Genomic DNA, 55409 nt, shown 5'->3' with positions numbered 1-55409 from the left:
TGCCGGGCGCCGCGACCACATGGCCCCGGCGCACCGCGTCGCGTGGCAGGCCGCGCAGCAACAGCGCCACGTTGTCGCCCGCCTGCGCCTCCGTCATGGGCTTGCCGAAGGTCTCCAGGCCGGTGACCACCGTCTCCGTGTCCGCGCCGAGGACCTCCACGCGGTCACCGAGACGGACGGTGCCGCGCTCGACGGCGCCGGTGACGACGGTGCCGCGCCCGGTGATGGTGAGCACGTTCTCGACGGGCAGCAGGAACGGCGCGTCGAGATAGCGCTCGGGCATCGGCACGTACGTGTCCACGGCGTCCAGCAGCGCCTCGACCGCGGCGGTCCACCGCGGGTCGCCCTCCAGCGCCCTGAGTCCGGACACCCGTACGACGGGCACGGAGTCGCCTCCGTATCCGTGCGCGGAGAGCAGGTCGCGGACCTCCAGCTCGACGAGGTCGGTGAGCTCCTCGTCACCCGCGTCCGCCTTGTTGAGGGCGACGACGATGTGGTCGACACCGACCTGGCGGGCGAGCAGCACGTGCTCGGCGGTCTGCGGCATGACCCCGTCGAGCGCCGAGACGACGAGGATCGCCCCGTCGAGCTGGGCGGCGCCGGTGACCATGTTCTTGACGTAGTCGGCGTGGCCCGGCATGTCCACGTGCGCGTAGTGCCGGGTGTCCGTCTCGTACTCGACGTGCGCGATGTTGATGGTGATGCCGCGCTGCGCCTCCTCCGGCGCCCGGTCGATGCGGTCGAACGGCACGAACGTGCCGGTGCCGCGCTCGCTGAGGACCTTGGTGATGGCGGCGGTCAGGGTCGTCTTGCCGTGGTCGACGTGGCCCATGGTGCCGATGTTCAGGTGCGGTTTCGTGCGGACGTAAGCCGTCTTGGGCATGGTGGTTCCTTCTCCGGAACTCGAAGCTGCTGCCCCTGACCGGCGGTGTGCGCGCGGTCGGGACGGGGACCCCGGGGGCCGAACCGACCCTCCCCTTGCGGGGTCCGCCGGAGTCTCCGGGGAGGGTCAGCTTCGGGCGCCGTCAAAGGCGTCGGATGCGAGGACGGCAGCCTTCGCAGCGCCCGCGACTGCGGGCGTGGCTGCGAGGAAGGCGTACCGGAACATGGGTCTGATCCTCACCGAAGGGGACGCCCACGTCGAATGATTTTCAGTGCGCTCGGAGGTTCTTCAGCGCTTCGCGCACCGACAGCGGCGCGAGCCGGTCCCGCTCGCGTCCGACGAAGGCGCGTACCGCCTCCGGGTCGGTCTTGGCGTACTCGCGAAGGCACCAGCCGATCGCCTTGCGGACGAAGAAGTCGGGGTGCCCGGACTGTCGTACGCAGTAGGCGAAGAGGCGCTCGGCGTCCGTCGCCGACTTGAAGCGCAGCTGGTGCAGGAGGGCCGTGCGGGCCACCCACAGGTTCTCGTCCTCGATCCACTCGTCCATGACGGTGCGCAGGCGTGGGTCGGCGGCGACCAGGCCGCCGACGACGTGCGCGGCGAGCAGGTCGACGGTGTCCCACCAAGGACGCGCCGTCACGAGGTGGCGTGCGACCGGCAGGAAGCCGGACGAGCAGCGCTGCACGTGGCGGCGCAGGTAGTCCACGGCGAAGTAGGCGTACTCGCGCTCGGGCAGCTCCCAGCAGCGCAGCGCGACCGCCGCGCAGTCCGCCTCGTCCGGGCGCGGCGTCCCTGCGACGACGGCGCGGGACAGCTCGCGGCGCACCGGAGAGGTCAGTCCGAGGAAGGGGGCGATGTCCTTCATGTACGCGCGCGTCTGAGCGGCGCGCCGCGGGTCTGCCGCCGCCGAGTAGCTCGGGACGAGCCGGGCGAGCACGGTGTCCGCCAGGTCACTTCTCGGGACTGTGACGCTCATGAGACGCACCATACGGCGATCAGACACATCAGCCGGTTAGTCTTCCCGGATGTTCGAGACCGCAACCGCCCGACCCCGGCCCCAGGGCTTCGCCGTGCGCTGCACCAGGGCGCTGCTCTCGCCGTGGTCGCGGCTGTCGCTGCTCGTGGCCCTGCTCGCCGCCGCGGGCACGTGCGTGCTGCTGTTCGAGCCGCAGCGGCTCCTCTCGGACGGGTGGCCCGCGCAGTTGGGCGGCGCCACGGCGGTGGCCCTGTTCGCGGTGGCGTACGGGGTCTGCACCGCCGCGTTCGTGCCGCGGCCGCTGCTCAATCTGGCGGCGGGCGCGCTCTTCGGCTCGCAGGCGGGTCTCGTCGGGGCGATCGCCGGCACGGTGTTCGGCGCCGGGATCGCGTTCGGGCTCGGCCGGATGCTGGGCCAGGACGCGCTGCGGCCGCTGCTGCGGGGCCGCTGGCTGAAGGCCGCGGACGGCCAGCTCAGCCGGCACGGCTTCCGGTCGATGCTGGCCGTGCGGCTCTTCCCCGGTGTGCCGTTCGCCGCGGCCAACTACTGCGCGGCGGTCTCCCGCATGGGCTGGCTGCCGTTCCTGCTCGCCACGGGCCTCGGGTCGATCCCGAACACGGCGGCGTACGTCGTCGCGGGCGCCCGCGCCTCGACGCCGACGTCGCCCGCCTTCCTGATCGCGATGGGCTTCATCGCGGTGACGGGTCTGGCCGGGGCGGCGGTCGCCTGGTTCAAGCGCCATCACTTCCGCGGCCGCTGAGCGCTGAGCCGCCGGGCTTCCCGCCCTCTCAGAGCGCTTCGAGGATCGTCGCGTTGGCGAGTCCGCCCGCCTCGCACATCGTCTGCAGGGCGTACCGGGCGCCGCGGGCGCGCATCGCGTGGACGAGCGTGGTCATCAGGCGGGTGCCGCTGGCGCCGAGCGGGTGTCCGAGCGCGATGGCGCCGCCGTGCACGTTGACCTTCTCGTGGTCGGCGCCGGTCTCCTGAAGCCAGGCCAGGACGACGCCGGCGAAAGCCTCGTTGACCTCGAACAGGTCGATGTCGTCGAGCGTCAGCGACGCCTTGCGCAGCACCTTCTCGGTGGCGGGCAGGACGCCGGTGAGCATGAGGAGCGGGTCGGAGCCGGTGACGGCGAAGCTGTGCAGCCGGGCGAGCGGGCGCAGACCGAGCCGGGCGGCGTGCTCGCTGGTGGTGATGAGGACGGCGGACGCGCCGTCGTTGATGGGGCTGGAGTTGCCCGCCGTCACGGACCAGTCGATCTGCGGGAAGCGCTCACCGAAGCCCGGGTCGTAGTAGGCGGGCTTGAGACCCGCGAGGACCTCGGGCGTGGTGGCGGGGCGCACCGACTCGTCGCGCGTCAGGCCCGCGATCGGCGCGGTCTCGGCGTCGAAGAGGCCCGCGTCCCAGGCGCGCGCGGCCCGCTGGTGCGAGGTCGTGGCGAAGGTGTCCATGCGCTCGCGCCCGATGGACCACTTGGCGGCGATCAGCTCGGCGCTGATGCCCTGCGGGACCAGGCCCTCCGGGTAGCGCTCGGCGATGCCGGGCCCGAACGGGTCGGCCCCGGCGGGCACGTTCGACCACATCGGTACGCGGCTCATCGACTCCACGCCGCAGGCCACGACCATGTCGTACGCCCCGGACATGACGCCCTGCGCCGCGAAGTGCACGGCCTGCTGGGAGGAGCCGCACTGCCGGTCGACGGTGGTCGCGGGCACGGACTCGGGGAAGCCCGCGGACAGGACGGCGTAGCGGGTGGTGTTCATGGCCTGCTCGGCGACCTGGTCGACGGTGCCGCCGATCACGTCGTCGACCGTGGCGGGGTCGATTCCGCTGCGCTCGACGAGGGTGCGCAGGGTGTGGGCGAGGAGTTCGACGGGGTGGACGCCGGCGAGGGCGCCGTTGGGCTTGCCCTTGCCGACGGGGGTGCGTACGGCTTCGACGATGACGGCGTCACGCATGGTGCGGGCCTCTTTCGGCTACCGATGGAGCTACCAGTGAGTAGGAAATCTGGACTCACCATAACTCCGTGAGTTGGAAAATCAAACCCTCTCCTCGCCGCCCCCTAGACTGCCCCCCATGAAGGATTCGCGCCCCTGCTCCATCGCCGACGCCCTCGCCCTTGTCGGCGAGAAGTACTCCCTGCTCGTGCTGCGCGAGGTGTGCCTCGGCAACGAGCGCTTCGACCAGCTCGTACGCAACATCGGGGCACCCCGCGACATCCTCGCGACGCGCCTTCGCCGACTTGTGGAGGCGGGCATCCTGGAGAAGGTCGCCTACAGCGAGCGCCCGCAGCGCTTCCGGTACCGGCCCACGCAGGCGGGCCTGGAACTGGAGCCGGTCCTGATGACCCTGATGGCGTGGGGCGACCGCCACCTGCGCGGCGAAGACGGCCGCCCGATGGTCCTGGAGCACTCCTGCGGCCACGAACTGGTCCCTGTCGTGACGTGTTCCGCCTGCGGCGACGCCGTCCGCCACGAAGACCTGACCGCGCACCCGCAGACGCCGGGGTGGTCGACGGCGGGGCCGACGGCGGCCTGAACGACGCGCGGTCGCGGGCGGCGCGGGGAGATGTCAGGCAGCCCTCAGGGGCCCGCGCGGCGGACCCCGAGCAGCCCCAGGCGGACCCCGAGCAAGCCCCCAGGCGGGCCCCAAGCCCGCCCTCAGGCGGACCCCGAGCAGCCCTCAGGCGGGGACCCCGAGCAGCTGCCCCCAAGCGGCTCCCAAGCGGCCCTCAGGGCGGTCCGTTCACCCAATGCGGTTACGCTGCCCCCGACGAGGGGCGTGATCACCCCTCGCGCCCCGGCGTACCGCCGCAGCCCCGCCTCTCGTTGACCGCTATCACCGCACCCACACCCACCCGCGGCCTGATGATCAGTACTTGGACGGCGCAGTTTTCATGTCTTGGCTTGAATCCTTCATCCTCGGGCTCGTCCAGGGACTGACCGAGTTCCTCCCGATCTCCTCCAGCGCGCATCTGCGGCTGACGGCGGCGTTCGCGGGCTGGCACGATCCCGGCGCCGCGTTCACGGCGATCACACAGATCGGCACCGAGGCCGCCGTGCTGATCTACTTCCGCAAGGACATCGCGCGGATCCTGTCGGCGTGGTTCGGCTCGCTCTTCGGGAAGGTGCCGCGGTCGGACCACGACGCTCAGATGGGCTGGCTGGTCATCGTCGGCTCCATACCGATCGGCGTCCTCGGGGTCACCTTCAAGGACCAGATCGAGGGCCCCTTCCGCGACCTGCGCCTGATCGCCACCACGCTGATCGTCATGGGCATCGTCCTCGGCATCGCCGACCGCCTCGCGGCCCGCGACGAGACGGGCGGCAAGCACCGCGCCGTACGCCACCGCAAGGGCCTCAAGGAACTCGGCGTCAAGGACGGCCTGATCTTCGGCATCTGCCAGGCGATGGCCCTGATCCCGGGCGTCTCCCGCTCCGGCGCCACGATCAGCGGCGGCCTCCTCATGGGCTACACCCGCGAGGCCGCGGCCCGCTACTCCTTCCTTCTGGCCATCCCCGCCGTCCTCGCCTCCGGCGTCTTCGAACTGAAGGACGCGGGCGAGGGCGGCCATGTCTCCTGGGGCCCCACGATCTTCGCGACGATCGTCGCGTTCGTGGTCGGGTATGCGGTCATCGCGTGGTTCATGCGGTTCATCACGACCAAGAGCTTCATGCCGTTCGTCTACTACCGGGTCCTGCTCGGACTGGTGTTGATTGTGCTGGTGAGCATGGGCGTACTGAGTCCGCATGCGGGGGAATCGGCGGGTTAGACACTCACGGGAGGGGCCGGGCCGGTCACGCGGTTGGTCAGCAGGACTCGTCGAACTTCACCGCGGAGAACGTCACCGGCTGCCCGTCGAGCTTCGCGCCCGCAGCAGGCTCCTGCGAGCACACCTGCCAGTTCGATTCCATGAGGATGAAGCGGTCCTGCCCGGAGGCGTCGTTGACGGTAATGCCCGCCCCGGTGTCGAGCGCGCCACGCGCAACCTTGACGGCCTTGCCCTTGAAGTCCGGCATCTTCGCCCCCGCGGCCTCCGGCTCGTCGCCGCCGGCACCCTGGGCCGGGCAGGCCTCCTCGAGCTTGACCGTGGCGAAGTCGACCTTCGTGCCGGTCGGGTGTTCGCCGGCCTTCGGGGTCTGCGAGCAGACTTTCCAGTTCCGGTCGAAGGCCTGCGTCCGGTCGCGGCCGAGCGCGTCGTGTGAGCTGAGGCCGTAGAAGCCCGCTTCCTGCGCCTGGTCCTGTGCGGACTGGAGGCCCTTGCCGGTCATGTCGGGAAGTGCGGCCGTCTCGGCCTTACCGGCGGCGTCCTGAGCGGCGGCGGGCTTGCCCTTGGCGGCGCCGCCGCTCGTGTCGCTGTCGGGGCCGCAGCTGGTGAGCGCGAGAAGGCCCGCACTGGTGATGAGTGCGGCGATGGCAGTGCCTGTGTGCATGATCCCCCTTGGGATGCGCATGTGCTGAGACAAATCACTCTCGCGGCATCCATGCATCCATGCATCACGACTGGCTGAGCGGGTCTCCTGTGGTGGCGCGGGCGTCGGCCCCAATCTGATCAGGACTGAGGGCGTCGGCCGTGGTTGGCCGCGTGATTGCGGCGGGCCTTCTTCTTGCGGCGTCGCTTCGAGGACATGCCGCCACCTTTCATCGGTCATCGGTAGGAACTCCCGGCACGTGATGCCGAGTCGCTTTCTACCGTTCCATACCGGTATGAGGGCGGCGACCTGAGGGGAGACGGCGAGGATCGATCACCCCACGGAGGTGTGTGGTAGCTGACAGTTCCGATTGTCGTGGCCATCCCCTAGGCTTGACGTCATGCCCTTAACCCCACCACCCCATGGTTCCGTGCGGTCTTCCGTCGAACTGAACGAGCGGATCCGCGGCCTGTGGCTGCGCACGGGCGGCCGCCTCACCGCCGAACAGCGCAGAGAGTACGAGCAACTGGTGACGGAGTGGGCGGCCGCGGTCCGCGCAGAGATCGTGAGGGCCGCCTGAGGTGCCGTCGTACGGCGTCGGCCCGGACGTGCACGTGCACGTGCCCGTCCCCCCGGCCGACGAGACCTGGACCGTCGGCGCCGTCGTCCTCAATGGTCACCCGCGTTCTTGACGCGGCCGCGCCCTCCCCCGCGCAGACTTCATCGCTGCACGCCCCTTGGCTCGGCCCCCGTCGTACCCAACACTGAGCCGATGACGCAGCGCGTGGAACTGGCCGCCGTGATCGACCGGCTGGCCATCGATGCCCTCATCACCGAGTACGCGGTCACCGTCGACGACGGTGACTGGGACGCCTACCAGCAGCTGTTCGCCCCAGAAGGGCGCGCCGACTACCGCTCGGCGGGCGGCATCGAGGGAGGGTTCGCCGAGGTGGCCGCGTGGCTGGCCGAGACGATGCGGATGTTCCCGATGCGCCAGCATCTGATCGTCAACCGCAGGCTGGAGTTCGGCACGCTGGACCAGGACATCGGAGACACCGCGCGCGTACGGGCCGACTACGTGAACCCCATGCGGTTCGCGGACCCCGTCGGCGGCGCCGCGACCTCCACGGCGCCCGACTTCGTCTGCGGCGGGCGCTACGCCTTCGCGCTGCTGCGTACGCACGGCGGCTGGCGGTTGCGCGAGGTGACCGTGCGGGAGAAGTGGCGCCGCGTCAGCGAGCAGCCGCGCGCCATGCCTGCCGGCGGCTGACGCCACCAAGGCCCCGCCCCATGAGTCCTTGCCGCTTCCTGCCGCTCCACTGCCGCTTCCTGCCGCTTCCTGTCGTTCCTTGTCCCTCGCCGTCGCTCGGCTCAGCCGGTCCGACCCGAACAAACGCCCACTGTTCTAGATCGTCGGGGGCGCGCACACTGGGTACACGATCGGGCGTCGGGGACCGAGGGAGGCGCTGCATGGATCTGTTCGGCGACGGCCGGTGGGGGCGGCTCGGGCCGCGCGCCGAGCGGCTGCTCACCTCACGCCGGTGGCGAGGCGCCCTCGCCGTCCTGGCCGGAGCGCTGCCCGCCCTCGCGTTCCCCGCGCCGTCGCTGTGGTGGTTCGCGTACGTCGCACTGGTGCCGTGGATACTTCTGGCCCGTACGGCCCCGACCGGGCGGCGGGCCATGGCCGACGGCTGGCTCGGCGGCCTCGGCTTCATGGTCGCCGTACATCACTGGCTGCTGCCCAGCCTGCACGTCTTCACCGTCGTCATCGCCGCGCTGCTCGGCCTGTTGTGGGCACCGTGGGGCTGGCTTGTGCGGCGGCTCCTCGGCGGCGTGCCGGCACTCGGGCGCGCCGCGGCCGCGCTGCTGGTCCTGCCCTCGGGCTGGCTGATGGTCGAACTGGTCAGGTCGTGGGAGGGCTTGGGCGGCCCATGGGGCCTGCTCGGCTCCAGCCAATGGCAACTGCCCCCGGCCCTGCGGCTCGCCTCGGTGGGCGGGGTATGGCTGGTCAGCGCGCTGCTGGTGACCGTCAACACGGGTCTCGCCCTGCTCGTCGTGGCGTGGACCCAGGGCCGGGCGCCCGCCACATGGACGATGCGCAGGGCGAGGGCGGGCCTTGCCTCCCGGAGCGGCGAGGCGTTCGGGTCCGACAGGGGCTGGGAGGCATCTGGGCCGGAAAGGCGGGAGGCGCCCGGCGCTACCGGGGCGGCGCCGCTCAAGGCCGCGCGGCCCGGGGCGGCGCCGCTCAAAGCCGCACGGCCCGGGGCGGCAGCACCAAATCCCGCAGAACCCAACGCGACACCGCCCAACCCCACCACCCCCCGCGGCCCCGCCGCCCTGACCGGCCTCCTCGCTCTCGCAGTCGTCGCCATCGTCGCCGTCGTCGCTGTCGCAGCGTGGGTCTGGGCACCCCGGCCCGACGCCGCCGGGCGAGTCCGCGTGGCCGTCGTGCAGCCAGGAGTCATCAACGGCATCGCGGGACCCGAGAAGCGGTTCGCCCGCGAGGAGGAGCTGACCCGCTCACTCGCGGGGCGGGAGCCGGACCTGGACCTGGTCGTGTGGGGTGAGAGCAGCGTCGGCTTCGACCTGGCCGACCGGCCCGACATGGCCCGCCGCGTCGCCGCGCTCTCCCGCGAGGTCGGCGCGGACATCCTGGTGAACGTGGACGCGCGCCGCTCCGACCGGCCCGGCATCTTCAAGAGTTCCGTACTCGTGGGCCCGGACGGGCCGACCGGCGACCGCTACGACAAGATGCGGCTCGTGCCCTTCGGGGAGTACATACCGGCGCGTTCCCTGCTCGGCTGGGCCACCTCCGTCGGCAAGGCCGCCGGCGAGGACCGCAGGCGCGGCGACCGCCAAGTGGTGATGGACGCCGGGCACGGCCTGCGGGTCGGGCCCCTGGTCTGCTTCGAGTCGGCGTTCCCCGACATGAGCCGTCAACTCACCCGGGACGGAGCCGAGTTGCTGATCGCCCAGTCCGCCACGTCGTCGTTCCAGGCCAGCTGGGCCCCCGAGCAGCACGCCTCGCTCGCGGCGGTGCGCGCCGCGGAGACGGGCCGCCCGATGGTGCACGCCACCCTCACCGGCGTCTCCGCGGTCTACGCCCCGGACGGCTCACGCGTCGGCACCCCGCTCGGCACCTCGGCGAGCGCCGCCGCGGTGTACGACGTTCCGCTGGGGGAGGGAGTGACGGCGTACGTCAGGTGGGGTGACTGGCCCGTGCACGGCGCGCTCGTGGTGCTCGCGGCACTCTGCGCGGCCGAGGGCGCGCGGACCACCAAGCGCCTCAGGCACCGCAGGGGCCTCGGACACCGCAGGCACCCCGGACAACACCGCACGCACCTTGGGCACCTGAGGCACCTGGCACCGCAGGCACCGTGGGCACCCCGGACGCCGCAGGCACCTCGGCCGCCGCAGGCACCTCAGGCACCTCGGCCGCCGCAGGCACCTCAGGCACCTCAGGCACCTCAGGCACCTCGGCCGCCGCAGGCACCTCAGGCACCTCCGACGCCTCGGAGGCCTCAGGCGCCCCGTCCCTGAGCCGCGAGCACCACGCGCTCGCACAGCTCATGGGTCGCCAGCGCATCCCGGGCGCTGAGCACCTTGCCCGCGCGCACGGCGTCGAGGAAGGCGACGACGACCTGTTCGATGCCGCGCTGCCGGGCCACCGACACCCAGTCGCCGCGCCGCCGCACACTCGGCTGGCCCTTGTGGTCGATGACGTCGGCGAGGTTGAGCACCTGCCGCTTGGTGTCCTGCCCGGAGACTTCAAGGATCTCCTCGGTGGACCCGCTCAGCCGGTTCATGACGCCGAGCGCGGTGAAGCCGTCACCGGCCAGCTGCAGCACGACATGCTCCATGAGTCCGTCGACGACCCGCGCGCGTACGCCGACGTGGTCGATCGGCCCCGGCGCCAGGAAACGCAACGTGTCCACGACATGGATGAAGTCGTCCAGCACGAGCGTGCGCGGGTCCTCGGGCAGCCCGACGCGGTTCTTCTGCATCAGGATCAGCTCGCGCGGGTGTTCGACGCACTGGGCGTAACCAGGCGCGTAGCGGCGGTTGAAGCCGACGGCGAGACTGACGCCGCGCTCCTCGGCGAGGTCCACCAGGCGCTCCGAGTCGGCGAGTTCGTACGCGATCGGCTTGTCGACGTACGTCGGCACGCCCGCCTCGACGAGCCGGGTGACGATCTCCGGGTGCACGGCGGTCGGCGCGTGCACGAAGGCCGCGTCGAGGCCCTGGGCGAGCAGCGCGTCCAGGTCGGTGTGGCAGTGGGCGTCCGGGATGTGGTGGACGCCCGCGACCCGGGCGAGCGTCGCGGGCGTGCGCGTCTGCAGATGCAGTTCGACGCCGGGCTGGGTGGTGAGGACAGGCAGATACGCCTTCTGTGCGATGTCACCGAGTCCGATGCAGCCGACCTTCACCACTGTCTCCCTAGTACCGCTACCGTTTACTGCTACCGCTACTGCTACCGCCGTGCTGGCTCGCGCCTCGGCGCCCGTGCGGTGCGCGCGGACGCTTCGGTCGCCGTTCCCGCAGCATACGGGGCCTGCGGCGGTCGCCAGTCGGCGATGGAGGCGAAGTTGCGCAGGATGAGGTTCGGGCCGAGCCGCGACGCCGTGGAGATCAGGGCGTCGCGTACGGCGACGAGCGGGGCGCTGGTCAGGTGCGTGACGCGGGAGGCACGCGCGGCCCGCCGGACGATCTCCGTGGTACGGGGGACCCGCGCCGCGCTGTAGGCGGCGAGGCCCGCCCCGAGGTCGCCGCCGGGCGCCGCGTGGTGGGCCAGCACGACGCCGTCCTCGATGGCCTGGTTGCCGCCCTGTCCGAGGCTCGGCGTCATGGCGTGCGCGGCGTCCCCGACGAGGGCGACGCGGCCCCGGTGGAAGGCGGCGAGCGGTGCCGGAAGGTAGCGGACGTCGTTGCGCAGGATGTCCTCGTTCCTGACGGCGTCGATCAACTCGGGGATCGGGTCGTGCCAGTCGGCGAAACGCCGCCGCAGCTCCGCCTTCTCGCCGTCGGGTGCCTTGCCGCCTTCGGGCAGCCGGGCCGTGCCGTACGCGTACACCCGGCCGTCCTTGAGCGGCTGCGTGCCCCATACGCCGCCGCGGCCCCACGTCTCGTGCGGCGCGAAGGGCGTCTCAGGTGCGGGGATGACGAACCGCCATGCGGTGAAACCGGCGTACACGGGTCCGGGGTGGGCCGGGAAGAGGGCCGCCCGCACGGCGGAGTTGATGCCGTCGGCGCCGACGACGAGGTCCGCCTCGATGTCCCCGTCGTCGGTGGCGACGACAGCCCGGCGGTCGACGGCGCCGGGGTCGGAGAGGCGGGCGCGCACACCGGTGCGCAGGGCGTCGTCGGGCAGCGCGGAGACCAGCAGGTCGACGAGGGTCGCGCGGTGCAGCATCACGAGCGTTCCGCCGTACGTCCTGTCGGCCTCGGCCGCGCTCGTACGCACCAGCCAGCGGCCGTTCCGGGCCCGCATGCCGATCTGGCCCTGCCAGGAGGACAGGGCTCGGACGCGGTCGCCGAGGCCGAGGACGTCCAGGGCGCGCTGGGAGTTGGGGGCGAGCCCGATGCCGGAGCCGACGGGCTCAAGCGAGGCGGCGCGCTCCAGGACGGTGACGCTCCAGCCGGACTCGTGCAGGCCGATGGCCGCGGTGAGCCCGCCGATGCCACCGCCGATGACCACTGCCTGGGGCTGCTGCTTCATGGCTCCTCCTCTGCTCTACCGCACACGGCGGCTGCTGTACCGCACATGGCGGCCGCGTACGTGTCGCCCTCCCGTCACTACAGCTGTAGTGACGCGGTGAGTAGACCGTACTACAGCCGTAGTGCGGCCGGGTAAGGTTTCCGTCATGTCCGTACGCAGCACGGGGTCGCCCCGCACCGAACTGATCGCCGACACCGCCCTGGCCCTGCTCGCCGAACGCGGCATGCGCGGCCTCACCCACCGGGCCGTCGACGAGGCGGCGGGACTGCCGCAGGGCTCGACGTCCAACCACGCGCGCACGCGCCTCGCCCTCTTGGAGGCAGCGGTGCGACGACAGGCGGAGCGGGAGGCGGAGGTGCTCGACCCCGCCGAACTGCCGGACCCGGCGGCCGGCCGCGACCACCTCGCCGCCGGGCTCGCCCTGGCCCTGCACCGCTACCTGACCGGTGATCACCGTCAACTCCTCGTCTCACGCTACGAGTTGGCTCTCGAAGCCACGCGCCGACCGGAACTGCGCGCCTACTACGACGCGGCCGGCGCCCAGTTCAGGGAGCCTCTTGAGGCCCTGCTGAGGTCAGCGGGCTCCGCCACCCCGGCACGCCACACGCTCTCCCTGGTGGCCTGGTGCGACGGCATGATGTTCTCCTGCGTGGCGGGCTCCTACCACGCCACAGCACCGTCGGAGGAAGCCCTCCGGGCAAGCGCGAGGGAGCTGCTGCGCGGAATGCTTCCCGAGTGACGACGTCATGACGCCATGCGGCTATGAGGCCATGCGGCCATGCGGCCATGCGGCCATGCGGCCATGACGCCATGGGGTCACCTGAGCGTCTGCCGCGCCCACCCCTCCCGTCGCCCCACCCCCTCCCCGTCACCCGTGCGGGGCAATCTCTCCCGCATCTCAGCCCCAAAAGCCGCCGGGCCCTGGAGGGTTGGCGGGATGCATCGACCGCCCGCCACCGCCGCCACCACTGCCGCCACCGCGCTCCTCGCCTCCCTCACCATCACGGCCGCCACCTCCGGCTGCGTGAGCGTCGAGCGGTCGGCCAGGCCCGCCGCCCCCGCCTCGGCCACCGCGTCGCCGACCGCGCCCCGCACCGAGGGGAGAAGCCGGCCGCGGGTCGAGCAGCCCTCCGGGCGGGAGGCGCTGCAGCGCATGGACCCGCCCCGTCACCCCGCGCCGCGGAGCCCTGCCGCCGACGCCCGCCCCGCCGTCCCTCCACCCCGCTCCGAGCCGCCGAAGCCGCCGCCGGTGCGCAGACCCGCCGCGGCCCGGCCCGACGCGGGGGCCACCCGCCCCGCCCCGCCGTCGCAGCTCCCCACCGTCGACGTGTGCGCGCTCGGCGAGGCGTATGGAGGCTGGGAGCCGGGAAGCCCTCAGTCGACCATCTGCCGGGAGACGTACGGCCGTTGAAAGACCCCCGCCCCGTCCGCCCCGTCATCACTCCCCCTCACCCCCCCCTCACCCCTCCTCACTCCTCCTCGCTCCCCTCCCCCACCTCCCGCTCCAGCCTCGCGATGGCCTCCTTGATGCCGTTGCCGTATCCGTCGTCCTCCAGGGCGTCCACCGCGCCGCGGGCCCGGCGCAGATGGCTGCGGGCCGCTTCGGGGCGGTCCAGCTTCACGTAGTCCGCGGCGAGGTTCAGATGCAGGGAGGGGTAGAAGCCGCGCACCGCGAGCGACTGGTGGTGCGCGTTCAGCCGCTCGTCCGTGAGCTCGTCCGCCGCCGACAACGCCCGCAGGTCCCACGCCAGTTCGGCCGAGGGGTCCTCCTGCGTGTCCGCCATGTAGTGCGCGAGCGTGCACCGGTGCAGGGCGTCGCCGTCCTCGCCGATCTCCCCCCACAGGCCGAGGAAGCGGTCCTGCGCCTCCTCGCGGTCTCCGCCGTGATGGAGCATGACCGCCTGCCCGATCCGCGTCATCATCGCGTCCTCCGCCGTCTGCTCCTGCTGCTCCGTCACCGAGTCCTCCATGGTCGTACGGCCATCGCCCCCATCCCTCACGACGCTAGCCGCCACCACTGACAATCGCGGTCAGGCACGTTCGCAGGCGGCGGCGCTCACGCGTACCGCTGGGCCAGCCCGGTGACGCTCCTGGCCACCGCGGCGCGCAGCTCGGACGGCCCGAGCACCTCCGCCTCCAGGCCGAGCCGGAGAATGTCGCCCACGGCCACCGGCAGCGCCTCCACTTCGAGGTCGACCTCGGCCCAGCCGTCCGCGTCGGCCGCGCCCGCCCCCTCCACCGCCCGCGCCCCCGCCGCCCCGAACATGGCGGGCAGCAGCCGCAGCCCCACCTGGGAGACCCTCAGCCGCGCGGTGCTGTGCAGGACCCGAGCCTCAAGGCCGCGCGACGCCTCATCCCAGTACGCCACCAGATCGAAGTCCGCGGGGCGCGTGAAGGTCTCCTCCGCCATCGTCACCGTCAGGAACCGCGACACCCGATACGTACGTACGTCACCGTCGACGGCCGCCGCCAGGTACCAGTTGCCCGCCTTGAGGACCAGCCCCAAGGGGTGCAGCTCCCGCTGGACCTCGCCGCCCCAGCGCCGGTAGCCCGCCCGCAGCACCCGCTGCCGCCACACGGCTTCGGCGACCGCGGCGAGCCGTGGCGCCGGGTCGGCCGTGCGGAACCACGCGGCGGCGTCGAGGTGGAAGCGCTCCTGGACGCGCCGAGACCGCTCCCCGAGGCCCGTGGGCAGCGCGGCGGTCAGTTTCAGCTGGGCGGTGGCCAGTTCCGCGCCGAGGCCGAGGTCGGCAGCGGCCCCGGGCATCCCGGCGAGGGCGAGGGAGTCCGCCTCGTCGTCGGTGAGGCCGGTCAGCCGGGTGCGGTAGCCGTCGAGGAGCCGGAAGCCGCCCGCCGGGCCCCGCTCCGCGTAGACGGGCACCCCGGAGGCGGCGAGCGCCTCGGCGTCCCGGTAGACGGTCCTGACCGAGACCTCCAGCTCCCCGGCGAGTTCGGGCGCGGTCATGCGCCCGCGGTTCTGGAGCAGCAGAAGGAGGGCGAGGAGCCGGTCGGCGCGCATGGGGCCCAAGTGTGCCGTGCCGGAGGTACCTGACAGAAGATGTCAGGTACCTCCGGCAGAGTCCTCCTCGCAAGCGGAAACGAACCAGCGACGCAACGCTCCCAGGAGGACCCCCATGACCGCGACCACCGCCGGCACCTTCACCTTCGCCGCCTGGGACGAGCAGCCCGTCGCGGGCGCGGACGGCGGCGGCCGCATCACCCACGCCGCCGTCACCAACGACTACACCGGTGCCATCGAGGCGGCGGGCACCTCGTGCGAGTACACCATCGCGTATACGAGCGGGACGACGGACGGCTATGTCGGCTACGAGTTCATCGAGGGCACGCTCGACGGCCACAAGGGTTCGTTCATCATCGAGCAGCGCGGTTCGTTCGTCGACGACGGCATCGAGTGCGCCTTCACCGTGCTGTCCGGCTCGGGCACCGGTGAGCTGGCCGGGCTCACCGGTACCGGCACGTTCACCGCGCGGCACGGGGACAAGTCCACTCCGTACACCTTCGACTACACGATCCCGGTCGGCGGCTGAGCGGTCTCAGCCGAGGTCGGGAATCCGCCAGTCGATCGGCTCGTGCCCCTGCGCCGCCACCGCTTCGTTGATCTGCGTGAAGGGGCGTGAGCCGAAGAACCGCTTCGCGGACAGCGGCGAGGGGTGCGCGCCCTTCACGACGATGTGCCGCTCCTCGTCGATGAGCGGGAGCTTCTTCTGGGCGTAGTTCCCCCACAGCACGAAGACGGCGGGGTCGGGGCGGTCGGCCACGGCGCGGATCACCGCGTCCGTGAACTTCTCCCAGCCCTTGCCCTTGTGGGAGTTGGCCTCGCCGGCGCGGACCGTGAGCACCGCGTTAAGAAGCAGGACGCCCTGCTGGGCCCACGGCATCAGATAGCCGTTGTCCGGCACGGAGTGGCCCAGCTCCTCCTTCATCTCCTTGTAGATGTTCCGCAGCGAGGGCGGGGTCTTCACGCCGGGGCGCACGGAGAAGCACAGCCCGTGGCCCTGGCCCTCGCCGTGGTAGGGGTCCTGGCCGAGGACCAGGACCTTCACCCGCTCGTACGGCGTCGCGTCGAGGGCTGCGAAGACCTCCTCGCGCGGAGGGTAGACAGGACCCGTCGCGCGCTCGCGCTCGACGAACTCGGTGAGCTCCTTGAAGTAGGGCTTCTGCAGCTCCTCGCCGAGGACTCCGCGCCAGGACGCGGGCAGCATGGCGATGTCGGTCACGTGAACAACCTCCGATGTGCGGTCACTTCTCATGAAGAACCTACCGGCGGCCACTGACAATCGACCCGGCCCCCCGCTCCGCCCGGCGCGATCGACGCCCGCTACCAGCTCGTCTTGCGCTGCAGCTCCCACATCATCATGATCGCCGAGGGGTCGAGCGCGCGTTCGCCACCCGCGATCTCCTCACTGGCCATGATGTACTGCTTGCCCTGCCAGAGAGGCAGCAGCCTGACGTCGTCGACGAGGATGTCCTGGGCCCGCTCGAAATCGTCGACCACCGCGTTCCGGTCGGTCTCCCTGCGCTGGCGCGGCAGCACCTGGTCGGTGATCTCCTTGGACACGTAGGGCGTGTTGAGCACGTTCTTCGGGCCGACGAACGGCGCGATGAAGTTGTCGGCGTCCGGGAAGTCGGGGAACCAGCCGCGTCCGAAGACCGGGTACTCGCCGTTGCTGTAGCCCTCCTGGAACTGGGTCCACGGGCGGCTCTTGAGCGTGATCTCGAAGAGGCCCGAGCCCTCCAGCTGCCGCTTGAGCTCGGCGAACTCCAGCTCGGTGGCCGAGCCGTAACGGTCGGTGGTGTACCAGAGCGTGAGCGGCACGGGCGCGCTGACGCCGGCGTCGGTGAGGATCTTCCTGGCCTTGGCCGTGCTGGGGTCTCCGTAGTCGTCGAAGAACCCGGTGGCGTGCCCGGTGAGCCCTCTCGGCACCATCGAGTAGAGCGGTTCGACGGTGTCCTTGTAGATCTTGTGCGCGATGGCGGCGCGGTCGACGATCTGCGCGAAGGCCCGCCGGACCGGCAGCTTCCGTGCCCAGGGGTCCTTGGTGTTGAACACCAGGTAGCGGATCTCGGTGCCCGCGCCCTCGACGAGTTCGATGTCTTGCTCGCGCCGGCCCTTGCCCTGCATGGCGACGATGTCCTCGGAGGCGAGACCTCGGAAGGTCACGTCGATCTGCTTCTCCTTGAGGGCGTCGACCATCGCCGACGACTTCTTGAAGTAGCGGATGGTGACGGCGTCGTTCTTGACGTCGGCCGCGCCCTTGTAGTGACTGTTCTTGACCAGTTCGGCCTTCTGGCCGGGTGTGTACGCCTCCAGGGCGTACGGCCCGGAGCCGGTGATCTCGTTGCCCTCGCGCAGCTTGTCCGCCGGGTAGTCGCCGGGGTCGACGATCGACATGGCGGGCGTCGACAGCACGAACGGGAACGTCGCGTCCGCCTTCTTGAGCCGGAAGACGACAGTCCGCTCCCCCTTGGCCTCGACTTCCCTGAGCGAGCCGAGCAGCCCCATGGGGCCGCCCTTGACCACGCCCTTCGCCTCGATCGTGCGCATGCGGTCGAAGGAGTACTTGACGGCCGCCGCGTCCAGTTCGTCGCCGTCGGAGAACTTCAGCCCTTCGCGCAGCTCACAGGCGAAGACCGTGCTGGAGGCGTCCGTGAACTCACAGGACTCCGCGGCGTCCGGTTCCGGCTCGGTGGCTCCCGAAGGGAAGCTGAGCAGCGTCTGGAAGACGTTCCGGTACAGCTCCCAGGAGCTGTCCCAGGCCTTGGCCGGGTCCAGGGTGGTGGGCGCGCTCATGGTGCCTACGGTGATCCGCTGTTCCTCGTCCGGCCCCTCGGAGGACAGCACTCCGCAACCCGCGAGCAGTGACATGGACGCGAGCGCCGCCACCTGCCGCAGACCCCTCACACGCATCGCAAGGGCAACTTCACTGAACACGCGCACGCTCCTCGATCGGCCATGCCATGGGGTCGGCAGACAATATCGCAGTGCCCCGCCGGGCCAACTGCTGGCGCCGACAGGGCACTTGATGCGCGTGTACGTCACTTTTCACGGCGTACCCGAGGTTTGTGAGGCTTTCGTCAGCCGACGCCCGCATTGAGGAAGATGCCGCCATCGACCACGAGTGTCTGGCCCGTGATCCAGTCGGACTGGGCGGAGGTGAGGAACGCGGCCGCGCCGCCGATGTCCTCGGGCACGCCGAGCCTGCCGAGCGGGTAGGAGGCGGCGGCCTCCGCCTCGCGGCCCTCGTAGAGCGCCTGGGCGAACTTGGTCTTGACGACCGCGGGCGCGATGGAGTTCACGCGCACCTTCGGCGCGAACTCGTGCGCCAGCTGCAGGCTGAGGTTGACCATGGCGGCCTTGCTCATCCCGTACGCGCCGATGAAGGGCGAGGCGGAGACTCCCGCGACGGAGGCGATGTTCACGATCGCGCCGCCGTTCTCGCTCTGCCAGGCCTTCCAGGTCCGCTGGGCGAAGCCGAGCGCGGAGATGACGTTGGTCTCGTAGACCTTGCGGGCCACGTTGAGGTCGAGTTCGGCGATCGGCCCGAAGACCGGGTTCGTACCGGCGTTGTTGATCAGGAAGTCGACCCGGCCGAACGCCTCCATCATGCGCTCGACGGCGACGGCCTGGTGGGCCTCGTCGTGGGCCTTGCCCGCGACGCCGATGACCCGGTCGGAGCCGAGCTTCTCGACGGCCTCCTTGAGGGCGTCCTCGTTGCGTCCGGTGATGCAGACGCGGTCGCCCCGGGCGACCAGGGCCTCGGCGATGCCGTAGCCGATGCCGCGGCTCGCGCCCGTGATGAGCGCGGCCTTCCCACTGTCCTGCACAGCCATGATCTCGCCTTCCGGATCAGTTGAGCGGGCCGCCGGCCACGTACATGACCTGCCCGGAGACAAAGCCCGCGGCATCACCCGTGAAGAAGGCGATGGCGTTGGCGATGTCCTCGGGGCGGCCGACGCGCTGCACCGGGATCTGGGTGGCGGCCGCGGTCTGGAACTCCTCGAAGTCCATGCCCACGCGGTCGGCGGTGGCCTTGGTCATCTCCGTGACGATGAAGCCGGGGGCGACGGAGTTGGCGGTCACGCCGAACTTGCCGAGCTCCTTGGCGAGGGTCTTGGTGAAACCCTGCAGTCCGGCCTTGGCGGCGGCGTAGTTGACCTGGCCGCGGTTGCCGAGCGCGGAGGACGAGGAGAGGTTGACGATGCGGCCGAAGCCCGCGTCGACCATGTGCTTCTGGACGGCGCGGGACATCAGGAAGGCGCCGCGCAGGTGCACGTTCATGACCGTGTCCCAGTCGCCCGCGCTCATCTTGAAGAGGAGGTTGTCGCGGAGCACACCGGCGTTGTTGACGAGGATCGTCGGCGCGCCGAGCTCCTCGGCGATGCGGGCGACGGCGGCCTCGACCTGGGCCTCGTCGGACACGTCGCAGCCGACCGCGAGCGCCTTGCCGCCGGCCGCGGTGATCTGCGCGACGGTGTCCTTGCAGGCGGCCTCGTCGAGGTCGATGACGGCTACGGCACGGCCCTCGGCCGCGAGCCGTACGGCGGTCGCCGCACCGATGCCTCGCGCTCCTCCGGTCACGACCGCGACGCGCTGCTCAGTGGTGGACATGCTGGTTCTCCTCGCCCTTGGGATGCGGCTCCACGGTACGCCACGATGGTGAGCGACCGCTTAGTACCTTCAGCTGGACGAGACGCTAGAAGCCCTGGCACCGGGTGTCAACGGCACACAGGCGAGCTGTGACGTGTTACCTCACCAAGAGGCCCAGGAGACGGTCCACCTCGGCCCCGGGGTCCGCCGTCAGACCGGTGTGCACGGGCCCCGGCTGGACCACCGTGGAGCGCGGCGCGATCAGCCAGCGAAAGCGCCGCCCCGCGTCGTCGCGCTCGGCCTGGCCCGCGGCCTCGCCGCCCTCACAGATCCGCTCGACGGCGCCGAGCGCGGCCTTGACGCCGACGACGTCGGCCGCCGGGTCGAGCGCGAGCAGCTTGCTCTCGTCGAGGTGCGTGCGGGCGGCCACGAAGGACTTGGCGCGGCAGTAGACCACGACACCCGCGTTGAACCGCTCGCCGCGCTCCACGCGCGGCACCACGCGCACCAGCGCGTACTCGAAGACGTCCCGCTCCGTCACTTGGTGGCCCCCTTCGGCCGCGGCGCGCCGAGCGCGATCCGTTCGTGGATGGTCTTGGCGCGCGGCAGCAGCGCCGCCGCGTAGGCGCGGCGCACGTCGTCCGGGCCCTCGAAGCCGGGCTCGTCGACCAGCCAGGCGTCGGGCACCTCGGCGGTGACCTCGGCGAGCAGTTCCTCGGTGACGAGGGGGGCCAGCTCGGCCGCGGCCGCCGCCACGTCGGGCCCGTAGGGGGCGAGGACGTGGTCCGAGGCGTCGTACGGCTTGGCGGCCGCGGTCTCGGCGGTGCGCCAGTTGTGGTGCCAGATCATGCTCGCGCCGTGGTCGATCAGCCACAGGTCGCCATGCCACAGGAGCAGGTTCGGGTTGCGCCAGGACCGGTCCACGTTGTTGATGAGGGCGTCGAACCAGACGACGCGTCCCGCCTCGGCCGGGTCCACGTCGTACGCGAGAGGGTCGAAGCCGAGCGCGCCCGACAGGAAGTCCATGCCGAGGTTGAGGCCGCCGCTCGACTTCAGGAGTCCCTGCACCTCCTGGTCGGGCTCCCCGAGGCCGATCACCGGGTCGAGGAGGATCTGCACGAGCCGCGGCATCCGCAGCCCCAGGCGGCGCGCCAGCTCCCCGCAGACCACCTCGGCGACGAGCGTCTTGCGGCCCTGTCCGGCGCCGGTGAACTTCATGACGTACGTCGCGTACGCGCCCTGGGCGTCGGCGGCCTCTACGACGCCGGGCAGCGATCCGCCCTCCCGCAGGGGCGTGACATAGCGGACCGCGGTGACTTCGGTGAGCATGGCCCCCAGATTACTTCCGGGCCGGAGCTGTCCGATCACTCGCCCCGCTGCCCACAGTGCCCGGCAGGGACTCAGCGTCAAGTCGTTGAGCGTTAAGAACCCCTGAGCCTTGAGAAGTCCCCGCGCGTTTGAACGCGGCGGTCGGCGCGGCCGTACCACCGGGCATGACGACTTCCGAAGAAACCGTCTCCGGGCCCAGCCGCCGCACCGTCGTGGCCACGGTCGGCGCCGCGGGGCTCGCCGCCGCTCTCACCGCGTGCGGCAGTGACGACAAGGACTCCTCCGCACCGGCGGGCGCGCAGTCCCAGGCGGACGGCGGCGCCGCCGGGACCGTGCTCGCCAAGACGGCGGACATCCCTGTGGGCGGCGGCAAGATCTTCAAGGACGAGGGGGTGGTGGTCACCCAGCCGGCCAAGGGCGAGTTCAAGGCCTTCTCGAACCTCTGCACCCACAAGAAGTGCCCGGTGACGAGCGTCGAGGGCGGCACCATCAACTGCCCCTGCCACGGCAGCAAGTTCGACATCGCCGACGGCAGCGTCAGACAGAATCCGGCGCCCAGTCCGCTGCCCGCGGCCGAGATCTCCGTGGACGGCGACTCGATCAAGCTCGCCTAGGCGCGGCGCGGCCCCTTCCAGGCGCCGAGGACGTCCTCCGTGCTGGTGATCGTGGCGACCAGCGCGAGGGTGTTGCGGACCATCGCGGGCGTGTATTCGGAAGGGATCCCCGCGATGGCGTCGGCGGGCACGACGGCGGTGTAGCCGAGGTTCACGGCGTCGAACACGGCGTTGGGTATCGCGACGTTGGCCGACACCCCGGTGACCAGGAGGGTACGGCAGCCGATGTTGCGCAGCAGCGCGTCGACGTCGGTTCCCGCGAGGGGCGAGAGGCCGTGCAGGCGGCGTACGACGAGGTCCTCGTCGGCCACGTCGATCGGCGGCGCGACCCGCACGGCCGTCGTACCCGAGAGCTGCCGCACGGGCAGCCGTTCGGCGGCGCGGAAGAGCCGGGCGTTGTGGCTGGCCCCGCGCCCGTCGGGCCGCCGCTCGGCGACCGCGTGCAGGACCTGGACGCCGCTGTGGTGGGCCGCTGACACCAGCCTCGCGACATTGGCGAGGGCGCCGGACGACCGCGCCTCCTCGGCGAGTTCGGGCAGCGCGCTCTCGGTGCCCACGACGCCCTGCTGGCACTCGACGGTCAGCAGGGCCGTGGTGGCGGGGTCGAGGATCTCCCTGAGCTGTTCGTACGACGGCATGGCTCCCCCTGTCGAGGACGTCCGGGACATCCGGCCGCCGACGGGCAGTCGGGGCGCCCGGAATCCGCGCGAGGCTAACGGCCATTGCGTCACGAAGGAAGAGCCTCCATCCTTTCTTGACCGCCCTACTGACGCTCAGTCAGGTGAGGAGCGAGTCAGGTGCGGTTTGCGGGTACGCGGAACACCACTCAGGAGGACACATGACCGTCACACAGCGCCGGGGCCGCAGGATCATGATGTCGCCGGACGAGCTGGACGCGTTCCTCGCCACGGAGCGCACCTGCCGGGTGGCGACGGTCTCCGCCGACGGCGCGCCGCACATCAGCACGCTCTGGTTCGCCTGGGACGGCACGTCGCTGTGGCTGTACTCGATCACCCGCAGCAAGCGCTGGGCCGACCTGCGCCGGGATCAGCGGATCGCCGTCGTGGTCGACACGGGCGAGGAGTACGGCGAGCTGCGCGGCGTCGAGCTGTCGGGCGCCGTGGAATTCGTCGGGGAGTCCCCGCGTACGGGTGAACCGTGCCCGGAACTCGACGGTCCCGAGCGGCTGTTCGCCCGCAAGCTGTTCGGCCTGGACGAGATGCCGCACGACGGCCGCCATGCGTGGATCCGGCTCACGCCGGACGCGATCGCGTCGTGGGACTTCCGTAAGCTGGCGGGGCTGTAAGAAGCTCGTGGGACTTCCCGCAAGCTGACGGGCCTGTAGGGCCTGTAGGGCCTGTAGGGCCTGTAGGGCTGTAGGGCCTGTAGGGCCTGTAGCAGGCTCGCGGGGCTGTAACCAGTTCTCGGGGCTACAGCAAGCCGAGCTCCGCCCCGGCGCCCGGTCTACGGGAGCCCCGCCCCGGCCGCCCGCAGCGCCTCCACCACCGCTCTGATCGACGGACGCCGGTCCGCGTCCGCCCGCCACACCACGTACACATGGCGCCGCACCCGGTGCCGCACGGGGACCATGCGCACCCCGGCCGGCATCGGGTCCCGCCCCAGCCGCGGGGCCACGCAGACGCCGAGGCCCGCAGCGACCAGCGCCAGCTGGGTGTGGTGCTCCTCAGCTCGGTGCGCGATGCGCGGCTCGATGCCCTTGCCGCGCAGCGTGAACATCAGCCACTCATGGCAGAACTCACCCTCCCCCCAGGTGATCCACTCGTCGTCCGCGAACTCCTCCAGATCCACTTCGGAGCGGTCCGCGAGCGGATGCGCGGCGGGCATCGCGACATCGGCGGGGTCGTCGAGGAGGGGCGCCTTGACCAGGCCGTCCGGGATCGGCAGCGGCTTGTTGTACCAGTCGAGGACGACCGCCATGTCGATGTCGCCACGCACCACGGCCGACACCGCCGGCGTCGGCTCCAACTCGTGGCAGCCGACCCGCAGCCCCGGGTGGTCGGCGCGGAGCGCGGAGAGCGTGGCGGGCAGCAGGCCGCGCATGGCCGTGGGGAACGCGGAGATCCGCAGCTCGCCGACCGCCTTGCCGCGCTGCTCCTCCAGGTCGGCCTGGGCGAGCTCGACCTGCGAGAGGATCCGCGCGGCGTGCTCGGCGAGCAGCCGCCCCGCGTCGGTCAGGCGCACGCCCCGGCCGTTCTTGGCCAGGAGCTGCTGACCCACCTCCCGCTCCAGCTTCGTCATCTGCTGGGAGACCGCGGACGTCGTGACGTGCAGGCCCGCGGCGGCGCCGCTCACCGAGCCGTGCCGGGCGAGGGCGTCGAGCGTACGGAGGCGCTCCAGGTTCAACATGTAAGCAATGCTACGCGATACAGCACATCAAAACTCGCTTGTGCTACGAGATCATCGGGACGCATCGTGGAACGCATGAGCACCCCGTCCTCACCCACCGCCCCGGCCCCATCAGTCACGTCCGCCGCAACCGCGCCCGCCACACCCTCCTCGAAGGCAACCGGCCGCCCCGCCCTCGACTGGCGCGTCCGCTTCGGCGTCCTCTCGCTCATCTGGGGCTTCAGCTTCCTGCTGATCAAGGTGGGCACGGAGGCGTACGCACCCTTCCAGGTCACCCTGGGGCGGCTCGTGTTCGGCACAGCCGTGGTCGCCGCCGTGCTCGTGGTGAAGCGGGAGCGGCTGCCGCGCGGGGCGCGGACCTGGCTGCACCTCGCGGTGGCGGCGTTGCTGCTCAACGCCCTGCCGTTCTCGCTGTTCGCGTACGCGGAGCTGACGATCCCCTCCACGCTCGCCGGGATCTGCAACGCGACGTCGCCGCTGTGGGGCATGGCCCTCTCGCTCGTCGCGCTCTCCGAGGACCGCCCGACCAGGCGCCGCGTCGCCGGCCTCGGCGTCGGCTTCCTCGGGGTCCTCACCGTGCTGGGCGCCTGGCAGGGCTTCAGCGGCCTCGACTTCGCGGGCACGGCGATGGCGCTGCTGGCCTCGCTCAGCTATCCGATCGGCTGGATCTACGTCCGCCGCACCCTGGCCGGTTCGGGCCACTCGACCCTCTCCCTGACCGGAGCCCAACTGCTGCTCGCGACCGTCGAACTGGCAGTGGTGACTCCGCTGTTCACCTCGTTCCCGACCAGCTTCCCCGTGGTGCCGCTGCTGGCGATCGTGGCGCTCGGCGCCCTCGGCACGGGGCTCGCCTTCCTGTTGCAGTACGCGCTGGTCGACGAGGTCGGCCCGACCACCGCCCAGATGGTCACGTACTTCGTCCCGGTCATCGCGACCGCCGCGGGCGTCGCCGTGCTCGGCGAGTCCCTGAGCTGGTCGACGCCGATCGGCGCGGCGATCGTCCTCGCGGACGCGGCCCTGACCCAGTCCCGACCGCGCACGACAACACCCATACGCGGCGCGGCACCCCACCGCTGACCACCGCTCGCCACCCGGCCGATAGCCACCGGCCGCCAACCTCACCGAGCCGTGCCACCCGCCGCCCCGTCACTCACCCCTCACTCATACCGCCGCGCCGGAGCAGGCCCGACCGCCGACGCCACCGCTTCCGCCACCGGCACGATCTCCTCGTCGGCGAGGCCCGCGACAGTGATCCGTACCCCGGGGCTCGCGCCGAGCCGGAATCGGGCGCCCGGGGCGACGGCCCAGCCGGCGTGCAGCAGACGGGCCACGGCTCCCGTCTCGTCCGGGACCGGCACCCATACGTTCATGCCGCTGCGCCCGTGCGCCGGTACGCCCCGTTCGGCGAGCGCCGCGATCAGCGCGTCCCGTCGGCGCCCGTACGACGCCGCCACCACGCCGGGGTCGACCGCGCCGTCGGCCCAGAGCCGCACCACGGCTCGCTGGAGCAGCCGGCTCACCCAGCCGGGGCCGAGCCGCTGGCGGCCCTGGACCCGGTCGACGGTGACGGGGTCGCCGGTGAGTACGGCGAGCCGCAGGTCGGGCCCGTACGCCTTGGCGGTCGAGCGCACCAGCGCCCAGCTGTGGGTCACCCCGGCGAGCGGGTGCAGCGGCAGGTCGACGATGCCGTGGCCGTGGTCGTCCTCGATGAGCAGCACCTCCTTGTGCGCGGCGAGCACCTTCCGCAGGGCACGCGCGCGTGGAGCGCTGACCGCGGCGCCCGTGGGGTTCTGCGCACGGTCCGTCACGATGACCGCGCGGGCGCCTGCGGCCAAGGCCCGCTCCACATGGGCGGGCAGCGGCCCCTCGTCGTCCACGGCCACCGGGACCGTCCGCAGCCCGAGCGCCGAGACCAGATCGAGCAGGCTCCCCCAGCCCGGGTCCTCGACGGCCACCGCGTCGCCCGGCTTGAGGTGGGCGGCGAGCAGCCTCTCGATGGCGTCGAGCGACCCGGAGGTCACGGCGACGGGCCCGGCGGGGACGCCGTCGATGTCGAAGGCCACGCGCGCGTGCCGTTCGAGCTCCGGATCCACGGCTCCCTCTCCGTAGAGGACCGGTTCCTCGTCGCCCTGCGCCGCGGCCGCCGCGAACGCCCCGGCGAGCGGGGGCAGCAGCCGCCGGTCGGGGTTGCCCTTGGAGACGTTCCGCACCCCGGGCGGCGCGTCCACCCGGATCAGCTCACGCGCGGTCGTGGCGGGCTTCGGCCGTACGCGACTTCCGCGCCGCCCCGCCGTCTCGATGACCCCACGCTCACGCAGGGTGCGATAAGCGGCCGCCACGGTATTGGGATTCACCCCGAGACGCGAGGCCAACTCCCGCATGGACGGCAGCAGTTGACCCGGCTCCAGGCCGCCGTCACCCACGGCCCGCTCCACGCTGGCCGCGATATCCGCTGCGCGCCGACCTTCGATCGGATACTCTCCTAGCACAAAATAGAGTATGCACTAGTGCAATACGAACAGCAACATGCCGCACCGGATGCGGAGCAGCGCACGCGTGCGCACACGCGTGCGCACACGCGTAAGCCCACGCATATGCGCACACGCAGCACACGGATCAGTAGACGGATCAGCACAGGGGAGAGCCATGCAGACGACGCCGACCACCACCGCCACCGCTTCGCCGGACAGCGCCGCCTACACACCGACCGACCGCACCGTCCCCACCCGCTCACGGGAGCGCGCTTCGTACGACCGCGAGTCGGTGCACGCGATACTCGACGAGGCCTACGTCTGCCACCTCGGCTTCGTACGTGACGGCTCCCCCGTCGTGCTGCCGACGCTTTACGGACGCGTCGGCGAACGCCTGTACGTGCACGGCTCGACCGGCTCCCGGCCCCTGCGCATGGCGGGCACCACCCGGGAGGGACAGGAGGGGCAGGAGGGGCAGGAGGGACAAGAAGGGCAGGGGGACTCGGGCCTTCAGGTGTGCCTGACCGTCACCCACGTCGACGGCCTCGTCCTGGCCCGCTCAGCCTTCCACCACTCGATCAACTACCGCTCCGTGGTGATCCACGGCACCGCCCACCAGGTCACGGACCCCGAGGAGAAGCGGACCGCTCTGGAGGCGCTCGTCGACCACGTCGTGCCGGGCCGCTCCGCCGACTCGCGCCCCGCCAACGCCAAGGAGCTCGCGGCGACCGCCGTACTCCGCCTCGACCTCGACGAAGTGTCGGCCAAGGCCCGCACCGGCGGCCCGAACGACGAGCCGGAGGACATGGACCTCCCCCACTGGTCGGGCGTGGTCCCGCTGCTCAAGAGCCACGGCGCCCTGATCCCCTCCGCCGACCTCGCGCCCGGCATCGACGTCCCCGACTACCTCGTCGAGCTGTGATGCTGATCCACCCCTGGGACGCCGCCCGCACCGACACCGAGTGGCAGGAGTGGCTCACCGCCCACGACTTCGGTCAGCTCGCCGTGAACGGCCTGCCGGGCGAGCCGCCGCACGTCCAGCCACTGCACTTCGCGTACGAAGCCGACCACGGCACGAAAGGTGCGAACAGTGCGAACAGCACACAGGGTGCGAACGGCACGCGCGGCAGGGTGCTGACCCACCTGGCCCGCCCGAATCCGCTGTGGCCCGCCTTGGAGGCCGACCCCGAGGTGCTCCTGAGCGTGGTCGACGACTACGTGTTCGTGCCGGGCCCCTGGCAGGCCGCGCCCGACATCCCGGCCGAGCACGGCGTGCCCACGAGTTTCTACGCCGCCGTCCAGCTCCACTGCACCGCCCGCGTGGTCGACGACCCCGAAGAGAAGGCCGACATCCTGAACCGCCAGGTCGGGCACTTCCAGCCGGACGGCGGCTCCGCGCGGGCGGCAGTCGGCGAGGCCCCGTACGGCCGCATGCTCTCCGGTATCCGCGCGCTGTGTCTCGAAGTGACCGACGTACGGGCCAAGTTCAAGTACGCGATCCACAAGCCGGAGGAGGTGCGGCACCGCATCGCCGCGGGCCTCGCCGAGCGGAACGGCCCGCGTGAAGCGGCCGCCCTCGCGCACCACCTGCGTCGCCGCGAGGACTGAGCAGGGCGGGCGGGACGGCACGGGACGGGACGGGACGGAGCGGGTGCGCCATGACGCGCACCCGCCCCCCGCAACTCCCGTACGAGTACGGAAACCGGTACCAGTCCAATACCAGTACCAGTACCGCTACACCGCCACCGCCTCCCTACGCGCCGCCACCACCCCCCGCGCCTCCGCGACCGCGAGTCCCGTCACCGCGGCCATCATCAGCACCGTGCCCGCGACCGTCGCCACGGTCAGCGCCTCGCCGAGCAGCGCGACCGCGATGACGGCGGCGCTGACCGGCTCCAGAAGGGTGATCACGGAGACGGTCGCGGACCGCACGACGGCCGCCCCGGCGAAGTACAGCGTGTACGCGACCGCTGTCGGCACGGCGGCGATGTACAGCAGATAGACGCCCACGCGCGCGGGTTCGGCGGTGTGCGGCACCAGGCCCTCGGCCCCGGCGAGCGGCAGCAGGCAGAGCGCGACGACGGCGAACGACCAGACCGTGGTGTCGGACGAGTCGGCACCGCCGTCCCGGCCCCACCACCGGGTGACCAGGGTCATCGCGGCGTACGCGGCCGCTGAGACGAGTCCCCAGACCACACCGACCGGGCGGACGGTCGCTCCACCGCCACCCAGGACGAGCACCACAAGCCCGGCCAGAGCGCCCACGACGGCGACGACCCCGCCGCGCCCGAGCCGCTCCCCCATCGTGATCCTGGCGCCGAGCGCGATGAGGACGGGCCCAGAACCCATGGTGACGACGGTGCCGACCGCCAGGCCGGTCGTCTCGACGGCCGCGAAGTAGGCGGTCTGGAACACCGTGAGGGCCACACCCGTCACGACGATCCGGCGGATCCTGCGGCTGCGCGGCGCGGGGGCCGACTCGTACGACTTCGCCCGGCGCGGCCGCACCAGACGCGCGGCGAGCAGCAGGACGAACCCGCCCGCGCACCGCCAGAAGGAGAGACTGACCGGCCCCATGTCGCTGTCCTGGAAGACCAGCGCGGCGGCGGCACCGGCGGTGCCCCAGGCGGTTCCGGCGACGATCAGATAGAAGAGGCCTCGCCCGACAGGCAGACCGAGGACGGCATTCGACACAGTGGGCACGCTTGACGTGCTCGACGTGCTCGACATGTTCGACACGTGATTCTCCGCAGCAGAGAGGGATGAATGGCTCCGTCTGCGGGCAGCACCGTTCCGCCCGGCCACCGGCCTGGGCGTGATCCGTGAGCACCCCGCGCTAAGCGGCGGGGGGCGGAAGAACGAGCGCTCGTGAATGCATGATCATCACATTAGGTCGCACTGCCGCTGCGCGACAACTCCGTACCGGGATCCGGGACGGTCCCCTTCACGGTGGGCTCGGCGGGTGCCGATGACTGGGCGATGAACGCGCCCGCGAGGACGACGGCACCCCCGATGATCTGCGGCGCGGAGAGGCGCTCGCCGAGGACCACCCAGGCCAGGGCGGTCGCGATGACGGCTTCGAGGCAGGCCACGACGCCGGCCACCTGCGGCGAGAGCCTGCGCACGGACAGCACCCCGGTGACGTACGCGACGACGGTCGCGATCAGCACGATCCAGCCGAGCAGGACCCATGCGGGAACGGTCGAGCCGTCCAGGTCGGCGCCGCCCGCGAGCACCGACCAGTCCATGCCCCAGGGGCGCGCGACGACGGTCAGTATGGCGGTGCCGACGAGCAGGCCGTACGCGATGACGCCGAGGGGATCGGGAGCGTCGGCGCCCGCGTCGCTGCCCTGGTCGGACAGGATGAAGTAGCCGACCTGGCAGCAGGCCGCGCCGAGGGCGAGCAGCAGCCCGATGGCGTCGAAGCCGAGGCCCGACCACACCTCGACGACGCACGCGAGACCGCCGACCGCGAGTACGACACCGAGCGCGGCGGCGCGCGTCACCGGCCGCCGCTGCACGAAGCGCACCCAGCCGAGGACCAGCGCGGGGGCGAGGTACTCGATCAGGAGCGCGACGCCGACGGGGATGCGGGAGAGCGCGGCGAAGTAGCAGGCCTGGACGCCCGCCACGGCGAGCAGACCGAATCCGGCGAGCAGCGCGGGCCTGGCCCGCGGCAGTCCGCGGTGCCGCCAGGCCACGGGCAGCATCACCAGGGCGGCGCCCGCCACCCTCAGCCACACCACGTGCAGAGGGTCCAGGCCCGCTTCGATCAGCGGTTTCGCCGCGACACCGGAGCCGCCGAACGCGACCGCCGACACGAGCGCGAGCCCCAACCCGAGGCCCCGGCCCCGGTGGCCTCCCTGACTCCCGCGACTCCCTTTACTCCCGCGACTCCCCTGGCTCTCCTGAATCCCCTGAGACGCTTGCACCGGCACATCATGGCAGGCGGTGTCATGAGCGTCACCCGTCATGACGCCTGTCTCAATCGGCGGACATCCGCCCTTGCCGTGAGCGCGTCGCGAGGCGGAAGCGGTCAGCGCCCCGAGCCGTGGCCGCCCGAGAACCCGTGGCCTCCGGACGCGTACTGCCGGCAGCCGGCCTCGACGCGGCGCAACAGGACCTCGACGTCGACACCGGCCCGCCCCAGGACCTCGACCGCCCGGCACTCCGGGTCGGCGGTGAGTCCGGCGAGCAGGTCCATGCCGAGGGCCCGCGGGTCTTCGCGTACCTCGGCGCGGTCCAGCGCCAGGTCCATCGCGGAGACGGCGGCGGGCGACCAGCCCGTCTCCTTCGCGGACGCCACCACCGGGACGGCCCCGGAGTCCTCGACGGTGCCCTGCCACTGGAGGCCGTAGCCGATGCTGCGCTGCACGAGGTAGCCGAGGAGGCGCACCACCTGCGCGCCGTTCTCGAAGACGGCCCGCACCTCGGGGTCGGTCTCCAGAAGGGAGTGCAGCAGGTGGGCGGTGTCGATCTGCCGGTCCCCGTCACGCACCGCGCGGCGGCGCGCGCCGGCCACCACCGAGGCCAGCTCCGCGCTGAGTCTGGAGTCGAGTTCTGCTCGGGTGGGGCCGGGTTCGGCATCCGGCGGGGTACGGCTTTGCACATCTCCCACCACATCAACCCCCAGCGGCATATGCATCGGCGGCGGGAAGCATCTTCGCGTCCGACACAGGGTGGGCACGCCCGCGTTGGTTGTCCTCCTTACGGATGAGATCCGACTGATCGGCTCCCCCATGGGCGCGCGCCGCCTTGCCTCGCGTACGCAGGACAACCAAGGGGCGGCGTCACACGTCTCACTTGCATGGAGAGCACGTGCGTTGAGACCAGGTGCGTGGAGAGCAGGTGCTGGATGGTCGCCCTGCCCGCGGTCGACGGCAGGCAGTACGTGTATCGGGTGTACGCACCCGACGACGCGCTGCCCGCCGATCTGTTCTGGGACGCCTGGCACTGTCACGACGAGAGCCCGTTCCCGAGGGCGTCGGACCTCTTCGACGCGGCGGTCATACGACGCGTCGGCTGACCTGCGCCGCCCGGCAGGCGCTCTGCCTCACGCGCCCCACGTCACTCGTCCTCGCGCCTTCCCCGTCCACGACCTCCCCGCCAGGCCCTTCCCGTCAGCGCCCTCCTTGCCTGCGCCCTCCCCGCCCAAGACCTCCCCGCCCGCGCCCTCCCCACCCAAGACCTCCCCGTTCAAGACCTCCACGGACGCGTGCCGATGACGACCGTGGCGTACAGCTCCTCGTCCTCGACGACCCGCGCCGCCATACCGGCCCGCTCGACGGCGTCGACGGCGGCGGGCACCTGTCCTTCACTCGTCTCGAACAGCAGATGACCGCCGGGCGCCAGCCACCCCGGCGCGCCCGCGGTCACGCGGCGCAGCACGTCGAGCCCGTCGCTGCCGCCGTCGAGCGCCACCCGCGCCTCGTGGACGCGGGCTTCGGCGGGCAGCAGGCCGACTTCATCGGTGGGGACGTAGGGGACGTTGGCGAGCAGGACGCCGACGCGGCCGCGGAGGAGGCCGGGCAGGGGGTCGTAGAGGTCGCCCTCGTACACCTCACCACCGGCGGCGGCGACATTGCGGCGGGCGCAGCGGACGGCCGCCGGGTCGATGTCGGCGGCGTGCAGCTCGACCCGGTCGAGCCCCGCGGCGAGCGCGGCGCCGAGGGCGCCCGATCCGCAGCACAGGTCGACGACGACGGCTTCGCGTCCCGCGAGCGCGGCGGCCTGGGCGACGAGGAATTCGGTGCGGCGGCGCGGCACGAAGACCCCCGGGTCGACGGCTATCCGCAGACCGCGGAACTCGGCCCAGCCGACGACGTGTTCGAGCGGCAGCCCGCCCGCCCGGCGCTCCACCATGGCTGCGACTTCGGCGGGGGTGCGCGCGGTGGAGAGGATCAACTCCGCCTCGTCCTCGGCGAAGACGCAGCCCGCGGCGCGCAACGCCGTGACCACGGAGGAGCGATGCGAGGAGGGGTAGCACTCTGAGGCGGAGGACACCCCAGAGGTGGAGGACGACTCAGAGGTGGAGAAAGACGAAACCGACATGTGAAGAAAACCTTCCGGGATCCCGATGGGGTCCCTCGGATCACCTATGCCGGGTGAACCGCGCGGTCGCGAAGAGGGAGCACCCGACCTGCTACTGCGGTAATGGGTCTCACCTCCAAGGCGCGTCGCCTGCGTCCGTCACAGAGCAGGGGGAACACTACCCCACTTCCCTGACGAACAACGGGGTCAGACGGCTCGGACCGCGACCTGACGGCCCATCAGCCTTGTATGTTCCCGGCTCTGCGGCTACGTTCCGCGACACCGTAGCTGCGGCTGTCGCAGCGCCCGACGGAAGGGTGGCTCGCATGGCCGAAGTCAGCGCGGAAGCACGGATGGAGGCGCCCGCCGAGAAGGTCTGGGCCCAGCTCACCGACTTCTCCTCGTACGGCGAGTGGAACGCCACCCACACCAGCTTCCCCAAGGGCGGCCCGGCCTCACTGGAGGTGGGCGGCACTTTCATGGAGAACATGAAACTGATGGGCTTCCCCGCCGAGGTCGACTGGACCATCGAAGAGCTGGTCACCGCCCGCACGCTGGCCATCGCCGGCAAAGGCCCGATGGGCGTCAACGTCCGCACCCGCTACACCCTCACCCCCGACAGCGGCGGGACGCTGGTCCGCATCGACGGGGAGTTCACCGGCGCCGCCGTCTCCCTGATGGCGGGCAAACTGAAGGACTCGGCGACGGCCGCGCTGAACGAGTCGCTGCGCAAGCTGGCCGCCCTGGTGTCCTGAGGCGCGAGCCCGAGAACCCACAACACCACAACACCCCCCACCCCCTCCACAGACGAACGAGGCGCCCCGCACGCGTAGGTGGGGGGCGCCTCATTCATGATGGGGGCCGTCACCGACCTCCACCACCTCAGTCCTCTCCGTCCTGTCAGTCCTGTCAGTCCTCATCGGCGAGAATCAGATACAACTTCTTGCGGGCGTCGTTGATGACGGAGACCGCCTTCTCGCGCTGCTCCTTGCTGCCGGTCTTCCAGACCTGGCCGAACGCCTCCATCAGGCCGAAACCGGCCTGCCGGATCTCGTTCACCGTGTCCCAGTCGACGCCGCGCCCGGCCTCTTCCCAAGGGGCGTCGGGCCCTTCGTCGGCCGCCTCACGGCCGGCGTCGGTGAGCGAGAAGAGCTTCTTGCCGCCTTCGCTCGCACTGCTGATCAGGCCCTCGTCCTCCAGGAGCTGGAGGGTCGGGTAGACCGAACCGGGGCTGGGCTTCCACGCCCCGCCGCTGCGCTCGGCGATCTCCTGGATCATCTCGTAGCCGTGCATGGGCCGGTCCTGAAGGAGGGCCAGGATCGACGCGCGCACATCGCCGCGCCGCGCCCTGCCCCGCGGGCCACCCCGTCCGCCGCGGCCACCCCAGGGACCTCCGGGGCCACCGGGCCCACCGAAGCCAGGGCCGAACGGGCCGAACGCACCGCGACGGCCGCCTCCGTGCTCGTGTTGAAAACCATGGGAACGCATGACGATCACTCCTTCTTTCTATCCGATCGTCGATCAATCGCGTCTCTATCGCGATGCTTCAACGATATATCGGAAGACATCGCATGGCAACACCTTTCGCAAGGCCGGGCGCCCTTGTCCCAGCAAGGCACAATCTCCGCAGCCCATCACCCCGCGCGCCACCACCCCGCAGGCCACCCCCCAGTCCACTCACTCGCAATTGGCCTTACCGCGACCGCTCCGCGGCCCTCTACCGTCAGCCCTATGCCGACTTCCCACCGCATCCGCATCGTCGACGCCTTCACCGACCGCCCCTTCGCCGGCAATCCGGCCGGGGTCCTGCTCCTCGACGCCTTCCCCGACGACACCTGGCTGCAGCACGTGGCCAGGGAGGTCAACCACGCCGAGACCGCGTTCGCCCACCGTCTCCCCGAGGGCGGCGAGGCGGACTGGGCCCTGCGCTGGTTCACACCGGCCACCGAGGTGGACCTGTGCGGCCACGCCACTTTGGCCGCCGCTCACGTCCTGCACACCACCGGCGCCGCCACCGGCCCGGTAAGCTTCGCCACACGCGGCGGCATCCTCACGGCGACCGCTCACGAGGACGGCACCCTCACCCTCGACTTCCCGACCGCCCCGCTCACCGCGGCCGACGTGCCCGACGGCGTCGGCGAAGCCCTCGGCGCCGAGCCGCTCGCGGCGTACGACACGGGCCGGCACATCGGTGACCTGCTGGTCGAGCTGGCCGACGAGAAGACGGTGCGGGCGCTCACCCCGGACCACAAGGGCCTCGTACGCCACTCCAAGCGCGGCATCATCGCCACGGCCCGAGCCGAAGACCCCTCCGGCGGCTACGACTTCGTCTCGCGCTGCTTCTTCCCCCGCGTCGGCATCGACGAGGACCCCGTGACGGGCAGCGCCCACACGGCCCTCGCCCCCTTCTGGGCCGAGCGCCTCGGCCGCGCGGAGGTGACAGGACTTCAGGCCTCGCCCCGCACCGGCCTGGTCCGCACGGAGCTGCGCGGCGAGCGCACCCTCCTGACGGGCAGCGCGGTCACGGTCATCGAGGGCGAGCTCTTCGCCTGACGGCGGCCCCGTCCGCGTACAGCACTGTGGGGACGTACGAGAAATCCGTACGTCCCCACAGCCACGCCCCGAGTCGCCCCACGCCACCTCACGCAGGCGTAGGCAGCCACCCCACCTTCCCCGCGAGCAGCGCGTATCCGACGAACGCCCCGACATCCAGCAGCGAATGGGCCACGACCAGCGGCCCGACCCGCCCCCACCTGCGGTAGAGCAGCGCGAAGACCACACCCATGGCCAGGTTCCCGACGAACCCGCCGATGCCCTGATACAGGTGGTACGAGCCGCGCAGCACCGAACTGCCCACCAGCGCGGCCATCGGCGTCCACCCCAACTGCCCGAGCCTGCGCAGCAGAAAGCCGACGACGATCACTTCCTCCAGGACCGCGTTCTGCACCGCGGACAGCACGAGGACCGGGTACTTCCACCACACGTCCGGCAGCGCCTCCGGCACCACCGTCAGGTTGAAGCCGAGACCTCGGGCCGCGAGGTAGAAGGCGATCCCGGTACCGCCGATCACCGCGGCGACAACCGTGCCGCGCCCCAGGTCCGGCCATGGCCGCGCCCGGTCGAACCCGATCGTCCGGAAGCCCGCCCCCTCCCTCAGCAGAAGGTGCGCGACGAGCGCGACCGGCACCAACGCGCTGGTGATCCCGAACAATTGCCACGCGAGATCAAGCCATGGCCGCCCCGGCGCCGCCGACGCGTTCATCGTGGCCGCCTGGTCCTTCAGACCGCCCGGTCTGGTGACCGACCCGACAAAGCTGATCAGCGCGGACACGCCGCTCGCCCCCAGCGAGAGGGCAAGGACGAGCAGCGTCTCGTCCCGCAGCGTTCGCCGCGACAGCTTGTCCGTGGGGAAAGAACCGGCCATCGGCCCCGGCTCCGCTTGCACTGACGCCTCCAGTTGAGTAATCCCGCCTCATCCCCATCCTCGTCCCGCTAGGGTCTCGAAAGAAGTTACGAAAATCGTGTGCGACAGGCCGAGGGGGAAGGCCGCCGGTTCCGGGCGTACCGCCCCCTCTTTCCTTGCTTCATCACTCAAGGAGGGGCACCACCGCCATGGGACGTCACAGCTTGCCCGATGAGCACGGGACGGGCGCGCCCGACCCCCGGCCGCGCGCCCGTGGCCGCACGGTCGCCATCGCCGCGGCTCTCGTTCTCGTGGTCGCGGGAGGCGCGGCGGCGGCGGTCCGCAGCGGAGTGCTCTCCCTCGGCGGCTCCTGCGACGACGACGCCGTACGTCTGGACGTCGTCGCCGCTCCCGATGTGACCCCCGCCCTGCGCGCCGCCGCCGACGACGCCCGCGAGAAGGAGATCACCTCGGACGGGCACTGCATCGACGTACGCGTCACCGCCCGCGACTCGTACAAGGTCGCCGACGAACTCCGGGCAGGCAAAGACGGTTCGGAGTACGACGCATGGGTCCCCGACTCCGACCTGTGGGTGCGGCGCGTCAGCCTCGGCACCAAGCAGACGAAGGTCTCCCCCGCGGGCAACATCGCCTCGTCACCGGTCGGCATCGCCATGCTGCCGCCCGCCGCCGAGTCGTTGGGCTGGCCCAGAAAGACGTACGACTGGCCGGAGTTGACCGCGGCCACCATGAAGGACGGCAAACCGCGCCTCGGCGCCGCCGACCCGGCGCGCAGCGCGACCGGTCTGCTCGCGCTCGCCAAGCTGGGCGCGTCCGCGAAGAAGCAGGGCGGAAAGGACGGTGAGACCCAGGCCGCCGCCATGGCCAAGGCGCTGTCCACACGCACCTCCGACAGCGACGGCCAGCTCCTGGACACCCTGGCCTACGACGAATCAAGCACCGCCAATGGCACCGAAGGCACGGGAGGCACCAAAGCCGGAAAGGGCGTCGGAAAGGACGCCCCCCGCCCCAACCAGGCGCTGATCCTCTCCGAGCAGGCATCGTTCACGCACAACGCGTCGGTGGGCCAGGAGCGCCGCCTCGACCTCTTCTACCCCAAGGACGGCTCGCCCCAGCTCGACTACCCGTACACGCTGGTCGCGGACGACAAGATGTCCACCGACACGAGCCGCGCGGCGCTGCGCTTCATGACGATGTTCAGCGACGAGGACGGCCGGAGGATCCTGGCGGAGCACGGGTTCAGGACCGACCCCGACCAGCCATCCGACAAGCTCGTCACCGCCGCCGGAGGCCGCACCCCGCAGCCGTACGCGGGCGAGGCCACCGAGCCGCCCTCCGACAAGCAGATCCAGGAGACCCTCGGCATGTGGACGATCACCGTGCAGAGCGCCCGCCTCAGCACGGTCGTCGACGCCTCGGAGTCCATGCGCCAACTGGTGCCCGGCCGCGCCCAGTCCCGTATGGAGGTCACCAAGGGCTCGCTGCTCAGGGCCCTCGCGGGGTTCACGGACAAGGACGAGATCGGCCTGTGGGAGTTCGCCACCCGGCTCGACGGCCCCCGCGACTACCGCAAGCTGCAGCCGACCGAACGGCTCGGCGACCGCGAGGGCGGCGCGACCCACCGCGACAGGCTCTCGAAGGCGTTCAGCGGTCTGCAGCCCGTGCCGGGCGGCGCCACCGGCCTGTACGACACCACGCTCGCCGCCTACAAGGAAGCCAGGTCGACGTATGCGAGCGGCAAGTTCAACGCCCTCGTGATCCTGACCGACGGCGTCAACCAGGACCCCGGGAGCATCTCGCGCAGCTCCCTCATCGCACAGCTGGAGGACCTCTCCGAACGCGAGCAGCCGGTGCCGATCATCGCGATCGCCGTCGGTCCCGACGCGGACAAGGACGAGGTCCAGCAGATCGCCGCGGCCACCGGCGGCTCCGGCCACCAGGTCGACGACCCGGCGCAGATCCACGCGGTCATCCTCAAGGCCATCATGGAGGCCGGCAGCAGCCAGGGCTGACCCCGGCCGACAGGGCCACGCCTGGCCCTGCCCGCCCGCGGCCTCAGCCGGCCGGCGTCGTCGGCACCGCCGGTGCGAAATGCCCCACCGGCCACATGTGCACCGGCTCGCCCTCATGCATCAGCCGGCAGTAGCGCTGGGTGGTCGCGGCCAGTGCCGCCTCCCTGGTGAGCCCGCCCTCCAGGGCACGGTGGTACGTCGCCGCCTGCCACGACGCGCCGTTGACCCGCCGCCGGCACCGCTCCTCGATCACTCCGAGGTACAGCTCCCGGTCGGCGCGCTCCACACCCCACGCGTCGAGCCCGGAGGCCGCGAGCGGCAGCAGTTCATCGCGTACGAGGTCGACGGCCGGCAGCTCGACGGTGCCGCCGAGCCTGCCGCGCCGCGGCCACCGCAGCCGGGCGTCGATGCCGTGGCGGCACGCCGCGTCGAAGTTCTGGGCGGCGGCCTCGAAGGACAGCCGGGTCCACACGGGCCGGGCCTCCTCGGCGAGCGCCCGCACGAGCCCGTAGTAGAACGCGACGTTGGCGATGACATCGGTGACGGTGGGCCCGGCGGGCAGTACGCGGTTCTCGACGCGCAGATGCGGGACGCCGTCGGCGATGCCGTACACCGGGCGGTTCCAGCGGTACACGGTGCCGTTGTGCAGGACGAGTTCGCCGAGCCTCGGCACGCCGTCCGCGTCGAGGACGTCCAGTGGGTCCTCCGCGTCCATCAGGGGCAGCAGCGCGGGGAAGTACCGCAGGTTCTCCTCGAAGAGCTCCAGCGGCCCGGTGATCCACCGCTCGCCGAACCAGGTCCGCGGCCGCACCCCCTGGACCTGCAGTTCGGGCGGTCGCGTATCGGTGGACTGGAGGAAGAGCGGCGGCCGCGACTCGCGCCACAGCTCACGGCCGAACAGGAACGGCGCGTTGGCGCCCACGGCGATCTGTGCCGCGGCGATGGCCTGCGCCGCGTTCCACACATCGGCGAACCGGCCCGGGGTGACCTGGAGGTGCAACTGCACGGACGTGCACGCCGCTTCGGGCGCTATCGACGTCGATGTGCAGGTCAGCCGCTCCACGCCTTGGATATCGAGGGCGAAACGCTCACCGCGCGCCGCCACGATCTGCTCGTTCAGAAGGGCGTAGCGGTCCACGTCGGAGAGGTTCGCGGAGACCAGATCGGCTTTGTTCAGCGTCGGGAGTATGCCGATCATGACGATGCCCGCGTCCAGCTCGTTCGCTTTTCTATGGGCATAGTTGAGACCGGTGCGTACTTCTTCGGCGAGCCGGTCGAGAACGCGTCCGCCGAGCCGGTGCGGGGCAATGTTCACTTCCAGATTGAACATTCCGAGTTCCGTCTGGAAATCCCGGCTCGCGATGCGCTCCAGAACCTGCGCATTCAACATTCTCGGCAGTCCGTCGGGCCCGGCGAGATTCAGCTCGATCTCCATGCCCATCAGATTCCTGGGCCGATCGAACCGCTCCTCCTCCAACAGCCGATCCAGCCCCGCGAGGCACTCCCGGAGCTTCCTGCGGTACTGGTGCCGATCGGACAGGTCGAACGCGCCCGCCACGACCTTCTCACCCATCGAAGTGTCCCTCCTCGAATGGGCAGCCAAGGATCCGGCCGCTGCTGTGTACGGGGGATGATGCCCAGGCAATGTGATCGATAACGCCCCGCGGCGGCCCACCGGACAGTACGCTCGGTACCGTTGCCGCCAGGCACATTCGCCGGGCATGCGGCACGGTGAAGATTCCCTTCCGAAGGACCTGGTCAAAAGCACCGACGGGAATCGGCCGACCGCTCGGCCCGTGGAATACGAGGTCACCGAAGTGACGCCCATGTGAAATCGTGATAAAACCCTCGTAAAGACGACCTGATAACGCCTTGCCCGCAATATCGACCGCGTCTAGATGAAACATGCTTTGAACACGGCTCGTATAAACTCCGCACTCTAGGCAGAGAGTTGGCGCTCGCGGTCCCCCGGCCCCCGCCCCTCTGACCCAGAGCTGACAGCGCCGTCACGCACCTGCCCCCGCTCCACCGTGCCTGTCGAATGAGAGAGGCGACCCACCATGCCGCTGCACGTCCTCCCTGCCCCCGCCCCCGCCCTGCGCAGCGTTCTCGCGGCACTCGGTTCCCCCACAGCCGTACGCGAGGCGCGCACCCCGTCCCTGCGTGCCGCCCAGGGTTCCGTGAGCCCCGAACTTCCGTTGCCCGTGCACGTGTTGGGACGCACCACTCCAGAGGGCACCATTCCAGAGGGCGCCGCGCCCACCCGCCTCGCCGGCTGGCGCTTCATGATCCGCTGCGGGGAGCGCGCCCTCGCCGCGGCGGACACGATGCTCACCCCCGACGGCTGGGCCTTCTCGCACTTCTTCGAAGGCCCCTACATCGCCTCCACCGAACGGGCCCTGCGGCACGCCGAGGCCATGCCGATGCCCTGCCAGCCCCGGCTGCTCTCCGTACCCGAGCTCTACATGCTCACGCTCTGGCTGCACCGCGACTGCACGGACGACGGCACCGAGGCCCCTCTCTCCCCCACCGACCTGCTCGTACCCCTCGCGCCCGCCCCACCCGGCATCGCGGCCCACCGTCCCCACCGTGTCGCCGAGTTGCTCCCGGTCCTCGCCCATCGCCTGACGCCGTCGCCCCTGCTCGGCTCGCCCGCCTGACGTCGCCACGCCCCTCTTGTCGCACGTGCCCCGCCGCCCCTGGCGGCGGGGCATCGCGCTGCCCCCACCCAGGTGGACTAGCCCAGTCGGGCCACACCGAACCCCCCGAAGAGACACTGGAGTTGGGCTGAACCGTCCGGGCGGGTGATACGTCATTAAGCAGTAGGAACCGCTGCAGCAAAATCCCTGCGGATTGACGCCCGTGGGGCAACACTGGGACCGGACCGACTACAACGGGGGGCGGTTATGCATACCGCATCGAGCCACAGGACTGACGTCACAGCCATCTCACCGCAGCGAAAGAACCCTTCCATGTGCCAGCACCAACCACCGTGCCCGACAGCCGACTCCGCCGACCGGGAGGCCGCGCTCCTCATGGCGAGCCACCCGGAGCAGGGCTGGAGCCTGCTGTGCAACGGCGTCCTGCTCTTCGAGGACACCGGTGAGCTGCTGCCGGACGGCCAGATCATCGCCCCGCACCGACCGCTGGGCACCGACCAGATCATGACGGCCGCCTGATCACCACCGGCACACCCGCACGGACGTACGACCAGCACCACGCAGCACCGAACAACCGCACAGCGGAACGACCGAGGGGCCGGCCCGGAGAGAACTCTCCGAACCGGCCCCGACGCATGCCCGTGCCACACGGGCGCCGTCATCAGTCCTCGTAGGCATCCAGCGGCGGGCAGGAGCAGACGAGGTTCCGGTCGCCGTACGCCTGGTCGATACGGCGAACCGGCGGCCAGTACTTGTCCGACGCGGCGACACCGGCCGGGAAGACGGCCTCCTCGCGGCTGTAGCCGTGCTCCCACTCACCGCCGAGCGCGGCCGCGGTGTGCGGCGCGTTCCGCAGGGGGTTGTCGTCGGCGGCCCACTCGCCGGAGCCGACCTTCTCGATCTCCCGGCGGATGGCGATCATCGCCTCGCAGAACCGGTCGATCTCGATCAGGTCCTCGCTCTCCGTCGGCTCGATCATCAGCGTCCCCGCGACGGGGAACGACATGGTCGGCGCGTGGAAGCCGTAGTCGATGAGCCGCTTGGCGATGTCGTCGACGCTGACGCCCGTCGCCTTGCTGAGCGGCCGCAGGTCGATGATGCACTCGTGCGCGACGAGCCCGGCGGGACCGGTGTAGAGCACCGGGTAGTGCGGCTCCAGGCGCTTGGCGATGTAGTTGGCGGAGAGCACCGCGACCTGCGTGGCCCGCTTGAGCCCCTCGCCGCCCATGAGACGTACGTACGACCAGGAGATCGGCAGGATCCCGGCGGAACCCCACGGCGCCGCGGAGATCGGACCGACACCGGTGTCGGGGCCCGCGGCGGGCTGCAGCGGGTGGTTGGGCAGGTAGGGCGCGAGGTGCTCGCGCACACCGACCGGGCCGACGCCGGGGCCGCCGCCGCCGTGCGGGATGCAGAACGTCTTGTGCAGGTTCAGGTGCGAGACGTCGCCCCCGAAGTGCCCCGGCTTGGCGAGCCCCACCAGGGCGTTGAGGTTGGCGCCGTCGACGTACACCTGACCGCCGGCCTCGTGCACCGAGGCGCAGATGTCGGCGACGTGCTCCTCGAAGACACCGTGCGTCGAGGGGTACGTGATCATCAGCACGGCCAGCTCGTCGCGGTACTTCTCGATCTTGGCGCGCAGGTCCTCTATGTCGATCTCACCGTCATCGGCGGTCTTCACGACGACGACCTTCATGCCGGCCATGACGGCGCTCGCCGCGTTCGTCCCGTGCGCGGAGGACGGGATGAGGCAGACGGTGCGCTGCTCGTCGCCGTTGGCCCGGTGGTACCCGCGTACGGCGAGCAGCCCGGCCAGCTCGCCCTGCGACCCGGCGTTGGGCTGCAGCGAGACCTTGTCGTACCCGGTGACCTCGGCCAGCCGCTCCTCCAGCTCACGGATGAGGGTGAGGTAGCCCTGCGCCTGCTGGGCGGGCGCGAAGGGGTGCAGCTGCCCGAACTCGGGCCAGGTGACCGGCTCCATCTCGGTGGTCGCGTTGAGCTTCATGGTGCAGGAGCCCAGCGGGATCATGCCCCGGTCGAGCGCGTAGTCGCGGTCGGCCAGCCTGCGCAGGTAGCGCAGCATCGAGGTCTCGGAGCGGTACTGGTGGAAGACCGGGTGCGTGAGGTAGTCGTCCGTACGCAGCAGACCCTCGGGCAGCGTGTCGGAGACGGACGCGTCGAGCGCCTCTATGTCGGCCTCCACCCCGAAGGCACCCCACACGGCGGCAAGTTGCTGGCGCGTGGTGGTCTCGTCGCAGGCGAGTGAGACGTGGTCGGCGTCGACCCTGTGGATGTTGACGCCGCCTTCGCGGGCGGCCGAGACCAGCTCGCCGGCCCTGCCGGGCACGCGCACGGTCAGCGTGTCGAAGTACGCCTCGTGGACGACCTCGACGCCCCCGGCCTTCAGACCCGCGGCGAGCAGCGTCGCGTACCGGTGGGTGCGCCGCGCGATGGCCTTGAGCCCGTCGGGACCGTGATAGACGGCGTACATACCGGCCATGACCGCCAGCAGCACCTGCGCGGTACAGATGTTGCTCGTGGCCTTCTCGCGGCGGATGTGCTGCTCACGGGTCTGCAGCGCGAGCCGGTACGCCTTGTTGCCGTCGGCGTCGACGGAGACACCGACGAGCCGCCCGGGCAGGCTGCGCGCGAACTTCTCGCGCACCGCCATGTAACCGGCGTGCGGCCCGCCGAATCCCATCGGCACACCGAAGCGCTGCGTCGTCCCGACCGCGATGTCCGCGCCGAGCTCACCGGGCGAGGTGAGCAGCGTCAGAGCGAGCAGGTCGGCGGCGACGGTGACGACGGCACCGAGCTCGTGCGCCTGGTCGATCAGCGGCTTTATGTCGCGTACGACGCCGGAGGCGCCGGGGTACTGCATCAGCACGCCCACGACGCCGCGCTCGGCGACCTCGGCCGGGATGCCCTCGCTCAGGTCGGCGACGACGATCTCGACGCCGGTGGGCTCGACACGGGTCTGGATGACGGCGATGGTCTGCGGCAGCACATCGGCATCCACGACGAAAACGCCGTCCTTGACCTTGCCCATGCGCCGCGACAGCGCCATGGCCTCGGCGGCGGCGGTGCCCTCGTCGAGCAGCGAGGCCCCCGAGGTGGGCAGACCGGTCAGCTCGGCGACCATGGTCTGGAAGTTCAGCAGCGCCTCAAGGCGTCCCTGCGAGATCTCGGGCTGGTACGGGGTGTAGGCGGTGTACCAGGCGGGGCTCTCCATGACGTTCCGCAGAATGACGGGCGGCGTGAACGTCCCGTAGTACCCGAGCCCGATCATCGAATCGAGAACCTGGTTACGGTCCGCGAGCGAGCGCAGCTCGGCGAGAACCTCGGCCTCGGTACGGGCGCCCGGCAGCTTGAGCGCCTCGGCGTTCTTGATCACATCCGGCACCGCGGCGGCCGTGAGCTCGTCGAGCGAGCCGTATCCGACCTGGGCGAGCATCTTGGCCCGCGCTTCCGCATCGGGCCCGATGTGCCGCTGCTCGAAGGGGATGCCCTGTTCGAGCTCGGAGAGCGGGATGCGATTGGTGGCAGTCATTGCGGAGGCCTCCTGGTCTGCGCGACCTACGAGGGGTACCACGGCGTGGGTACCCGGACGGCCTCCCCCTCTGTCATCTCAACCTGAGAGCTTCACCGGGCGACACCTACGTCCTGCGTAGACGTCGTCCGACTTTCACCGTCGGTGAGGAAGGGATCCGAACGTGCCCGCCCGTACGCCCGCCCTGCTTTCCAGAGTGACCTCGTCCATGCGGTACGGGTGCCTGAGAGATTCCGGGGAGGATTTGCTCCTTCGGCGCCTCCGGAATCGTGACCCGGAGAGCTCTCCCGCACGGGGTCAGCAGCCATCCGTCAGCCTACCAGCGAGGAACACAGCCGTTCCCTCGAGTGGCCGCCTGCCCCGAAGTGCTCTTACGTAGGGAGTACGAGCGGACAAAGATGAGTTATGCCCACATCGGAGACCCGCGACCAGCTGGAGGGCCCGTGCAGACCGACATCGATCCGCGCAACCTGATCGGCCGCAAGGCGTTCGACCGGAACGGGGCCAAGATCGGCACGATCGACGAGATCTATCTCGACGACGCCACCGGCGCACCGGAGTGGGCCGCCATACGCACGGGCCTGTTCAGCCGCGACGCCTTCGTCCCCCTCGAACCGAGCGAACTGGTCGACGACGGCACCCTCCGCATTCCCTTCGACCGCGCCCTGATCAAGGACGCCCCCGACTTCGGCGTGGGCCGCCATCTCTCTCCCGCCCAAGAGCTCCAGCTCTACCACCACTACGGCCTGGACACCACGCTCCCCCACCCCCCACCCCCCGACCACAACTTCGGCCCCCTAACAGACCCGGACCCCTCCTGACCCCACACCCGACACGCCAGGACCAGTCCTGACACCACCCCACGGGCAGGCGTCGCAGACCCAGCCCGCGCTGAACTCCACACCCGCGGACAGATGGCGGCCCAGACCCGCCCTCAAACAGCGTCACCGAAGCCGCCCCCCGCTCGCCGCCGACCCTTCCTCCTGAGCCGACCTGGACCGACTACCCCGCACCCACGCCTCCCGTCCCAGTAGCCACCACCGCCCCCTCGCCCCGCACCCCCACCAGCGGCAACGGATCGGCCGGTGTCAGCTTCGGGTCGTCCGTTCTGAATGTCCGCACCCGGCCCGGTTCCGACCCCGGTGTCTCGAAGCGCACGGTGACCCGGCCCAGGCCGCTCCCCTGCACCCAGCCGTGCCCGTACTCGGTGTGCCGCACATCGTGCCCGGCCGCCCACCGCCGCTCCGGCTCCGGGGGCGGCACCGGCTCCTCGGCGCTCTCGCCGACCTCAGACCGCTCCCCGTGCACCGCTTCCCCGGGCACCGATTCGTCCACCTCGGCCCCGGTCTCCTCCGCAGCCAGCGCCAGCGCCTGCGCTTGCGCCTGCGCTTGCGCCTGCGCGAAAAGGTCCTCCTGCGTGTAGTCGGCGAGCCCCGTGACCCCGACCCCGAGCAGCCGCACCCCTCCCGTGGTGTCCACGGACTCCAGCAGCCGCGCTGCGGCCTCCCGCACCACCCCGGGGTCGTCCGTGGGGCCCCGCAGCGTCTCGGACCGCGTCAGCGTCGAGAAATCGAACCGCCGCACCTTCAAGACGATGGTCCGCCCCGAGTGCCCCGCAGCCCGCAGCCGCTGCACACACCGGTCCGCGAGCCGCGCGACCTCCGTCCTGACCCGCACCCGGTCATGGATGTCCACGTCGTACGTGTCCTCGACGCTGACCGACTTCGTGTCCCGCTCCGCCACCACGGGCCGCTCGTCGCGCGCCAGCGCCATCGCGTACAGGGAGACCCCGTGCGCCTTCCCGAGCAGCCGTACGAGCTCGTCCTCCCCTGCCTCCGCGATCTCCTCGACCGTGGTGATCCCGGCCCGCCGCAGGTGGTCCCCGGTGGCCGGCCCCACCCCGGGCAACGTACGCACCGACATCGGCCCCAGCAGCGCCCGCTCCGTCCCCGGCGCTATCAGCACGAGCCCGTCCGGCTTCGCCTCCTCCGAGGCGATCTTCGCCACCATCTTGGAGACAGCGAGCCCCACCGACCCCGTCAGCCCGGTCGCGGCCCTGATGTCCACCCGCAGCCGCTCCCCCACCGCCCTGGCCGACGCCTCGTCGTCGGCGACACCACCCGCCTCCAGGTCCACGAAGGCCTCGTCCAGACTGAGCGGCTCCACCAGCGGCGACAGCTCCCGCAGCAACGCCATCACCTGCTCGCTGACCTCGCGGTACAGCCCGAAGCGAGGGACGAGATACGCGGCGTTCGGCGCCAGCCGCCGCGCCTGCCCCATCGGCATCGCCGAGTGCACACCGAACCGCCGCGCCTCATAGCTGGCGGTGGCCACGACACCCCGCGGCCCGAGGCCGCCCACCACGACGGCCTTCCCGCGCAGACTCGGCTTCGCGGCCTGCTCGGCGGACGCGTAAAAGGCATCCATGTCCAGATGCAGAATCGTCGGCGCGCTTCTCACATCTCCGATGCTGCCCTACGCCACTGACAATGCCCCGACGACGGCTCAGACCGCCCTGTTGCGCCGCCTGGCCAGCTCGTCGGCGGGGTTGTGCCCGACGAGCGTCTCGCCGGTGTCGACGCGCTCTCCGTGCAGCTGGGACAGCGCCGCCTCGACGTCACGCCACACCACACCCACGGCGATCCCGAAGATCCCCTGGCCGCCCTGGAGCAGCTCATGGACCTCGCTGGACGACGTGCACTCGTAGACCGTCGCCCCGTCGCTCATCAGCGTCATCCGCTCAAGATCACGGAACCCGCGCTCCCGCAGATGCTGGACCGTCGTACGGATGTTCTGCAGCGATACCCCGGTGTCCAGGAACCGCTTGACGACCTTCAGGACGACGACGTCCCGGAAGCTGTAGAGCCGCTGGGTACCGGAGCCACCGGCGGCACGCACACTGGGCTCGACCAGGCCCGTCCGGGCCCAGTAGTCGAGCTGCCGGTATGTGATGCCCGCGGCCGCGCACGCAGTCGGACCGCGGTACCCGATCTGCTCGGAATTCTCGAACGTCGCGTCCCCGCTCCCCTGGACCGCCATCGGATTCGGAGAGTGATCGGCCGCGCTGCCGTGAAACGGGTACGGACCACCCACCGCCGTACCGTCGCCGCTGCTTCTCACGCCGACCTCCGTCCTTGACCTGCCTGCACGACGGTAGGCAGTCACCAGGGGCTCGTCAACGATCGCCACACTCGCCACGCCGAGTGATAATCACCCTGAGAGTGGTTTCCCGCACCTCGCCGCGGGGAAAGGCTAACCGAATGGTCCGAAGCGGGCCGCCGGGAGCGCCGGCTCACTGGCTGTTGGTACCGAAGTCCTCGGGCGAGATCTGGTCGAGGAACTCGCGGAACTTCTCCACCTCGTCCTCCTGCTCGTCCGGGATCGCGATGCCGGCGTCGTCCAGAACACCGTCACTGCCGTAGATCGGCGTGCCGGTGCGCAGCGCCAGCGCTATGGCGTCGGACGGCCGCGCGCTCACCTCCACCCCGCTGGCGAAGACCAGTTCGGCGTAGAAGACCCCTTCTCGCAGGTCCGTGATGCGCACTTCCGAGAGCTCCTGGCCCACCGCGTCCAGCACGTCCTTGAACAGGTCGTGGGTCAGCGGCCGTGCGGGTGCCATGCCCTGCTGTGCAAAAGCGATGGCGGTCGCCTCACCTGGACCGATCCAGATGGGGAGGTACCGGTCGCCTCCCACTTCACGCAGGAGCACGATCGGCTGGTTGGAGGGCATTTCGACCCGGACACCTACGACGTCGAGCTCGTTCACACAGCAACCCTAGGACGTGGCCGGCAGGTTTGGGTAGTCGGGCACCCGCCGAGTACCGGCCGGGGACTCCGCGAGTGCCCTCCGAATGCCCGTTGAATCGGGGCGGTATCAGGGAGGAATCGGGACGGAATCAGGGCAGTCTGACCCCGAGCGCGGTCTGTACGAGGGCCGAATGCAGCCTCCCGGTGAGACCCGCCAGCTCTCTGGTACGGGCCTCGGCATGGGCCCTGGTCTGCGGATTGCGGTGCCGCCGCAGCGGCGCGACCACCTGGTCGACGAGCCCGGCCTCCCGGTCCGCGGCGGCCTTCATGGCCCGCAGATGGCGTGGCTCGATTCCGAACCGGCCGAGTTCGACGACGAGGGAGGCGACCGTGACGGCCTCCGCGTCGTAACCGCCGTCCGGCAGCTGCGCGACCAGCCCGTACGTCTCCCACTCGGCGAGCTGCCCCTCGTCGATCTCCGCGACGGCCAGCAGCTCGTCACGGCCCACACGGGCCGCCGTCGGCCCCTCGGGTTCGCCCGGGCCCTCGACACCGCCGCCGTCCCGCTGGCGCCCCGGAGAGGGCAGCGGAGCCCGCTCGCCGCGCTCCAGCGCCTCCAGGTGCTCACGGATGACCTTGAGCGGCAGATAGTGGTCCCGCTGCATCCTCAGGACGTGACCGAGCCGCTCGACATCCTGCGGGCTGAACTTCCGGTAGCCGGAAGGCGTGCGCTGCGGCTCGATGAGCCCCTCGGACTCCAGGAAACGAATCTTGGAGATCGTGACCTCGGGAAACTCGTCGCGCAGCATGTTCAGCACGGTGCCGATGCTCATCAGTCGACGGTCCGCGGCGGCGGTGCCGGTACCGGCACCGCCCCTCGGTGTTTGAAGCATGGACCTTCCATGGGGGTGCCCCCGGACGGAGTCCGGGGGGAGGGTCAGATGCCGACGCTGCGCTGGCTGGCGTAGAAGACCAGCCGGTACTTACCGATCTGCACCTCGTCGCCGTTCGACAGCGCGACGGAGTCGATGCGCTCCCGATTGACGTACGTGCCGTTCAGGCTGCCCACGTCGGCGACGGTGAAGGAACCGTCCTGGACGCGGCGGAACTCCACGTGGCGACGCGACACCGTCACATCGTCCAGGAAGATGTCGCTCTGCGGGTGACGGCCCGCCGTGGTCAGCTCGCCGTCGAGCAGGAAACGACTGCCCGAGTTCGGCCCGCGACGCACGACCAGGAGCGCCGAGCCGAGCGGCAGGGCGTCGACGGCCGCCTGCGCCTCCGGAGAGAGCGCGGGAGACGGGGTCTGACCCGTCGTCTCCGCGTCGTAGGCCTCCAGGCCCGAGATCGAGATCGTCGAGGTCGTCTCGGACGCGCGCTCCGGCGCCGCTCCGGGACGCAGCGGCGCACCGCAGTTGGAGCAGAACCGGCTCGCCTCGGCGTTGCGGTTCCCGCACCTCGTACACACCAGGGCCATGGACGGGTCCTCCTGCCGCGGCTGCCCTGCAGGGGCATTGGATGCGTACGGGCCGGGCGTAAACCCTCCACCCGTACTTGAGGTTGACGGTTCTCCGAAACCTATGCGGCCGGGACCGGCAGGGTCAACAGACGACGCGCCCTGTCCGCCCGAAATGTCACCACCTGGACCAGCCACCTGGTCCCGGAACATGGGGCGCTCGCCGCCCTGCTCCTCGGCCTCTCCATGGCGTGGGGCACGGTGACGGGCAGTAGCGGGATTGCCGCTGTCCTCACGTGCACTCTTGCCGAACAACTTCGCAAACAACTTCACGGGCGATTCCCCTTGACCGAAACAGACCCGCCCGTGGGGCAGGACGAACCCTGATTGCACACACCGGCATTCATCGGTGAACCAGACATCCTCACAACGTCCGTATCCACCAAACAGTTTCCACCACGCACCACGCTTCCGGTGCGCCGACCCCCCGCAACCTCATGCCCTCGCCTCGCCGCCTCCATGCGCCCGCCCCTCACTGCGAGGACGACCGAGCGTAGTCAGGCCGCTTCGCGGGTCGCAAGGCGCTCACGACGATCTTCTCCGAGCGTGTCACGGTGACCGTGGCCTGCTCCTTCTCCAGAGTCTGCACCACACCCCCGGGGATGTTCAGCGCAGGTTCCAGATCCTGCGGCTTACCGATCACCTTGAAGAGGTACGGTTCGCCGACCTTGCGGCCGTCCACCTTCACGCCACCGCCGTCGGCGTCCGACAGATGGGTGCTCGCCACCACGCGTACGTCGTTGATCTGGATGGCCTCGGCGCCGGCGGCGCGCAGCTCCTGAATAGCGTCGAGCAGCATGTCCGCCTCGATCGCCCCCTTCTTGTCCTTGATGGCAAGCGTGATGCCGGGCCCCTGGGCCGCCACCGTGCCCGCCAGGATGCCGAGTTGCCGCTCCCGCTCGACCGTCTGCTTGCGCGCCTCTTCGGCCTGGTCCGAGCTGTTCTCCAGCCCGGTCCGCTGCTCCTCGAGACGCCGCTTCTCTTCTTCCAGACGCTGAGTACGGTCATCCAGTTCATCGAGGATGCGTACGAGATCTTCTTGCCGCGCGCCACGCAGCGCACTGCTGTCGTTGTTCGACCGCACCTGAATGGCAAGGCCGAGACCCAGCACGAAAAGCAGCAGGGCGACGATGAGTTGAGGCCGGGTCACCCGGGGCGGCCACAGGCCCTTGACCAGCCGCTGACGGCCGGTGAGCCCCGGCTTCCCGGAGGCCGGTGGAGCGGCGGCCTCGGGCTCCGCCGGGACCTCCTCGGGGAGTTCCTTGCGGCGGTGGTACTCGGGCGTCTCGTCAGCGCTCATCGGCGTCACGCCCTGAAGATGTGCCGTCGGATCGCGGCGGCGTTGGAGAAGATCCGGATACCGAGGACCACGACGACGCCCGTGGACAGCTGCGCGCCGACGCCCAACTTGTCACCGAGGAACACGATCAGCGCGGCCACCACCACGTTCGACAGGAACGACACCACGAAGACCTTGTCGTCGAAGATGCCGTCGAGCATCGCGCGCAACCCGCCGAACACGGCGTCGAGAGCCGCGACCACGGCGATCGGAAGGTACGGCTCGACCACCGCCGGAACCTCGGGCCGAACCAACAATCCGGCCACGACTCCCACGACGAGGCCCAGTACGGCGATCAAGATGTGCCCTTTCCTGCTTTCGGCTCTGCTGTACGTACGGTCACACTCGGCGCTGCGGGCAGCCGGAGCTCCTCCGACACGGAGATGCTGGTCCGGATGTCGAAGTTCTCCTGCAGGGCATGCAGATACCGACCGTCGCTGCTGTTCTGGAACCGGGTGCTCAAGCGTTTCCCGTCCCCCACCGCGAGCACCGTATACGGCGGCACCAGCGGCCGGTTGTCGACCAGTATCGCCTCACCCGCGGCCCTGATCGCCGACAGCGCCGTGAGCCGCTGGTCGTTGATCGAGATCGCCTCGGCGCCGGACTCCCACAGGCCGTTGACGACCCGCTGCATGTCGCGGTCGCGCACCCGCCCGGTGTCGGAGAACCCGGCGCTCTCGCGCGGCCCGCCACCGCCCTGGTCGGCTTCCTTCTTGTCGTCCACCACGAGCTTCACGCCGGGCCCGTGGACTTCCGTGGCACCGGAGAGGAGACCGACCAACTCGCCCTGGCTGCCGCCGTGCTTCTTCAGCGCGGCCTGCTGCCGCTCGCCCACGTCGTCGCGGAGCTCGTCCACGTCGTCCTCGAGCTTGTCGGCGCCGGCCGTCGCCTCTTCGACGCGGTCGATGAGCTCCTCGCGCTCCTTGGCGAGCACCGGCGCCGCTATACGTGCTTGCGCGGCCCCCACGGTGACGACGAGCGCGGCGAGCACGAGCCCAGCGGCGAGCCCCAGTTTGGCCCGCAGCGGGCGAGGGACACCACTGTCCCCTCTGGCCTTCTTCCTGGCCGCCGCCTCCGCGTACCCCTCGTCCAGGCTGTGGTCCATGACGGTGGTGAGCAGCGACATGGACGCGTCCGGACGCCGGGGGCGGGAGGAGGTGCTCCGAACGGGGGGCTGCTGCGGCATGCCGCACATCGTCGCACGTCGCGGGCGTTACCTCCGAATGGCCCCACCGGCGCGCCGGGCAGCACCTGTTGTGGGTACTGTCCGGCGCGCCGGACACGGTCAGCGGCCGGCGCTGTCCACCACCGTGGCCCACTCGTCGAGCAGCGCCTGGGCGGACGCGTCATCGGGACCCTCGGCCCACAGATGGGTGACGGCCTCGGCCGGGTCCGGCAGCACGAGCACCCAGCGCCCGTCGGCCTCCACGACCCGCACACCGTCGGTGGTGTCCACGGACCGCTCCCCGGCCGCCTCCACCACGCTGCGCATCACGAGCCCCTTGACGGCCCACGGCGTCGCCAGATCGCGCCGCAGCACATGGGCTCGCGGGATACGCGCGTCGATCTGGCTCAGGGTGAGCTGAGTACGCGCCACCAGCCCGATGAGCCGCACGAACGCGGCCGTTCCGTCGAATACGCCGCTGAACTCGGGCACGATGAACCCGCCACGCCCGTCGCCACCGAAGATGGTCGACTCCCCGCGCCCCACTCGCGTCAGATCGTCCGGCGACGTGGTCGTCCAGTCCACCTGTGTGCCGTGGTACGCGGCGACCTGCTCGGCGATGCGCGTCGTGGTCACCGGCAGCGCCACCCGCCCGCTGCGCCGCTCGGCGGCCACCAGGTCGAGCATGACCAGCAGGGCCCGGTCGTCCTCGACGATCCGCCCCTTCTCGTCCACCAGCGAAAGCCGCTCGCCCACCGGGTCGAACCGCACCCCGAAGGCCGCCCGTGCCGACGCCACGATCTCGCCGAGCCGCACAAGTCCGGAGCGGCGCGTGTCAGCGGTCTCGGTGGGCCGCGACTCATCGAGCCCGGGATTGATCGTCAGCGCGTCCACCCCGAGCTTCCCGAGCAGACTCGGCAGCACCAGTCCGGCGCTTCCGTTGGACGCGTCGACGACGACCTTCAGCCCCGACTCGGCGATCCCCGTGGTGTCGACATTCCGCAGCAGGGACCCCGTGTAGGAGTCGAAAACGCTCGACGGGAAGTGCAGGTCGCCGATCTCACCGGGGAAGGCCCGCCGGTACTCCTGGCGCGCGTAGACCCGGTCCAACTTCCGCTGACTCGCCTGGGAGAGGTCCGCTCCCTCTCCGTCGAAGAACATGATGTCGACGGAGTCCGGCACCCCGGGCGTCGTCCGGATCATGATCCCGCCGGCGCTGCCGCGAGCCGTCTGCTGCCGCGCGACCGGCAGCGGCACGTTCTCCAGGTCTCGTACGTCGATGGCGCTGGCCTGCAGCGCCGAGATCACCGCCCGCTTGAGCGCTCGGGCGCCTCGCGAGTGGTCACGCGCGGTGGTGACGGTCGCACCCTTCTTCAGGGTCGTCGCATACGCCCCCGCAAGCCGCACGGCGAGCTCCGGCGTGATCTCCACATTCAGGATCCCGGACACACCACGGGCCCCGAACAAGTGCGCCTGGCCGCGGGACTCCCAGATGACGGACGTATTGACGAACGCGCCCGCCTCGATCGTCTTGAACGGATAGACCCGCACATTGCCCTGGATGATCGATTCTTCGCCGACGAGACACTCATCGCCGATGACCGCACCATCCTCGATGCGGGCGGCCCGCATGATGTCAGTGTTCTTGCCGACGACACAGCCCCGCAGGTTGCTGTGCTGGCCGATGTAGACGTTGTCGTGCACGACGGCCTTGTGCAGGAAAGCGCCGTCCTTCACCACGACGTTCGAGCCCACCACGGTGTGCTCACGGATCTCGACGTTCGCCTCGACCTTGGCGTAGTCCCCGATGTAGAGGGGCCCGCGCAGCACGGCGTCAGGGTGCACTTCCGCGCCCTCGGCGACCCACACGCCGGGCGAGATCTCGAAACCGTCGAGCTCGACGTCGACCTTGCCCTCCAGCACGTCGGCCTGCGCCTTGCCGTAGCTCTCGTGCGTGCCGACGTCCTCCCAGTAGCCCTCGGCGACGTACCCGTAGATGGGCTTGCCTTCCTTCATGAGCTGCGGGAAGACATCGCCGGACCAGTCGACCGGCACATCCGCCTCGACGTAGTCGAATACCTCGGGCTCCATCACATAGATGCCCGTGTTCACCGTGTCGGAGAAGACCTGCCCCCAGGTCGGCTTCTCAAGGAAGCGCTCGACCTTGCCTTCCTCGTCGACGATGGTGATGCCGAACTCCAGCGGGTTCGGTACGCGCGTCAGACAGACGGTGACAAGCGCGCCCTTTTCCTTGTGGAAGTTAATCAGCTCGGTGAGGTCGAAATCGGTCAGCGCGTCACCGGAGATCACGAGAAACGCATCGTCCTTCAGCGCTTCCTCGGCGTTCTTCACACTTCCGGCGGTGCCTAGCGGCTTCTCCTCGTTGGCATAGGTGAGCTCCATCCCGAGCTCTTCGCCGTCGCCGAAGTAGTTCTTGACGAGCGACGCCAAGAACTGCACTGTTACCACGGTCTCGGTCAGACCATGCCTCTTGAGCAGGCGCAGCACATGCTCCATGATCGGCCTGTTGGCCACAGGCAGGAGCGGCTTGGGCATGCTTGAGGTCATGGGGCGAAGGCGGGTGCCTTCACCGCCGGCCATTACGACGGCCTTCATGTCGGAAACGTCCTCCTTATAGACGACGATCTAGCCGACTCAGCCTGCCTTGTTGGCCCGCATATGTATGACACGGGCCTTCGCGCCTCTACGGCCGCCGAATCGGCAGGCTCAATCGGCCATGCTGTCCGCCTTGACAAGTCGGCGGACCTGAACCACATACAGGATCCCTGCCCACCAGTACAGCGTTGTACCCCATCCGGCGAACGCCCATCCGAAAATAGCAGCGATAGATGCAAGCCAGCCACTTCCGTCGCTCAAGAGCAGTAGTGGAAAGGCGTACATCAGGTTGAAGGTGGCGGCCTTGCCCAGGAAGTTCACCTGCGGCGGCGGATAGCCGTGGCGTCTGAGGATCCAGACCATCACGAGCAGGACCAGCTCGCGCAGCAGAAGCACCGCGGTCAGCCAGAGCGGAAGAATCTCCCGCCAGGTCAGGCCGGCCAGCGTCGAGAGGATATAGAGCCGGTCCGCCGCGGGGTCGAGCAGCCTGCCGAGGTTGCTGATCTGGTTCCAGCGGCGGGCGAGCTTGCCGTCGAGGTAGTCGCTGATACCGCTGAGCGCGAGTACCAGCAGCGCCCACTTGTCGCTGTTGGGCCCCCCGAACTCCGGCCTGAGGATCAACCACAGGAAGAGGGGCACGCCGGCGAGGCGCGCCATGCTGAGGATGTTCGGGATGGTGAGGACACGGTCCGTCTGGACCCGCGTCTCCTGGACCTCCACCCGGGAGCCTCCTGTGGAAAAGAGCCAATGATGCCCCCTGACCTTACCCTCAGCCGACGCAGGGCGGTGCGGAGGGGTGACGTGACCGGATACCACCCCCGCAAAACAAAAAAGCCGTGGCCCCTGGAATTAAATCCAGGGGCCACGGCTATAAAAGAAGTTCGGCGGCGTCCTACTCTCCCACAGGGTCCCCCCTGCAGTACCATCGGCGCTATGAGGCTTAGCTTCCGGGTTCGGAATGTAACCGGGCGTT

General features: G+C 70.7%; 56 protein-coding genes, 1 rRNA gene and 1 riboswitch (1 of these 58 running past the window's edge). Of the genes, 21 read left to right on the top strand and 36 right to left on the bottom strand.

All coding sequences use genetic code 11. The features are described from left to right. Together tuf and ACWDZ7_RS08870 are read right to left on the bottom strand one after the other, a co-directional pair. Positions 1–883, bottom strand: the 5' portion of a protein-coding gene (tuf, locus tag ACWDZ7_RS08875) for an elongation factor Tu (protein WP_451795986.1). 287 nt of this gene lie to the left of the window's left edge; the window shows 883 of its 1170 coding nt (coding positions 1–883); the start codon lies at positions 881–883; the stop codon falls past the left edge of the window. A gap of 268 nt (positions 884–1151) precedes the next feature. Next, positions 1152–1859, bottom strand: coding sequence for a DNA alkylation repair protein (locus tag ACWDZ7_RS08870; RefSeq protein ID WP_451795985.1), 708 nt, complete (start codon positions 1857–1859; stop codon positions 1152–1154). A 49-nt stretch (positions 1860–1908) separates the two neighbouring features. On the opposite strand from ACWDZ7_RS08870, the gene ACWDZ7_RS08865 reads away from it, so the two are divergent. Next, complete coding sequence (locus ACWDZ7_RS08865) at positions 1909–2619, top strand: TVP38/TMEM64 family protein (RefSeq protein WP_451795984.1); 711 nt, start codon at positions 1909–1911, stop codon at positions 2617–2619. A gap of 28 nt (positions 2620–2647) precedes the next feature. Here the strand turns inward: ACWDZ7_RS08865 and ACWDZ7_RS08860 are convergent, their stop codons facing one another. After that, positions 2648–3817 (bottom strand): thiolase family protein, encoded by a 1170-nt coding sequence (locus ACWDZ7_RS08860; RefSeq protein ID WP_451795983.1) that lies wholly within the window; start codon positions 3815–3817, stop codon positions 2648–2650. A gap of 118 nt (positions 3818–3935) precedes the next feature. Between ACWDZ7_RS08860 and ACWDZ7_RS08855 the strand changes: the two genes are divergently transcribed. Next, positions 3936–4397 (top strand): winged helix-turn-helix transcriptional regulator, encoded by a 462-nt coding sequence (locus ACWDZ7_RS08855; protein WP_451795982.1) that lies wholly within the window; start codon positions 3936–3938, stop codon positions 4395–4397. A 358-nt stretch (positions 4398–4755) separates the two neighbouring features. After that, the gene (locus ACWDZ7_RS08850) at positions 4756–5631 is read left to right on the top strand and encodes an undecaprenyl-diphosphate phosphatase (RefSeq protein ID WP_451795981.1); all 876 of its coding nucleotides are present in this window, start codon (positions 4756–4758) and stop codon (positions 5629–5631) included. A 37-nt stretch (positions 5632–5668) separates the two neighbouring features. Here ACWDZ7_RS08850 and ACWDZ7_RS08845 read toward each other — a convergent pair whose 3' ends face one another. Next, positions 5669–6292, bottom strand: coding sequence for a hypothetical protein (locus ACWDZ7_RS08845; RefSeq protein ID WP_451795980.1), 624 nt, complete (start codon positions 6290–6292; stop codon positions 5669–5671). Positions 6293–6701: 409 nt separating this feature from the next. On the opposite strand from ACWDZ7_RS08845, the gene ACWDZ7_RS08840 reads away from it, so the two are divergent. From ACWDZ7_RS08840 to lnt, 3 genes are all read left to right on the top strand, one after another. Continuing rightward, positions 6702–6851, top strand: coding sequence for a hypothetical protein (locus ACWDZ7_RS08840; RefSeq protein ID WP_451795979.1), 150 nt, complete (start codon positions 6702–6704; stop codon positions 6849–6851). Positions 6852–7043: 192 nt separating this feature from the next. Then, positions 7044–7541 carry a nuclear transport factor 2 family protein gene (locus tag ACWDZ7_RS08835; protein WP_451795978.1) on the top strand — a complete coding sequence of 166 codons (498 nt, stop codon included), beginning with the start codon at positions 7044–7046 and terminating at the stop codon, positions 7539–7541. 200 nt (positions 7542–7741) lie between these two features. After that, a complete protein-coding gene (lnt, locus tag ACWDZ7_RS08830) occupies positions 7742–9811 on the top strand; it encodes an apolipoprotein N-acyltransferase (protein ID WP_451795977.1) in 2070 nt (689 codons plus the stop codon). On the opposite strand, the gene ACWDZ7_RS08825 is transcribed toward lnt, so the two are convergent. Then, positions 9793–10698: a Gfo/Idh/MocA family protein gene (locus ACWDZ7_RS08825; RefSeq protein WP_451795976.1), complete on the bottom strand. Its 906-nt coding sequence runs from the start codon at positions 10696–10698 to the stop codon at positions 9793–9795. The genes lnt and ACWDZ7_RS08825 overlap by 19 nt on opposite strands. 44 nt (positions 10699–10742) lie before the next feature. Next, positions 10743–11987, bottom strand: coding sequence for an FAD-dependent monooxygenase (locus ACWDZ7_RS08820; RefSeq protein WP_451795975.1), 1245 nt, complete (start codon positions 11985–11987; stop codon positions 10743–10745). A gap of 145 nt (positions 11988–12132) precedes the next feature. On the opposite strand from ACWDZ7_RS08820, the gene ACWDZ7_RS08815 reads away from it, so the two are divergent. Next, positions 12133–12726: a TetR/AcrR family transcriptional regulator gene (locus ACWDZ7_RS08815; RefSeq protein ID WP_451795974.1), complete on the top strand. Its 594-nt coding sequence runs from the start codon at positions 12133–12135 to the stop codon at positions 12724–12726. A gap of 198 nt (positions 12727–12924) precedes the next feature. Further along, positions 12925–13398, top strand: coding sequence for a hypothetical protein (locus tag ACWDZ7_RS08810; RefSeq protein WP_451795973.1), 474 nt, complete (start codon positions 12925–12927; stop codon positions 13396–13398). Between the two features lie 58 nt (positions 13399–13456). Here the strand turns inward: ACWDZ7_RS08810 and ACWDZ7_RS08805 are convergent, their stop codons facing one another. Further along, positions 13457–13945 carry a hypothetical protein gene (locus ACWDZ7_RS08805; protein ID WP_451513785.1) on the bottom strand — a complete coding sequence of 163 codons (489 nt, stop codon included), beginning with the start codon at positions 13943–13945 and terminating at the stop codon, positions 13457–13459. A gap of 98 nt (positions 13946–14043) precedes the next feature. Continuing rightward, a complete protein-coding gene (locus ACWDZ7_RS08800) occupies positions 14044–15006 on the bottom strand; it encodes a helix-turn-helix transcriptional regulator (RefSeq protein ID WP_451795972.1) in 963 nt (320 codons plus the stop codon). A 115-nt stretch (positions 15007–15121) separates the two neighbouring features. Between ACWDZ7_RS08800 and ACWDZ7_RS08795 the strand changes: the two genes are divergently transcribed. Next, positions 15122–15535 carry a DUF3224 domain-containing protein gene (locus ACWDZ7_RS08795; RefSeq protein WP_451795971.1) on the top strand — a complete coding sequence of 138 codons (414 nt, stop codon included), beginning with the start codon at positions 15122–15124 and terminating at the stop codon, positions 15533–15535. A 6-nt stretch (positions 15536–15541) separates the two neighbouring features. On the opposite strand, the gene ACWDZ7_RS08790 is transcribed toward ACWDZ7_RS08795, so the two are convergent. The 6 genes from ACWDZ7_RS08790 to ACWDZ7_RS08765 form a co-directional block, all read right to left on the bottom strand. After that, on the bottom strand, positions 15542–16225 hold the full coding sequence (locus tag ACWDZ7_RS08790) for a uracil-DNA glycosylase (protein WP_451795970.1): 684 nt from the start codon (positions 16223–16225) through the stop codon (positions 15542–15544). Between the two features lie 101 nt (positions 16226–16326). Continuing rightward, complete coding sequence (locus ACWDZ7_RS08785; RefSeq protein ID WP_451796232.1) at positions 16327–17916, bottom strand: ABC transporter substrate-binding protein; 1590 nt, start codon at positions 17914–17916, stop codon at positions 16327–16329. Positions 17917–18083: 167 nt separating this feature from the next. Further along, entirely contained in the window at positions 18084–18839 is a 756-nt protein-coding gene (locus tag ACWDZ7_RS08780) for an SDR family oxidoreductase (protein WP_451795969.1), read from the bottom strand. A 16-nt stretch (positions 18840–18855) separates the two neighbouring features. Then, positions 18856–19617 (bottom strand): 3-oxoacyl-ACP reductase FabG, encoded by a 762-nt coding sequence (fabG, locus tag ACWDZ7_RS08775; protein ID WP_451795968.1) that lies wholly within the window; start codon positions 19615–19617, stop codon positions 18856–18858. A gap of 136 nt (positions 19618–19753) precedes the next feature. Beyond that, entirely contained in the window at positions 19754–20137 is a 384-nt protein-coding gene (locus ACWDZ7_RS08770; protein WP_451795967.1) for a DUF3037 domain-containing protein, read from the bottom strand. Continuing rightward, on the bottom strand, positions 20134–20925 hold the full coding sequence (locus tag ACWDZ7_RS08765; protein ID WP_451795966.1) for a HipA family kinase: 792 nt from the start codon (positions 20923–20925) through the stop codon (positions 20134–20136). The genes ACWDZ7_RS08770 and ACWDZ7_RS08765 overlap by 4 nt, the downstream gene beginning before the upstream one ends. A 164-nt stretch (positions 20926–21089) precedes the next feature. On the opposite strand from ACWDZ7_RS08765, the gene ACWDZ7_RS08760 reads away from it, so the two are divergent. After that, entirely contained in the window at positions 21090–21539 is a 450-nt protein-coding gene (locus ACWDZ7_RS08760; protein WP_451795965.1) for a Rieske (2Fe-2S) protein, read from the top strand. Here the strand turns inward: ACWDZ7_RS08760 and ACWDZ7_RS08755 are convergent. Continuing rightward, positions 21536–22177, bottom strand: a complete 642-nt coding sequence (locus tag ACWDZ7_RS08755; protein WP_451795964.1) for a cysteine hydrolase — start codon at positions 22175–22177, stop codon at positions 21536–21538. The two genes, ACWDZ7_RS08760 and ACWDZ7_RS08755, sit on opposite strands and share 4 nt — an antisense overlap. A 200-nt stretch (positions 22178–22377) precedes the next feature. On the opposite strand from ACWDZ7_RS08755, the gene ACWDZ7_RS08750 reads away from it, so the two are divergent. Beyond that, a complete protein-coding gene (locus ACWDZ7_RS08750; RefSeq protein WP_451795963.1) occupies positions 22378–22845 on the top strand; it encodes a pyridoxamine 5'-phosphate oxidase family protein in 468 nt (155 codons plus the stop codon). A gap of 158 nt (positions 22846–23003) precedes the next feature. Here ACWDZ7_RS08750 and ACWDZ7_RS08745 read toward each other — a convergent pair whose 3' ends face one another. Then, positions 23004–23906, bottom strand: a complete 903-nt coding sequence (locus tag ACWDZ7_RS08745; protein WP_451795962.1) for a LysR family transcriptional regulator — start codon at positions 23904–23906, stop codon at positions 23004–23006. 75 nt (positions 23907–23981) lie between these two features. Here ACWDZ7_RS08745 and ACWDZ7_RS08740 point away from each other — a divergent pair, with 75 nt between their 5' ends. Continuing rightward, positions 23982–24983: a DMT family transporter gene (locus ACWDZ7_RS08740; RefSeq protein WP_451795961.1), complete on the top strand. Its 1002-nt coding sequence runs from the start codon at positions 23982–23984 to the stop codon at positions 24981–24983. 80 nt (positions 24984–25063) lie between these two features. Here the strand turns inward: ACWDZ7_RS08740 and ACWDZ7_RS08735 are convergent, their stop codons facing one another. Continuing rightward, positions 25064–26395: an aminotransferase class I/II-fold pyridoxal phosphate-dependent enzyme gene (locus ACWDZ7_RS08735; RefSeq protein WP_451795960.1), complete on the bottom strand. Its 1332-nt coding sequence runs from the start codon at positions 26393–26395 to the stop codon at positions 25064–25066. Positions 26396–26552: 157 nt separating this feature from the next. On the opposite strand from ACWDZ7_RS08735, the gene ACWDZ7_RS08730 reads away from it, so the two are divergent. Together ACWDZ7_RS08730 and ACWDZ7_RS08725 are read left to right on the top strand one after the other, a co-directional pair. Beyond that, positions 26553–27299: a pyridoxamine 5'-phosphate oxidase family protein gene (locus ACWDZ7_RS08730; protein ID WP_451795959.1), complete on the top strand. Its 747-nt coding sequence runs from the start codon at positions 26553–26555 to the stop codon at positions 27297–27299. Beyond that, on the top strand, positions 27299–27985 hold the full coding sequence (locus ACWDZ7_RS08725; protein WP_451795958.1) for an FMN-binding negative transcriptional regulator: 687 nt from the start codon (positions 27299–27301) through the stop codon (positions 27983–27985). The genes ACWDZ7_RS08730 and ACWDZ7_RS08725 overlap by 1 nt, the downstream gene beginning before the upstream one ends. Positions 27986–28111: 126 nt before the next feature. Here the strand turns inward: ACWDZ7_RS08725 and ACWDZ7_RS08720 are convergent, their stop codons facing one another. The 3 genes from ACWDZ7_RS08720 to ACWDZ7_RS08710 all read right to left on the bottom strand — a co-directional run bounded on the left by ACWDZ7_RS08720 (position 28112) and on the right by ACWDZ7_RS08710 (position 30986). Then, positions 28112–29071 (bottom strand): DMT family transporter, encoded by a 960-nt coding sequence (locus tag ACWDZ7_RS08720; protein WP_451795957.1) that lies wholly within the window; start codon positions 29069–29071, stop codon positions 28112–28114. Positions 29072–29265: 194 nt separating this feature from the next. Beyond that, positions 29266–30351, bottom strand: coding sequence for an EamA family transporter (locus tag ACWDZ7_RS08715; protein WP_451795956.1), 1086 nt, complete (start codon positions 30349–30351; stop codon positions 29266–29268). Between the two features lie 62 nt (positions 30352–30413). Next, complete coding sequence (locus ACWDZ7_RS08710) at positions 30414–30986, bottom strand: Clp protease N-terminal domain-containing protein (protein WP_451795955.1); 573 nt, start codon at positions 30984–30986, stop codon at positions 30414–30416. A 246-nt stretch (positions 30987–31232) separates the two neighbouring features. Between ACWDZ7_RS08710 and ACWDZ7_RS08705 the strand changes: the two genes are divergently transcribed. Continuing rightward, positions 31233–31403: a hypothetical protein gene (locus ACWDZ7_RS08705; protein ID WP_451795954.1), complete on the top strand. Its 171-nt coding sequence runs from the start codon at positions 31233–31235 to the stop codon at positions 31401–31403. Positions 31404–31573: 170 nt separating this feature from the next. On the opposite strand, the gene ACWDZ7_RS08700 is transcribed toward ACWDZ7_RS08705, so the two are convergent. Next, positions 31574–32428: a putative protein N(5)-glutamine methyltransferase gene (locus tag ACWDZ7_RS08700; RefSeq protein WP_451795953.1), complete on the bottom strand. Its 855-nt coding sequence runs from the start codon at positions 32426–32428 to the stop codon at positions 31574–31576. A 305-nt stretch (positions 32429–32733) separates the two neighbouring features. On the opposite strand from ACWDZ7_RS08700, the gene ACWDZ7_RS08695 reads away from it, so the two are divergent. Further along, positions 32734–33162, top strand: a complete 429-nt coding sequence (locus ACWDZ7_RS08695) for a type II toxin-antitoxin system Rv0910 family toxin (RefSeq protein WP_451795952.1) — start codon at positions 32734–32736, stop codon at positions 33160–33162. 154 nt (positions 33163–33316) lie between these two features. Here ACWDZ7_RS08695 and ACWDZ7_RS08690 read toward each other — a convergent pair whose 3' ends face one another. Continuing rightward, a complete protein-coding gene (locus ACWDZ7_RS08690) occupies positions 33317–33895 on the bottom strand; it encodes a PadR family transcriptional regulator (RefSeq protein ID WP_451795951.1) in 579 nt (192 codons plus the stop codon). A gap of 243 nt (positions 33896–34138) precedes the next feature. Between ACWDZ7_RS08690 and ACWDZ7_RS08685 the strand changes: the two genes are divergently transcribed. Next, positions 34139–34960 (top strand): PhzF family phenazine biosynthesis protein, encoded by an 822-nt coding sequence (locus ACWDZ7_RS08685; protein ID WP_451795950.1) that lies wholly within the window; start codon positions 34139–34141, stop codon positions 34958–34960. An 88-nt stretch (positions 34961–35048) separates the two neighbouring features. On the opposite strand, the gene ACWDZ7_RS08680 is transcribed toward ACWDZ7_RS08685, so the two are convergent. Further along, positions 35049–35852 carry a CPBP family intramembrane glutamic endopeptidase gene (locus ACWDZ7_RS08680; RefSeq protein ID WP_451795949.1) on the bottom strand — a complete coding sequence of 268 codons (804 nt, stop codon included), beginning with the start codon at positions 35850–35852 and terminating at the stop codon, positions 35049–35051. 167 nt (positions 35853–36019) lie between these two features. Here ACWDZ7_RS08680 and ACWDZ7_RS08675 point away from each other — a divergent pair, with 167 nt between their 5' ends. Continuing rightward, positions 36020–37843 (top strand): substrate-binding domain-containing protein, encoded by a 1824-nt coding sequence (locus ACWDZ7_RS08675; RefSeq protein ID WP_451795948.1) that lies wholly within the window; start codon positions 36020–36022, stop codon positions 37841–37843. Between the two features lie 43 nt (positions 37844–37886). Here the strand turns inward: ACWDZ7_RS08675 and ACWDZ7_RS08670 are convergent, their stop codons facing one another. After that, entirely contained in the window at positions 37887–39416 is a 1530-nt protein-coding gene (locus ACWDZ7_RS08670) for a glutamate--cysteine ligase (RefSeq protein WP_451795947.1), read from the bottom strand. Between the two features lie 487 nt (positions 39417–39903). Between ACWDZ7_RS08670 and ACWDZ7_RS08665 the strand changes: the two genes are divergently transcribed. Further along, on the top strand, positions 39904–40503 hold the full coding sequence (locus ACWDZ7_RS08665; RefSeq protein ID WP_451795946.1) for a hypothetical protein: 600 nt from the start codon (positions 39904–39906) through the stop codon (positions 40501–40503). 312 nt (positions 40504–40815) lie between these two features. Beyond that, positions 40816–41022 carry a DUF5999 family protein gene (locus ACWDZ7_RS08660; RefSeq protein WP_030794330.1) on the top strand — a complete coding sequence of 69 codons (207 nt, stop codon included), beginning with the start codon at positions 40816–40818 and terminating at the stop codon, positions 41020–41022. A 142-nt stretch (positions 41023–41164) separates the two neighbouring features. Here the strand turns inward: ACWDZ7_RS08660 and gcvP are convergent, their stop codons facing one another. Next, positions 41165–44053 carry an aminomethyl-transferring glycine dehydrogenase gene (gcvP, locus tag ACWDZ7_RS08655; RefSeq protein ID WP_451795945.1) on the bottom strand — a complete coding sequence of 963 codons (2889 nt, stop codon included), beginning with the start codon at positions 44051–44053 and terminating at the stop codon, positions 41165–41167. A gap of 201 nt (positions 44054–44254) precedes the next feature. Further along, positions 44255–44353, bottom strand: a riboswitch (glycine riboswitch). Between the two features lie 143 nt (positions 44354–44496). On the opposite strand from gcvP, the gene ACWDZ7_RS08650 reads away from it, so the two are divergent. Next, positions 44497–44874, top strand: coding sequence for a PRC-barrel domain-containing protein (locus ACWDZ7_RS08650; RefSeq protein ID WP_451795944.1), 378 nt, complete (start codon positions 44497–44499; stop codon positions 44872–44874). A gap of 181 nt (positions 44875–45055) precedes the next feature. Here ACWDZ7_RS08650 and ACWDZ7_RS08645 read toward each other — a convergent pair whose 3' ends face one another. The 11 genes from ACWDZ7_RS08645 to rrf form a co-directional block, all read right to left on the bottom strand. Continuing rightward, positions 45056–46513, bottom strand: coding sequence for a DNA polymerase IV (locus tag ACWDZ7_RS08645; protein WP_451795943.1), 1458 nt, complete (start codon positions 46511–46513; stop codon positions 45056–45058). A gap of 45 nt (positions 46514–46558) precedes the next feature. Continuing rightward, entirely contained in the window at positions 46559–47173 is a 615-nt protein-coding gene (locus ACWDZ7_RS08640; protein ID WP_451795942.1) for a MerR family transcriptional regulator, read from the bottom strand. 172 nt (positions 47174–47345) lie between these two features. Next, positions 47346–47819: a bifunctional nuclease family protein gene (locus tag ACWDZ7_RS08635; protein ID WP_067272821.1), complete on the bottom strand. Its 474-nt coding sequence runs from the start codon at positions 47817–47819 to the stop codon at positions 47346–47348. Positions 47820–47949: 130 nt separating this feature from the next. Beyond that, positions 47950–48693 carry a transcriptional regulator FtsR gene (ftsR, locus tag ACWDZ7_RS08630; protein WP_451795941.1) on the bottom strand — a complete coding sequence of 248 codons (744 nt, stop codon included), beginning with the start codon at positions 48691–48693 and terminating at the stop codon, positions 47950–47952. 44 nt (positions 48694–48737) lie between these two features. Continuing rightward, positions 48738–49706, bottom strand: coding sequence for an FHA domain-containing protein (locus ACWDZ7_RS08625; RefSeq protein ID WP_451796231.1), 969 nt, complete (start codon positions 49704–49706; stop codon positions 48738–48740). Positions 49707–49788: 82 nt separating this feature from the next. Continuing rightward, positions 49789–50616, bottom strand: coding sequence for a DUF881 domain-containing protein (locus tag ACWDZ7_RS08620; protein ID WP_451795940.1), 828 nt, complete (start codon positions 50614–50616; stop codon positions 49789–49791). A 5-nt stretch (positions 50617–50621) separates the two neighbouring features. Further along, the gene (locus ACWDZ7_RS08615) at positions 50622–50954 is read right to left on the bottom strand and encodes a small basic family protein (RefSeq protein WP_030794354.1); all 333 of its coding nucleotides are present in this window, start codon (positions 50952–50954) and stop codon (positions 50622–50624) included. Further along, a complete protein-coding gene (locus tag ACWDZ7_RS08610; protein ID WP_451795939.1) occupies positions 50951–51850 on the bottom strand; it encodes a DUF881 domain-containing protein in 900 nt (299 codons plus the stop codon). Before ACWDZ7_RS08610 ends, ACWDZ7_RS08615 begins: the two co-directional genes overlap by 4 nt. Before the next feature lie 90 nt (positions 51851–51940). Further along, entirely contained in the window at positions 51941–54436 is a 2496-nt protein-coding gene (locus ACWDZ7_RS08605; protein ID WP_451795938.1) for a sugar phosphate nucleotidyltransferase, read from the bottom strand. 111 nt (positions 54437–54547) lie between these two features. After that, positions 54548–55156 (bottom strand): CDP-alcohol phosphatidyltransferase family protein, encoded by a 609-nt coding sequence (locus tag ACWDZ7_RS08600; RefSeq protein WP_451795937.1) that lies wholly within the window; start codon positions 55154–55156, stop codon positions 54548–54550. Between the two features lie 159 nt (positions 55157–55315). Then, a 5S ribosomal RNA gene (gene rrf, locus ACWDZ7_RS08595) occupies positions 55316–55409 on the bottom strand; the annotation flags it as partial.

The organism is Streptomyces sp. NPDC003032 (assembly GCF_053591415.1).
The sequence above is the reverse complement of the archived record's forward strand: the minus strand, read 5'-3'. Positions and strand labels throughout refer to the sequence as shown.

Excerpts from the sequence above, each read along its gene's own strand:
- ACWDZ7_RS08870 (WP_451795985.1), bottom strand. The coding sequence starts at position 1,859 with ATGAGCGTCACAGTCCCGAGAAGTGACCTGGCGGACACCGTGCTCGCC.
- ACWDZ7_RS08865 (WP_451795984.1), top strand. The coding sequence starts at position 1,909 with ATGTTCGAGACCGCAACCGCCCGACCCCGGCCCCAGGGCTTCGCCGTG.
- ACWDZ7_RS08860 (WP_451795983.1), bottom strand. The coding sequence starts at position 3,817 with ATGCGTGACGCCGTCATCGTCGAAGCCGTACGCACCCCCGTCGGCAAG.
- ACWDZ7_RS08855 (WP_451795982.1), top strand. The coding sequence starts at position 3,936 with ATGAAGGATTCGCGCCCCTGCTCCATCGCCGACGCCCTCGCCCTTGTC.
- ACWDZ7_RS08850 (WP_451795981.1), top strand. The coding sequence starts at position 4,756 with ATGTCTTGGCTTGAATCCTTCATCCTCGGGCTCGTCCAGGGACTGACC.
- ACWDZ7_RS08845 (WP_451795980.1), bottom strand. The coding sequence starts at position 6,292 with ATGCACACAGGCACTGCCATCGCCGCACTCATCACCAGTGCGGGCCTT.
- ACWDZ7_RS08835 (WP_451795978.1), top strand. The coding sequence starts at position 7,044 with ATGACGCAGCGCGTGGAACTGGCCGCCGTGATCGACCGGCTGGCCATC.
- lnt (WP_451795977.1), top strand. The coding sequence starts at position 7,742 with ATGGATCTGTTCGGCGACGGCCGGTGGGGGCGGCTCGGGCCGCGCGCC.
- ACWDZ7_RS08820 (WP_451795975.1), bottom strand. The coding sequence starts at position 11,987 with ATGAAGCAGCAGCCCCAGGCAGTGGTCATCGGCGGTGGCATCGGCGGG.
- ACWDZ7_RS08815 (WP_451795974.1), top strand. The coding sequence starts at position 12,133 with ATGTCCGTACGCAGCACGGGGTCGCCCCGCACCGAACTGATCGCCGAC.
- ACWDZ7_RS08810 (WP_451795973.1), top strand. The coding sequence starts at position 12,925 with ATGCATCGACCGCCCGCCACCGCCGCCACCACTGCCGCCACCGCGCTC.
- ACWDZ7_RS08800 (WP_451795972.1), bottom strand. The coding sequence starts at position 15,006 with ATGCGCGCCGACCGGCTCCTCGCCCTCCTTCTGCTGCTCCAGAACCGC.
- ACWDZ7_RS08795 (WP_451795971.1), top strand. The coding sequence starts at position 15,122 with ATGACCGCGACCACCGCCGGCACCTTCACCTTCGCCGCCTGGGACGAG.
- ACWDZ7_RS08785 (WP_451796232.1), bottom strand. The coding sequence starts at position 17,916 with ATGCGTGTGAGGGGTCTGCGGCAGGTGGCGGCGCTCGCGTCCATGTCA.
- ACWDZ7_RS08780 (WP_451795969.1), bottom strand. The coding sequence starts at position 18,839 with ATGGCTGTGCAGGACAGTGGGAAGGCCGCGCTCATCACGGGCGCGAGC.
- fabG (WP_451795968.1), bottom strand. The coding sequence starts at position 19,617 with ATGTCCACCACTGAGCAGCGCGTCGCGGTCGTGACCGGAGGAGCGCGA.
- ACWDZ7_RS08765 (WP_451795966.1), bottom strand. The coding sequence starts at position 20,925 with ATGCTCACCGAAGTCACCGCGGTCCGCTATGTCACGCCCCTGCGGGAG.
- ACWDZ7_RS08760 (WP_451795965.1), top strand. The coding sequence starts at position 21,090 with ATGACGACTTCCGAAGAAACCGTCTCCGGGCCCAGCCGCCGCACCGTC.
- ACWDZ7_RS08755 (WP_451795964.1), bottom strand. The coding sequence starts at position 22,177 with ATGCCGTCGTACGAACAGCTCAGGGAGATCCTCGACCCCGCCACCACG.
- ACWDZ7_RS08750 (WP_451795963.1), top strand. The coding sequence starts at position 22,378 with ATGACCGTCACACAGCGCCGGGGCCGCAGGATCATGATGTCGCCGGAC.
- ACWDZ7_RS08745 (WP_451795962.1), bottom strand. The coding sequence starts at position 23,906 with ATGTTGAACCTGGAGCGCCTCCGTACGCTCGACGCCCTCGCCCGGCAC.
- ACWDZ7_RS08740 (WP_451795961.1), top strand. The coding sequence starts at position 23,982 with ATGAGCACCCCGTCCTCACCCACCGCCCCGGCCCCATCAGTCACGTCC.
- ACWDZ7_RS08730 (WP_451795959.1), top strand. The coding sequence starts at position 26,553 with ATGCAGACGACGCCGACCACCACCGCCACCGCTTCGCCGGACAGCGCC.
- ACWDZ7_RS08725 (WP_451795958.1), top strand. The coding sequence starts at position 27,299 with ATGCTGATCCACCCCTGGGACGCCGCCCGCACCGACACCGAGTGGCAG.
- ACWDZ7_RS08715 (WP_451795956.1), bottom strand. The coding sequence starts at position 30,351 with ATGACGGGTGACGCTCATGACACCGCCTGCCATGATGTGCCGGTGCAA.
- ACWDZ7_RS08705 (WP_451795954.1), top strand. The coding sequence starts at position 31,233 with ATGGTCGCCCTGCCCGCGGTCGACGGCAGGCAGTACGTGTATCGGGTG.
- ACWDZ7_RS08700 (WP_451795953.1), bottom strand. The coding sequence starts at position 32,428 with ATGTCGGTTTCGTCTTTCTCCACCTCTGAGTCGTCCTCCACCTCTGGG.
- ACWDZ7_RS08695 (WP_451795952.1), top strand. The coding sequence starts at position 32,734 with ATGGCCGAAGTCAGCGCGGAAGCACGGATGGAGGCGCCCGCCGAGAAG.
- ACWDZ7_RS08690 (WP_451795951.1), bottom strand. The coding sequence starts at position 33,895 with ATGCGTTCCCATGGTTTTCAACACGAGCACGGAGGCGGCCGTCGCGGT.
- ACWDZ7_RS08685 (WP_451795950.1), top strand. The coding sequence starts at position 34,139 with ATGCCGACTTCCCACCGCATCCGCATCGTCGACGCCTTCACCGACCGC.
- ACWDZ7_RS08675 (WP_451795948.1), top strand. The coding sequence starts at position 36,020 with ATGGGACGTCACAGCTTGCCCGATGAGCACGGGACGGGCGCGCCCGAC.
- ACWDZ7_RS08670 (WP_451795947.1), bottom strand. The coding sequence starts at position 39,416 with ATGGGTGAGAAGGTCGTGGCGGGCGCGTTCGACCTGTCCGATCGGCAC.
- ACWDZ7_RS08665 (WP_451795946.1), top strand. The coding sequence starts at position 39,904 with ATGCCGCTGCACGTCCTCCCTGCCCCCGCCCCCGCCCTGCGCAGCGTT.
- ACWDZ7_RS08660 (WP_030794330.1), top strand. The coding sequence starts at position 40,816 with ATGTGCCAGCACCAACCACCGTGCCCGACAGCCGACTCCGCCGACCGG.
- gcvP (WP_451795945.1), bottom strand. The coding sequence starts at position 44,053 with ATGACTGCCACCAATCGCATCCCGCTCTCCGAGCTCGAACAGGGCATC.
- ftsR (WP_451795941.1), bottom strand. The coding sequence starts at position 48,693 with ATGCTTCAAACACCGAGGGGCGGTGCCGGTACCGGCACCGCCGCCGCG.
- ACWDZ7_RS08620 (WP_451795940.1), bottom strand. The coding sequence starts at position 50,616 with ATGAGCGCTGACGAGACGCCCGAGTACCACCGCCGCAAGGAACTCCCC.
- ACWDZ7_RS08610 (WP_451795939.1), bottom strand. The coding sequence starts at position 51,850 with ATGTGCGGCATGCCGCAGCAGCCCCCCGTTCGGAGCACCTCCTCCCGC.
- ACWDZ7_RS08605 (WP_451795938.1), bottom strand. The coding sequence starts at position 54,436 with ATGAAGGCCGTCGTAATGGCCGGCGGTGAAGGCACCCGCCTTCGCCCC.